A 53292-nucleotide genomic window follows, 5' to 3' on the forward strand; every position below is an offset into this window, starting at 1 on the left:
GACAAGGTGACGGTGGAGGTGCCTGCACCTGCCGCCGGCACCCTGACGGAAATCGTCGCCGCCGAGGGCGAAACGGTTGGCGTGAATGCCCTGCTGGCGCAGATTGGCGAAGGTGCGGCGAAACCAGCCGCCCCGGCAAAGACGGAAGACACCGGCACCAAGCAGTCCGGTTCGGGAGAAGCGAAGATGGTCGATGTGATGGTCCCCGCCCTTGGGGAAAGCGTCTCGGAAGCGACGGTTGCCACCTGGTTCAAGAAGCCGGGCGACGCAGTGGCGCAGGACGAGATGCTGTGCGAACTGGAAACCGACAAGGTATCGGTCGAGGTTCCGTCCCCCGCAGCGGGCATCCTTGGTGAGATCGTTGCCAAGGAAGGCGACACGGTTCCGGCAGGTGCGAAGCTTGCGGTGATCCAGGCTGGCGAAGGCGCAGTCGCTGCACCCGCGGCCCCGTCAGAGCCTGCTCCGGCACCGGCATCCTATGGCGCATCGGCCGGCGGCAAATCGGTCGAGGATGCACCTTCGGCCAAGAAGGCAATGGCCGAAGCCGGCTTGAACCGCGATCAGGTTCAGGGTTCGGGCCGCGATGGCCGTGTGATGAAGGAAGACGTGCTGAAGGCGATGAATGCGCCGAAGGCCGCGCCTGCCGCTGCCGCCGCGCCGCGTTCGCCGGTTCCGGCCGACGACGCCTCGCGTGAGGAGCGTGTTAAGATGACGCGCCTGCGTCAGACGATCGCGCGTCGTCTGAAGGAAGCGCAGAACACCGCCGCGATGCTGACCACCTATAACGAGGTGGACATGTCGGCGATCATGGCCTTGCGCAACGAGTACAAGGACCAGTTCGAAAAGAAGCACAAGGTGAAGCTGGGCTTCATGTCCTTCTTTGTGAAGGCCTGCTGCCACGCCCTGAAGGAAGTTCCGGACGTCAACGCCGAGATCGACGGCACCGACGTCATCTACAAGAACTACGTCCACATGGGCGTTGCCGTGGGCACGCCTTCGGGGCTGGTCGTTCCGGTCGTGCGTGATGCCGACCAGATGAGCTTTGCCGCGATCGAAAAGAAGATCGCCGAACTGGGCGCGCGTGGCCGTGACGGCAAGCTGTCGATGGCAGAAATGCAGGGCGGTTCGTTCACCATTTCCAACGGTGGTGTTTATGGCTCGCTCATGTCTTCGCCGATCCTGAACCCGCCGCAGTCGGGTATCCTGGGCATGCACAAGATCCAGGAACGCCCGATGGTCGTGAACGGCCAGATCGTCATCCGTCCGATGATGTATCTGGCGCTGTCATACGATCACCGCATCGTTGACGGCAAAGGCGCGGTGACCTTCCTTGTTCGCGTGAAAGAGGCGCTGGAAGATCCCCGCCGCCTGCTGATGGACCTGTAAGCAGAGTTCACGGTTGATCCTGAAAGGGCGCGCGATTCCCGCGCGCCCGTTGCGGGAAAGGCACCATCATGCAGCTGCTTCTTCAGATCGATACGCCGGATTATGACGGCTGGAAATCCGCTTGGGATTCTGGCGCGGAAGATCGCGCCAATTCCGGCCTGACGCAGCTGCAGCTTTGGCGTGCCGTGGATCACAGCGCTGCCGTGGCCTTGCTGGAAGTGCACAACAAGGCCCGCGCGGAAGAATGGCTGGCCAAGGAAACCGCCTTCGGCGGAGCAACGACCGCAACTTTCCTGAGGACCGCGTGATGGCCGAGATTGTCGCTCTTTGCCTTTCGGGCCTTCTTTACGTCGGCATCGTGCTGTTCACGTCTCGGCTTCAGGATCGCGACATGGGGCATGAATACAACCTCAGCCCTCGCGACGGGGAACCAGATTATGCGGCCGATACCGGCCGCATGCAGCGCGCGATGCGCAACCATCTTGATAATTTCGTCCTGTTTGCGGCGGCCGCCTTGGCCGTACATGTGACGGACAGCGACTTCTGGCTGACGGACCTTTGCGCGTGGATCTACCTTCTGGCGCGCATCCTTTATGTTCCGGCTTATTACAAAGGTTGGGCGCCGTGGCGCTCGATCATCTTCATGTGCGGCCTCGTGGCGACGATCGTCATGTTCCTGGCCGCCCTGTTCTGACATTCCTGAGGGAGAGACTTCATGGCAAGCTTTGATGTGATCGTGATCGGCGGCGGGCCGGGGGGCTATGTCTGCGCCATCCATTGCGCGCAGCTTGGCCTGAAGGTTGCCTGCGTCGAAGGCCGCGAAACGCTGGGCGGCACCTGCCTGAACGTGGGCTGCATTCCGTCCAAGGCGCTGCTGAATTCCACCCACCACCTGCACGAGGTTCACGAGAACTTCGAAAAGATGGGCCTGATGGGCGCCAACCCGACCGTCGACTGGTCGAAGATGCAGGCCTATAAGCAGGACGTGGTGGACGGAAACACCAAGGGCATCGAATTCCTGTTCAAGAAGAACAAGGTCACCTGGCTGAAGGGCTGGGGATCCATCCCCGAGGCGGGCAAGGTCAAGGTCGGCGACGAGGTGCACGAGGCGAAGAACATCGTCATCTCCACCGGTTCGGTTGCGGCAAGCCTGCCGGGCGTCGAGGTGGACGAGAAGGTGGTCGTCACCTCCACCGGCGCGCTGAGCCTGGACAAGATCCCGGACTCTCTGGTGGTGATCGGTGCCGGCGTCATCGGGCTGGAAATGGGCTCGGTTTACAAGCGTCTGGGCGCCAAGGTCACGGTAGTGGAGTTCCAGGACAAGATCCTGCCGGGCACCGATGGCGATACCGTCAAGGCGTTCCAGAAGATCCTGACCAAGCAGGGCTTCGAGTTCGTTCTGGGCGCTGCAGTGCAGGGCGTGGACGTGACGGATGGCAAGGCCACCGTTCGTTACAAGATGAACAAGGACGGCAAGGAGGCATCCATCGAAGCCGATGCCGTTCTGGTGTCCACCGGCCGCCAGCCCTTCACCGAAGGTCTGGGGCTGGAAGCGCTTGGCGTGGAAATGTTGCCGCGCGGTCAGATCAAGACGGACGATCACTTCCAGACCAGCGTCAAGGGCATCTATGCCATTGGCGACTGCATCCCCGGCGCGATGCTGGCCCACAAGGCCGAGGATGAAGGGATGGCAGTTGCCGAGATCCTTGCCGGCAAGCATGGCCATGTGAACTATGGCGTCATTCCGGGCGTGATCTATACCACGCCGGAAGTGGCCGCTGTCGGATATACCGAAGAAATGCTGAAGGAAGAGGGGCGCGCCTACAAGGTCGGCAAGTTCCCCTTCATGGGCAATGCTCGTGCAAAGGCCGTTTTCCAGGCAGACGGCTTCGTGAAGATCATCGTCGACAAGGAAACCGACCGCATTCTGGGTTGCCACATCATCGGCCCGGCAGCAGGCGACCTGATCCACGAGGTTTGCGTTGCGATGGAATTCGGTGCTTCGGCGCAGGATCTGGCGCTGACCTGCCATGCGCATCCCACCTTCTCGGAAGCTGTGCGCGAGGCTGCGCTGGCCTGCGGCGACGGTGCCATTCACGCCTGATTGCCGATAACTGCGGGCACCCCTAAGGTGCCCGCATGACCGCCACTGTCGAACTTCCCGTCTGGCTTCTTGTTCTTGTTCTGGCCTTCGCCATCGTGGCGGCGCTGGACAGGGTGCTGGTGCCATCTGCCCGCTGGTATCTGCGCCGGCGGATGGAACGGGTGGTCGCGCGTTTGAACCAGCGGCTTGACCGCCCGATCCAGCCCTTCAAGCTGATGCGCCGACAGGACATGATCCTGCGCTTGGCCCACGATCCGCAGGTCAGCTCCGCAGTCGCGCGGCATGCCCGCAGCACCGGATCGCGCGAGGATGTGGTGTTCGACCGGGCCCGCGCCTATGCGCGCGAGATCGTTCCCGCCTTTTCCGCCACCATCTACTTCGGTTTTGCCACACGCTTCGCCCGCCGGTTCAGCCGGTCGCTTTACGATGTTCGTATCGCCCCGTCTGCCGCCAAGGGGGAATTGATCGACCGCGATGCGACGGTGGTCTTCGTGATGAACCACCGCTCCAACATGGATTACGTGCTGGTGACGTGGCTGGTGGCGGAACGGTCCGCGCTTTCCTATGCCGTGGGGGAATGGGCCCGCATCTGGCCGCTTTCCTCGTTGATCCGCGCGATGGGGGCCTATTTCATACGTCGACGCTCGCGCAGCCCGCTGTATCGGCGGGTTCTGGCACGTTACGTCCAGATGTCGGCCGAGGCGGGGGTGACGCAGGCTTTCTTTCCCGAAGGAGGGCTCAGCCTGGACGGGCGGATCGGCAGCCCGAAGATCGGGCTTCTCAGCTATCTCATGGCGGCGGAAGGACGGGATCTGGTTTTCGTGCCGGTTGGCATCGCCTATGACCGCGTGCTGGAAGATCGTGTGCTGGTGGAGGCGGATGAGGCGGGCGTGCGCAGGTTCCGCGGCGGCCCGGTGCAAATCGTGGGCTTTGTGGTGCGGATGCTTTGGCGGCTGGTTCGGGGCCGTTTTGCCGGTTTTGGCGCGGCGGGCGTATCCTTCGGATCGCCCATATCGCTGAGAAGCTGGCGGGCGACGCACGGAAATGCACCGGATGCACTGGCCCGCCACCTGATGGCCGAGGTAGGGCGAACGGTGCCCCTTCTGCCCGTTCCACTGGTCGCTGCCGCCGTTTCGCGTGCGCCGACAAGCCGCCACGGGCTTGACGCAGCGGTGCGCGCGCTGGTGGCGCAGCTTGAACGGATGGGCGCAATTGCGCTGCTTCCCGAAGGGGGTATGGCGGCCGGTGCAGCACAAGGGCTGCGCACGCTTGAAAAACGCGGTATCCTTGTTGAAGAAGGCGGACGGCTTGTTCCTGCCCCGGGCAAGAGCGCACTGCTTGCCTTCTATGCAGCAGGCGTTTTGGAGCGGCTTGACCGCGATGCGGCGAGTGCGCCGGATGCGAAAAGGATACCGGATGAACGAACCGAAACTGGCGCATGACTGGATCCTGGATGTGCTTCAGGATCTGCAAAGCTATGCCATGCAGAACGGGTTGACGGTTCTGGCGGAACGGGTGGAAGCCCTGCTGCCCGTGGCCGAGGCCGAGATTGCCGCCCGTCCGCGCGGCGATGATCCGTCCGTGCATTGACTGGCGCAGGGCGCAAGGGGCGGTTATGGTCGCGCCATGACGCTTCCCGCCATCACATTTTCTGACGACCAGGCCGAGGCTTGGGACAGGCTGTCCGCCCAGTTGCAGGGCATGGGTGTCGATCTGGAGGATGGGCACCACCAGCCCGCCACCGAAGGCAAGTCTGCGGTTCTGGCGGTGATCGGCAAGGCAGGTTCGGGCAAGACGCTGCTTCTGGCGCAACTGACCAAGGCCATGCGAGAGGCGGGGGTGGACATCGTCTCGGGCGATTGGGAAGCCAAGAAGCGCAAGGAACGGCGGACGCTGGCGGTCCTTGCCCCCACGAACAAGGCGGCCTCGGTTCTGCGGATGCGCGGGGTTCCGGCAACCACGATCCACCGCATCCTTTACACGCCCGTTTACGATCCGCATTACGAAACGCTGGCCGAATGGCTGGCTGGTACCGGCAAGCGCCCGGTTGATGTGGAGGGGATGACCGAAGCGGCGCTGGACCGTGCGAAGGCATTCTATGACACGGTGCCCTCGATCCCCGGTGCGCTGGCTGCAGCCGGGTTGCGCGGATCGGACTTCATCCGCGGCTGGAAGCGGCGGGAAGAGCCGCTGGATGTCGGCTTTGTCGACGAATCCTCGATGCTGGATGAACGTCAGTTCGACGACCTGCGCGAAATCTTTCCCACGTTGGTGCTGTTTGGCGATCCGGCTCAGCTTGCGCCTGTTGGCCAGTCCGGCCAGATGGTGTTCGACCGGTTGGGAGAGCCGCGCAAGCTGATCCTGAACCGCATCCACCGGCAGGCCGAGGATAACCCCATCCTTGATCTGGCCCATGCGCTGGCCGATCCTGAAGTGGATTTCCACCAGTTCGAACGGATGGTGGAAGATGCGGCCCGCCGCGATGAACGCGTCGTCTGGGCCCAGCGGGTGGATTGCGACCTGATGGCCCGCTCTCCCGTGCTGGTCTGGCGGAATGCCACGCGCATCCGGTTGATACAGGCCTTCCGCAATGCCAACGGGGCACCCGAAGACGCGCTGCTGCCGGGGGAGCCGCTGATCTGCGACGGGATAGAGCTGCCGCTGAAACACCGCAAGAAGCGCATCGACCTTGAAGCGCGTGGCCTGATCAAGGGCGCGCAGGTGATCTATCTGGGGCCGGGCACCCGCGACGGTTTCGCGCGCCTGCATGTGGTGGGGGCGGAGGATCCGCAAATCTCTGCCGCGTCGATCATCAAGATCGAAAAGCCCGACGAGGAAGAACCCTTCATCCCTGCCGCCGCCCGGATGGGCGCAACCTTTCTGCATGGTGCTGCCGTCACGATCCACAAGGCGCAGGGCTCGCAATGGGAAAAGGTGCAGGTCTTCGCGCCCGATCTTTACGCTGCCGCGCAGGCAGGCAGGATGGAGGCGGGCGTGCCCTTGTGGAAGCGCCTGGCCTATGTTGCGATCACGCGGGCGGAACGACAACTTCTGTGGATCGTGCGCAACCGGCTGGCCCGCCCGCAGGACGTACTGGGCACCGATGATCTGCCGAAACCCGCCCCCCGTCTGAAGCTTCAACCCGAGGAATGATCCGATGATCTGCGTCTTTGTCCAGTTCCGCTGCGCCCCCGGCAAAACCTATGAGGTGGCCGATGCGATCTATGACCGCGAAGTGGTGTCGGAGCTTTATTCCACCTCGGGCGAATGGGACCTGATGGCGAAGGTTTATCTTCCCGAAGGTTCGGACGTGGGCCACTGGCTGTCGGAACGCCTGTTCGACATCCCGCATATCCAGCGCACGCTGACCACGATGACGTTCAAGGCGTTCTGAAGCCTAGAGCCAGCTTGCGCGATCGGTGCCGACGGCATTCGCGACCGAGGCGAAGCCGTCGCGCGCCAGCAGCGCGTCCAGCCCCCGCGCAACGTCCGGCGCGATCGAAATGCCTTCGAACACCATCGCGGTATAGATCTGCACGGCCGAGGCGCCGGCGCGGATCTTGGCATAGGCCTGTTCGGCCGTCCCGACGCCGCCCACGCCGATCAGCGGCAGTTGCCCCCCGGTCAGCTGTGACAGGCGGGCCAGAACGCGGGTGGACCGTTCGAACAGGGGCGCGCCGGAAAGGCCGCCGGCCTGATCCTTTTGCGGATCCGTCAGCCCTTCGCGCGATAGGGTGGTGTTCGTCGTGATGATGCCCGCGATGCCGGAAGCGGCCGCGACCTCGGCGATCTCGGACAGATCGTCGTCATTCAGGTCGGGCGCGATCTTCAGGAAAACGGGGATCGGGCGGGCAAGGGTGGATCGCACCTCCATCACGCCCCCAAGCAGCGCCGTCAGCGCCGCGCGGCCCTGCAGATCACGCAGCCGTTCGGTGTTGGGAGATGAGACGTTGACCGTCGCGAAATCCACGTGCGGGCCACAGCAGGCCAGAACAGCAGCGAAATCGGCGGCACGATCGGTGCTGTCCTTGTTCGCCCCAAGGTTGAGGCCAACGGGAACGCGGCTTTCGGGCCGCATCGCCAGCCGTGCAGAAATGGCGGCCGCACCGTCGTTGTTGAACCCGAACCGGTTGATGGCTGCCCGATCCGCCGTCAGCCGGAACAGGCGCGGCTTGGGGTTGCCGGGCTGGGGGCGGGGGGTTGCCGCGCCCACCTCCAGAAAACCGAAACCGGAGCGGACCAGCGGGGCGAGGGCGACCGCGTTCTTGTCATATCCGGCGGCAAGCCCGATCGGGTTGTCCAGCGGCATGCCTGCCAGCGTGGTTGCCAGGCGGGCGCCGGTGGCCGGGGCGCCATGCAGGGGCGCAAGCCCTGCGCGAAGGGCGTTCAGCGACCAGTGATGCGCCCGCTCGGGGTCCATGCGGTGGAGCAACGACAGGCCGAGGCGTTCCATGGTGCCGGTCAAACCACACCCTCCGGAAAGATATGGCCCGCCGCACCAAGGGGCAGGGACTTGTCCCAGACCACATCATCCAGCGTCAGCGGGCGGTAAAGATGCGGGAAAAGCTGGCCGCCGCGCGACGGTTCCCACCGCAGGGCGGGGCCAAGGGCAGCATCGTCCAGCGCAACCAGCACCAGATCACGTTCCCCCGCAAAATGCTTCGCGGCGGTTTCGGCAACCTGCGCCGGGGTGGAAATGTGAATGTATCCGTCTGCAAGATCGACCGGTGCGCCGTTCGTATGACCGGCGTTGCGGAATGCTTCCCATTCGGTGCGGCGGAAGATCTTGAAGATAAGCATGTCGTCTCTTGCGCCGATTTCGGCTGCCGGTCAATCCCGCTTTGACAGAGGGCGGGCGGCGCAGCACTCTGCCCGCGTTATGGAAACGGGAGTTCCTGATGCGGACCATGATGTTTGCCACCGCCGCCGTTCTTGCCCTAGGGGCCGGCGCGGCCCATGCCGATTTCACCTTGACCATCCTGCACACGAACGATGTGCATGACCGGTTCGAACCGACGACATCCTCCGGCGCGCCCTGCGCCGCGGAAAAGAACGCAGCGGGCGAATGTTTCGGCGGCGTTGCGCGCCTTGTCACTGCCGTCAGGGACGCGCGGGACGGGGCCGGGAACACGCTGCTGCTTGATGCAGGCGACTGGTTCCAGGGGACGCTGTTCTATACCCGCTACAAGCACGAGGCGGCGGCAGAGTTCATCAACCGGCTGGGCTATGACGCCATGGCCGTGGGCAACCATGAACTCGACGACGGCCCGAAGGAACTGGCCGCGCTTGCCGATGCGGTGGAAACGCCGTTGCTGGCCGCGAACATGGATGCCGAGAACGAGCCGCTGCTGAAGGGCAAGATCGCCCGTCACACCATCGTGGAAGTTGGCGGCCAGCGCGTCGGGATCATTGGCCTGACCCCGCAAACGAACCCCGAACTGACCAGCCCCGGCCCCAACCTGACCTTCGGCGCCCCCAGCCAAGCCGTTCAGGCCGAGGTGGATGCGCTTCAGGCCGAAAGGATCGACAAGATCATCCTGTTGTCCCATTCCGGCTATGTTCAGGATCAGCAGGTTGCGAAAAGCACCTCGGGCGTTGATGTGATCGTGGGCGGGCACAGCCACACCCTTCTGTCGAACACCGATCCCAAGGCCGAAGGTGCCTATCCCACGATGGTGAACGGTGTGCCGATCGTGACGGCGCAGGCCTATGGCAGGTATCTGGGCGAACTGACGGTGACCTTCGATGATGACGGGCGGGTCACTGCGGCCGAAGGGGCGCCGCTGCTGCTTGACGCCGCGGTGAAGGAGGATGCCGATACCGTTGCGCGGGTGGCCGAACTGGCCGAACCGCTGCAGGCCATCCGTGAAGAGGTGGTTGGCGAGGCGACCGGCCCGATCACGCAGGAAACCTGCCGGACGCAGGAATGCCCGATGGGCAACCTTGTTGCCGAAGCGCAACTGGCCCGCGTTGCCGATCAGGGCGTGCAGGTGGCGCTGGTCAATGGTGGCGGGCTGCGTGCCGGAATCGATGAAGGCCCCGTCACGATGGGAGAGGTTCTGACGGTTCTGCCCTTCCAGAACACCCTTTCCACGTTCCGCATCAACGGGCAGGCGCTTCAGGCGGCGCTGGAAAATGGCGTCAGCCAGATGGAAGAAGGCGCGGGCCGCTTCCCCCAGGTGGCCGGGATGACCTTCGTGGTTGATCCGGCAGCCCCCGCAGGCAGCCGGATTTCCGACGTGACGGTGCAGGGCGCACCGCTGGATCCGGAGGCCGAGTATCTGGCCGTATCGAACAACTATGTCCGCAATGGGGGGGACGGCTATTCAATGCTGGTAGACGCGCGGGACGCCTATGACTACGGCCCCGATCTGGCAGAGGTGGTGGCCGAATATCTTCAGGCCCACCAACCCTATCAGCCGCAGACCGATGGCCGCATCACGGTGAAGTAATCATTCTTGCTGAATGGCATGCGGCGTGGCGGGGCCGGCATCTTCTTCGGGCCCGCCGCTGTTCAGCGAAAAGCCGATGATGGCAAGAACAACAACTGCGGCGACCAGAACGGCAATGGCGATCGGCTTCGACATGGCAATCAACTCCTTCCAGAGGGTTGCGCGGCGCCGGAGAAGGTCATATAACAGCCTCCAGCGCGGGCATTGTGTAATGGTAAGACCTTAGCCTTCCAAGCTAAAGATGCGGGTTCGATTCCCGCTGCCCGCTCCAGATCCCACCATTTCGGCACGATCCAGACTGGCGTTATCGTCAGGGATTTTGAATGTCATCAGGTCATGACGTCCTCCTGTTGAAGACGACATGACCCGAAGCTGCGGGATTTCAATGCCCGTTCAGGAAGGCCGGTTGCGGCATGCCCAGAACGTGGTAACCGCCATCGACGCGCAGCACTTCACCCGACGTCATGCTGCCATAGTCGGAGGCGAGGTAGACGGCCGTGCCGCCGATGGTTTCCAGCGTCGCGTTGGCGCGCAGGGGCGCGTTTTGTTCGGTGTGACGGAACGTGGCGCGTGCCCCCGCGATGGCGGAGCCTGCCAGCGTTTTCATCGGCCCGGGCGAGATCGCGTTCACACGGATCTTCTGCGGGCCCAGATCGTTCGCCAGATACCGCACTGCCGATTCCAGCGCCGCTTTCGCCACGCCCATCACGTTGTAGTAGGGGGTGACGGCGTTCGAACCCTGATAGGTCAGCGTCAGGATCGTGCCGCCGTCGGGCATCAGCTCTGCCGCGCGCTTGGCCACGTCGATCAGGCTGTAGCAGGAGATGGTCAGCGAGTTGCGGAAATTCTCGCGCGAGGTGTTGATGAAGCGGCCCGCAAGTTCCGTCTTGTCGGAATAGGCAACGGCGTGGACGATGAAGTCGATCGTGCCCCATTCTTCTTTCAGCCTTGCGAAAGCTGCGTCCATGCTGGCATCGTTCGTCACATCCACGTCCAGCAGGATGGACGAACCGACCGACGCCGCGAGCGGCGTCAGCCGTTTGCCGAAGGCCTCACCCTGATAGGTGAAAGCCAGCTCGGCCCCTTCGGCCGCCATGGCCTTCGCGATTCCCCATGCGATGGAGCGGTCGTTCGCAACGCCCATGACGACACCGCGTTTCCCTGACAAAAGCTCGGCCATTGGCTTTCCTTAACGATATTTGCTCATCACGAGCGTGGCGTTGGTGCCGCCGAAGCCGAAGCTGTTGGACAGGACCGAATCGAGTGTGACGTTTTCACGCAGTGATGTCACGATCTCGCCTTCATGAAGTTCGGGGTCGGGCGTGGTGACATTGGCCGAAGCGGCAATGAAGTTGCCGTTCATCATCAGCAGCGAATAGATCGCTTCGTGTACGCCTGTCGCACCGAGCGAATGGCCCGTCAGCGATTTCGTCGATGCCACGGGCGGGGTGGATCCTTCGCCGAAGACACGGCGGATGGCCTTCATCTCGGTGATGTCACCCACGCCGGTGGAGGTGCCGTGGCTGTTGATATAGTCGATCTTGCGGCCTTCCGGCAGTGTTGCCACCGCAAGGCGCATGGACCGCTCGCCGCCTTCGCCCGAAGGTGCCACCATGTCATAACCGTCCGACGTCGCGCCATACCCCGTCACTTCGCCATAGATCTTGGCGCCGCGGGCAAGGGCATGCTCCAGCTCCTCCAGCACGACGACGCCGCCGCCGCCTGCGATCACGAAGCCGTCGCGCGTCGCGTCATACGGACGCGAGGCGCTTTCGGGCGTGTCGTTGTATTTCGACGACATCGCACCCATCGCGTCGAACAGGCAGGACAGGGTCCAGTCCAGTTCCTCGCCGCCGCCGGCGAAAACCACGTCCTGCTTGTTCAGCTGAATCTGTTCCACACCGTTGCCGATGCAATGCGCGCTGGTGGAGCAAGCCGAGGTGATGGAGTAGTTCACGCCTCGGATCTTGAACGGCGTGGCCAGCGTGGCCGAGTTGGTGGACGACATGCAGCGCGTCACCATGAACGGGCCCATCCGCTTGGGGCTGCCCTTCTGGATCACCGTCTGGTGGGCCGAGAAGAAGTTCGAGGTGGACGGCCCGCCCGAACCCATGACCAAGCCCGTGCGGTCGTTCGAAACCTCGTTCGGCTCCAGCCCCGAATCGGCGATCGCCTGTTCCATGGCGATGAAGTTATAGGCTGCGCCGGCACCCATGAAGCGCAGGTCGCGCTTGTCGATATGGTCTTCCAGCTTGATCTGCGGCATGCCGTGAACCTGGCTGCGGAAGCCGTGTTCGGCATATTCGGGTGAAAACACGATGCCCGAACGGCCCGCCCGCAACGAGGCTTCCACCTCGGCGGGGTTGTTGCCGATGGGCGATACGATGCCGATGCCGGTGATGACGACGCGACGCATGGCTTTTATTCCTTCCGGTTTCCGGTCAGCTCTCCGAGAGAGCGACCTTCATGTCCTTGACCTGATAGATGACTTCGCCATCCGCCTCGACGCGGCCATCGGCCACGCCCATTGTCAGGCGGCGCGTCTGTACGGCTTTGGTGAAGTCGACTTGATACCGCAGCATCTTGCGGTCGGGCCGCACCATGCCCGTCAGCTTCACCTCGCCCACGCCCAGCGCGTAACCGCGCCCCTTCCAGCCGCGCCAGCCAAGGTTGAAGCCGGTAAGCTGCCACAATCCGTCAAGACCAAGGCAGCCCGGCATGATCGGATTGCCCGGGAAATGGCAGCTGAAGAACCACAGGTCGGGATGGATATCGAATTCGGCCACGACATGGCCTTTGCCATGTGCGCCCCCGTCTTCGGAAATCTCCGTGATGCGGTCCATCATCAGCATCGGCGGTTCGGGAAGCTGGGCGTTGCCGGGACCAAACAGTTCCCCGCGCGCGCAGGCCAGAAGTGCTTCCTTGTCGAAACTCGTCGGATAATCCGCCATCAAGGCTCCCCATAGATATTCCGCCCCCCTTTATCACCGCCGCCGAACGGGTGGCAAGTGCGGGGGGATTCCGTTTGAATCCCTGCGGTCCGTCACGATATAGGAAGGCTGAAAGGTGACGCAACGATGACCCAGACGGCAATTGAACGCGGAACGGAATGGCTGGCAGGGGGCGGATTGCGCCCGACGCGCCAGCGTGTGGCGCTGGCGGCGCTTCTTGTGGGGGACGGGCAGGATCGACATGTCACTGCCGAAAGCCTGTTCGCCGCATGCTCGGCCACGGGTGAAAAGGTAAGCCTTGCCACGGTTTACAATACGCTTCGTGCCTTCTGCGATGCAGGCATCATGCAGGAAGTGGTGGTTGACGGGTCGAAAAGCTATTTCGACACGCGCATCGATGATCACCCGCATTTCTTCTGGGAAGACACGGCCGAGGTGACGGACGCCCCGGCGGAGCAGTTCCGCATCGCACAGCTTCCCAAGCTGCCCAAAGGGGCAAAGCTCAGCCGGGTCGACGTGGTCATCCGCCTGAAGCGGGCCTGACGGAACCGGCCTTCCTGCCGCGCGTTTCCAGTCTGTGCTTGCTGCGGAGGGCGACATGCGGATTCGGTTCGGCTTTGATATCGCGGTGGCTTGCGCCCAGCCGACGCATTTTCTGGCCTGCATGTCTGTCCGCCCCGAGCGGCACAAGGATCTGCATGGCGAGGAGATCGTGGAGGTTTCGGGCGGCATCCCCGTGACGCCCTTTCTTGATGCCTTCGGCAATCGGTGCCTTCGGTTCACCGCGCCTGCGGGTGAAACCCGCATCCGTGGCGAAGGGCTAATGCGGGATCACGGGTTTGCCGATCCGGTCCATGCCGATGCAGGCGAGGTGCCGATCGCCAATATCCCGTCAGGGCTTTTGCAGTTCCTGCTGCCCAGCCGATATTGCGAAAGTGACAGCCTTGCCGCTTTCGCATGGGAGAATTTCGGCCATCTTCCGCCCGGCTGGTCCCGGGTGCAGGCGATCTGCGATTACGTGCACCAGCGTGTCCGCTTCGACTACTACAGCGCCAGTGCCACCCGAACCGCGCAGGGCGCGCTGCATGAAGGGCAGGGCGTGTGCCGGGATTTTGCCCACTCCGCGATTGCGCTGTGCCGCGCATTGTCGATCCCTGCCCGCTATGTGAACGGGTATCTGGGCGATATCGGGGTGCCGGCGGGCGGGCCGATGGATTTTTCGGCCTGGTTCGAGGTGTGGCTGGACGGAAACTGGTATCCCTTCGATGCCCGCCACAACATCCCGCGCATCGGTCGGATCAACATCGCCGTCGGGCGTGATGCGGCGGATGTCGCCATGCTGCACAGCTTCGGCCCCCATGATCTGCGCACCTTCACCGTCATCTGCCACGAGGAGCCGGAGGACTAGCCCACCGGCGTCCAAAGTACCGCATCAATCCCGGGCGCACCCGTGGCCAGCATCACAAGGCGGTCGAATCCCATCGCGATGCCGCTGGCGGGTGGCATGTGGTGCAAGGCGGCAAGAAAATCCTCGTCCAGCGGATAACGCTCGCCATAGATGCGGGCCTTTTCGTCCATCTCGGCCAGAAAGCGGCGGCGCTGCTCTGCGGGGTCCGTCAATTCGCCAAATCCGTTCGCAAGTTCCACCCCGCAGGCATAAAGTTCGAACCGTTCGGCAACGCGGGGATCCTCGGCAGGGCGCGCCAGTGCCGCCTCGGCCACGGGATAGCGGTCAAGGATCGTGGGGCGGCCATGGCCCAGATGCGGCTCGATCTTTTCCGACAGGATGCGTGAGAAGATGTCGGACCACGTATCATCCGCGTCCACCCGCAATGGCGCCTGCGCGGCCAGGGCATCGCGATCAGTGCCTTCCGGGGTGACGGTGGCCAGAAGATCCACCCCCGCCCGCGCAAAGGCATCGGCCACGGACAACCGCTCCGGTTGCGCGAAGGGATCGCAGGCATGGTCCCGGAAGCGCAGCACCGTGCTTCCCGCCGCTTCGGCGGCCAGCCGCAGGAAGGCTGCGCAATCGTTCATCAGCACCGTGTAGTCCTGCCCCACGCGATACCATTCCAGCATGGTGAATTCCGGGCTGTGCAAGGCCCCCCGCTCGCGGTTGCGCCACACATGCGAGAAGGCGGCAATCCGCGTCTCTCCCGCCGCCAGCAGCTTCTTCATCGCAAACTCCGGCGAGGTGTGCAGATACATCGGCCGCGGCCGGCCGTCATTGCCGATGGCCTGCGTTCCAAAGGCATGCAGATGCGTCTCGTTTCCCGGGCTGGCCTGAAGCGCGGCAGGATCGACCTCGATGAAGCCCTCATCCTCCAGCCATGCACCCAGCGCACGCCGGATGCGGTTGCGCGCCAGAAGGGCGGGACGGCGGTCGGCATGGCGGCGGGCGTTCCACCAAGGGGTGTCGGTCATGGCTATGGGCTTCCGATTTGCGGCGATATGCGCTAGATCAGGCGGCAAATCCCGTCAAGCGGGCCGCATCACAAGGACATTTTCGTGAAAGTCATCGCATCCTCCCTTCGCAAGGGCAATGTCGTCGAGATGGAAGGCCGTCTCTATGTCGTTCTGAAGGCCGAAAACTTCCACCCCGGCAAGGGCACGCCCACGACCTCCGTCGACATGCGCCGCATCTCGGACGGGGTGAAGGTGGCTGAACGCTGGCGCACGACCGAGATGGTGGAAAAAGCCCTCGTGGACGAGCGGGAATACGATTTCCTTTACGAGGACGGCGAAGGCTTCCACTTCATGGAGCCGAACACCTATGAACAACTGGCCGTCTCGCAGGAGGTGGTCGGCGAGGACAAGGTGTTCCTGACCGAAGGCATCAAGGCCTACCTGCAGACGCATGATGGCGTGGCCATCGCCATCTCGCTGCCGCAGAAGGTCACGGTGGAGATTTCGGAAACCGAGCCTGTGGTGAAGGGGCAGACGGCTTCCTCGTCCTATAAGCCGGCGATGTGCACGAACGGCCTTCGCATCATGGTGCCGCCGCATATCGGTGCAGGAACCCGCGTCGTGATCAATACCGAAGACAAAACCTATGTGGAGCGTGCGAAGGACTGATCCTTCCCCTTTATCTCTTTTCTTGCACCCCCGTCCGGTCCGGTCGGGGGTGTTTTCATATCCGGCCTTCGATGCGTCCCTTACGCACGAACCTTGACTTGTTGAGAATCGTTCGCACATTTCATCCTGTCGAACTGACAGGAGAGACTGATGCGTTTGATGCTTGCCCTCGGGTTCTCGATGATGGCGGTCGCTGCGCAGGCGCAGGAATTCAAGGTCGCCACCACTTTCACCGTGATCGCCGACATGGCGCGCAACGTGGCGGGGGACGCGGCCGAAGTCGTCTCCATCACCCGGCCGGGCGCCGAGATCCACGGCTATGAGCCGACGCCGCGCGATATCGTGGCCGCGCAGGATGCCGATCTGATCCTGTGGAACGGGCTGAACCTTGAACGCTGGTTCGAACAGTTCCTGTCCAATCTGGGCAACGTGCCTTCGGTAACCGTCAGCCAGGGGGTGACGCCGGTTTCCATCACCGGCGGCGATTATGACGGGATGCCCAATCCCCATGCGTGGATGAGCTTGTCCAACGCGATGATCTATGTCGACAACATCCGCAATGCGTTTCAGGAGCACGATCCCGAACATGCCGAGGTGTATGAGGCGAATGCCGCTGCCTATAAGCAGCAATTGCAGGACGCCATCGGCCCGATCCGTGCGTCGCTTCAGGCGATTCCGGAAAACCGCCGCTGGCTGGTCACCTGCGAAGGGGCCTTTGGCTATCTTGCCCGCGATTACGGCCTGAACGAGCTTTACCTTTGGCCGATCAATTCCGAACAGACGGGCACGCCCCGCCAGATCCGGCAGGTGATCGACGCGGTGCGCGAACATCATGTGCCGGCGGTGTTCTGCGAAAGCACCGTCAGCCAGAACCCCGCCAAGGAGGTAGCGCGCAACACCGACGCCGAATATGCGGGGATGCTTTACGTGGACTCGCTGTCGGACGGCGATGGGCCGGTGCCGACATATCTGGACCTGCTGCGCGTCACCTCCGAAACCATTGCCAAGGGGCTGACCGCGGATGAGTGAGTTGGACGGCATCACCGCCGACGGCGTTACCGTAACCTATCGCAACGGGCACACGGCCCTGCACGATGCCAGCTTCGCCATCCCGCGTGGCACGGTCACGGCCCTAGTGGGGGTGAACGGGGCAGGCAAATCCACGCTGTTCAAGGCGATCATGGGCTTCGTGCCTGCCTCTGCCGGCAGCATCCGCCTTCTGGGCATGACGGTGCGCGAAGCGTTGAAGAAGAACATCGTCGCCTATGTTCCCCAGTCCGAGGAGGTGGATTGGGCGTTCCCCGTTCTGGTGCAGGATGTGGTGATGATGGGTCGCTATGGCCATATGGGCTTTCTACGTCGAGCCTCGGCTGCCGATCATGCGGCGGTGGACGCCGCGCTGGCCCGCGTGAACATGCAGGACTTCCGCCACCGCCAGATCGGAGAGCTTTCGGGCGGGCAGAAGAAGCGCGTCTTTCTGGCTCGCGCGCTGGCACAGGACGGGCAGGTGATCCTGCTGGATGAACCCTTCACCGGCGTCGACGTGAAGACCGAGGACCAGATCATCGTTCTTCTGCGCGAGTTGCGGAGCGAGGGACGGGTGATGCTGGTTTCCACCCACAACCTTGGTTCCGTGCCGGAGTTTTGCGACCGGGTGGTGCTGGTCAATCGCACGGTGCTTGCGCATGGGCCAACCGAAACGACGTTCACCCGCGAAAATCTGGAACAGGCTTTCGGCGGCGTGCTGCGTCACTTCACCCTGCAAGGCACCGCGCTGCACGATGATGACGACCCGCGGGAGCTGACCGTCATTTCCGATGATGAACGCCCCATCGTCCATTACGGCGACCGGATGCGGAAGGGCGGCGAATGAGCGTGCTGTGGGAGCCCTTCACCTATCAATACATGATGAACGCGATGTGGGTCTCGGCGCTGGTGGGGGCCGTCTGCGCATTCCTGTCGGCTTATCTGATGCTGAAGGGCTGGTCGCTGATCGGCGACGCGCTGAGCCATTCGGTCGTGCCGGGTGTGGCAGGGGCCTACATGCTGGGGCTGCCCTTCGCGCTGGGCGCGTTTCTTGCGGGCGGGCTGGCGGCGGGGGCGATGCTGTTCCTCTCGGACCGGTCCGGTCTGAAGGTGGATGTGATCATCGGCATCATCTTCACGGCCTTCTTCGGGCTGGGGCTGTTCATGATTTCCCTCAACCCCGTGGCGATAAGCGTCACGGCCATCACCATGGGAAACATCCTGCTGATCACGCCGGGGGACACGCTTCAGCTTGCCATCATCGGGGTCGTCTGTCTTGGCGTAATGGCGCTGAAGTGGAAGGACCTGATGGTAACCTTCTTTGATGAAAACCACGCCCGCTCCATCGGGCTGCGGCCCGAGCGGTTGAAGGCCATGTTCTTTGTGCTGCTGTCCGCAGCCATCGTGGCCGCGATGCAAACGGTGGGGGCGTTTCTGGTGATCGCGATGGTCGTGACGCCGGGGGCAACGGCCTATCTGCTGTGCGACCGTTTTCCGCGCCTGATCGTCACCTCCATCGCGATCGGCACGATGACCGGGTTCTTCGGGGCCTATATCAGCTATTTCCTTGATGGGGCGACCGGGGCCGTGATCGTGGTGCTGCAAACGCTGATCTTCCTTGTCGCCTTCCTGTTCGCGCCGCGCCACGGGATGCTGGCCGCATGGGCCCGTGGCCGGGAGGCGGCCGAATGAACGTCCTGACGCCGTTCCAGTTCGTCTTCATGCAGCACGCCTTCCTGATCTGCCTGATCGTGGCGGTGCCGGTGGCGCTGCTGTCCTGTTTCCTGGTTCTGAAGGGTTGGGCCCTGATGGGGGATGCGGTCAGCCATGCCGTGCTGCCCGGCATCGTCCTGTCATGGCTGGCCGGCATCCCGCTGGTGATCGGGGCGTTCGCGGCGGGCATGTTCACCGCCGTGGCCACCGGCTTTCTGGCCGAAAACAGCCGTGTGAAGCGCGACACGATCATGGGCACGGTTTATTCCGGCATGTTCGCGGTCGGGGTGATCCTTTACACGACCTTCCCGTCGGACCAGCACCTTGACCACATCCTTTACGGCAACATGCTGGGGGTCGATACCGGGGATCTGTGGTTGGCCGGTGCGATCAGCCTTGGCGTTACCGCGATCCTTCTACTGAAATGGCGCGACTTTCTGTTGCACGCCTTCGATCCGGCACAGGCGCAGGCCAGCGGGCTGCCGGTCCGCACGCTGCATTACGGCCTGCTGGCCATCCTGTCGCTGACCATCGTGGCCACGCTGTCATCGGTCGGGATGATCCTTGCAGTGGCCCTTCTGATCACGCCGGGTGCCACGGCGTTCCTGCTGGTGCGCAGCTTCGGGCGGATGATGGCAGTGGCCGTGGCGGTGTGCACCGGGTCAATGCTTGTGGGCACCTATGCCAGCTTCTGGATCGACAGCGCACCGGCCCCGACGATCGTGCTGATCCTGACCGGGGTGTTCGTGCTGGCCTTCATCCGGCGCATCCGGCAGACAAAGGCCGCCACGGCCTAACCTTCGTCGGTCGGCTCCTGCCCATAGAACATCGTGCCGATCTTGATCTTCTCGCGCCCGCGGCTGACGCGGAAATCGTTGGTGTCGCGCAGCGAGTAGATGCAGCCGCAATATTCCTGCATGTAGAACTCCTCGCGCTTGGAGATCTCGATCATGCGGGAAGCGCCGCCGCCCTTGCGCCAGTTGAAGTCCCAGTACTGCACGCCGTCATAAGGTGCCGCCGCACGGTGGCCGCAATCGTTGATCTGCGTCATGTTCTTCCAGCGCGAGATGCCAAGGCTGGAGGTGATGACCGGAAAACCGTTTTCGTGGGCGTAAAGGGCCGTCCGTTCGAACCGCATGTCGAAGCACATGGTGCAGCGGATGCCGCGCTCGGGCTCCCACTCCATCCCCTTCGCGCGGGAGAACCAGTTGTCGGCGTCGTAATCGGCGTCGATGAAGGGGATGTCGTGCTTTTCCGCAAAGCGGATGTTTTCGTCCTTCCGCAGAAGGTATTCCTTCTTCGGGTGGATGTTCGGGTTATAGAAGAAGATGGTGTAATCGATGCCGGAGGCGGTCATCGCTTCCATCACTTCGCCCGAACAGGGGGCGCAGCAGGAATGCAGAAGAACCTTCTTCTCGCCATCGGGCGGGGTCAGTTGCGGGCGTTCCACGGTCATGATGCCATCCTGTTCCGGTCGCACGATAACGAAAAGGCCCGCGACGGGCGCGGGCCATTTCGTGATGGTAGCGGAGGAGGGATTTGAACCCCCGACCTAAGGATTATGATTCCTCCGCTCTAACCAGCTGAGCTACTCCGCCATCGGGGCGGACAGGTATGCGACCTGCGCGGCGGCGTCAAGCATCTTTTTTCGATTATTGTGCCGCAGCCGTGCCCCGGACCCGGGATTCATCGGAAACGTTGCGGGCCCATTGGGCGATGCGTTGGTCAAGCTGGCCCTGCACCTTCGTCCGGGCCAGCCGCAGCGATTGCACCAGAAGCCGCGCCGTCAGGTTGCGCGGGCGCAGGTCCAGCGTCGCCACGACGCGCGACTGTTCGGGGGCCAGCGCCAGGAGGTCCAGCACGATGTCCACGTCCAGCGACGGGTCGGCCAGCGCCAGCCGGATCTGCCGCCCCGGATCCACCGACACCAGTGTCACCGTCATGTTGCGCATCGCCCCGCGCAGGCGGAACTGCGCGTTCCAAGTGGTGCCCGGCTGGATGGGGCCGGGGCTGCGGGTGGCGACAGTGTTGCGCTTGCGGATCGAACGTTCCCACGCCTCGAAGTCCGACATCCTGGCGAAAACGTATTCGGTGGGGGCGTTGATGTCGCCCGTGCTGGTGAACTTCATGTTTCTCCGTCCCGATGAACCCTCACGACTTTGGGATCAATCCAGATCATCCGCAAGCCAGCGCGTGATGACATGGTGCGCGATGGTGCCCTCGGGCGGCAACGAAACGTCTGGATGGCGGCCGATCATCGCCTCCATCACCTCCGCCTTGTCGGCCCAGCGGGCGGCCTCGATTTCGGCCGGATCGATGGTAATGTCGGTGCTGGTGGCCTGACCGACGCAGCCCAGCATCAAAGACGCGGGATAGGGCCAGGGCTGGCTGCACAGATAGCGGACATGGCCGACGCCGACTCCCGTTTCCTCCATCACCTCGCGGCGGACGGCAGCTTCCACCGTCTCGCCGGGCTCGACAAAGCCGGCAAGGCACGAATACAGCCCAGACCGCCATCCCGGAGACCGGCCAAGAAGCAGCCGGTCCCCGTCCAGCACCAGCATGATGACCACGGGATCGGTGCGGGGGAAATGCTGCGTCGCACAGGCGGGGCAGTTCCGTTGCCATCCTGCTTGAACCATGTCGGATGGGTGCCCGCACGAGGCGCAGAACCGATGGCTCCGGTTCCAGTGGACCAGGGCCTTGGCTGTGGCCGCGGCTTCTGCTTCGGGCACCGTCAGCTGTGCCATCACGTCGCGCAGGGCGGTGAAACCTGCATCTGCCGGCAGCTCGGGATGTGGTTGCAGCCCCGCAGCGAAGGGGGCTTCCAGCCCGGCTGTTCCCGCCTCGGGCGACCAGTCGGAAATGTCGCGGGCGTGAAGCGGTCCTTCCGCATCATATCCCAGAAACAGCGCCGGCCCTGCGTGGGCAAAGACGGGGCTTTGCGGCGGCAGCCACACCAGGCGTGACCCCTGAACCGGCACATTGCCGCGCCACAGGGCAAGAACCCGCGTGGCGGCTGGTGGATCGGCCCGCAGATGCGCGGCGCGGGCAAGGCCGGACGTTCCGAATGTGAGTGTCATGTTATCCTTTCGGAGCGAATGCGACCCATAAGGGGAAAGAGGTTTTTTTCGGGAATTTACTTTTCTTTTTCAAAGATAAACCGCAACACTCACTTCTATGTGACAATCGGATGGGTGGGATGAAGGCAGGGCCAGGCAGCAAGGAGCAGCAACAGGCAACGCGTGTCGTCAATGACGCGACGCTGGTCGACCTGCGTATCCTTGCAACCAGCGACATCCATGGCTGGCTGGAGGCATGGGATTATCACAGCGCGCGCCCGCTGCCCGCGGCCGGACTTGCGCGAACCGCCACCCTGATCGAAAAGGCGCGGGAAGGGGCAGAAAACTCGCTGTTGTTCGACAATGGCGACTTTCTGCAAGGCAGCCCTCTTGCGGAGTGGTCTGCGGGAAATCCGGAAGCACCGCACCCGATCATCGCCGCCATGAACCATCTGCATTATGATGCGGCCACGCTTGGAAACCACGAATTCAACTTCGGGCTTGAGATGCTGGAGGGGGCCGTGGCGCAGGCCGGCTTTCCCATCGTCTCGGCCAACATCTCCCGCCTGGGCGGCACGCCCCTTGTGCCGCGCACAACCGTGCTGCACCGGCAGGTAGCGGACAGGGCGGGGCGGGTGCATCCGCTGCGGGTGGGGGTGATCGGCTTCCTGCCCGTTCAGGTCATGATCTGGGATCATTCGCTTCTGACCGGACGAGTGGAGGTGGAAACACCACTGGCCGCCGCACGGCGTCACGTGGCGACCTTGCGGCAGCGATGCGATCTGTTGGTGGCGCTTTGTCACGGCGGCATCGGGTGCGCCTCGGCGGCCGAGGGGAGCGAGGATTTCGCGACCGCCATCGCGGGTGTTGCCGGCGTCGATGTGGTGATTGCGGGGCACAGCCACCTTGTTTTCCCCGATCATCGCTTCCGCGGGCTGGAAGGGGTGGATGCCGAGGGCGGCAGCCTGCAGGGCAAGCCCGCCGTCATGCCCGGTTCGCGCGGATCGCATCTGGGGCTGGTGGATCTGCAACTGGAGGTACGTGACTGGTCGGTCGCATCTTCGTCCAGCCGCCTTGTCGCGGCGGGGCCCGCGCCGCCCGCACCATCGCTGCGCCGCGTGATCGGCCCCGCGCATGATGCCGTCCGCCGGGAGATGGACCGCCCGCTGGGGCACAGCGACGTACCCCTGAACAGCTTCTTTGCCCTTGTCGCCCCCTCCCGCGCGACGGCGCTTGTGGCCGAGGCTTCGGCGCGCCATGTGCGAAACCTGTTGGGGGACGATCTGCCCGTTCTGGGAACGGGGCAACCCTTCAAGGTGGGCGGGCGCGGGGGCGCAGGCTATTTCACCGATGTTCCCGCAGGTCCTCTTTCGCTGCGTCATGCCAACGATCTGTACGTCTATCCCAATACGCTGGCCGTTCTGCGCCTGACCGGGCATGAGATCCGCCTGTGGCTGGAGCGTGCGGCCGGAGCCTTCCGCCTGATCCATCCCGGAAAGGCCGACCAGCCTTTGTTGGATCCCGATTTTCCCGCGTATAACTTCGATGTGGTACATGGGGTGGAGTTCAAAATTGACCTGTCCCGCCCGCCCATGTTTGATAACACTTCCGCGCAGGTTTCGGACGGGCGCATCACGCAGATCCTCTACAACGACGCACCGCTTGATCCGCAGGCGGAATTTCTGGTCGTAACAAGCGACTATCGCGCTGGCGGAGTGGGGGGCTACGCGCCCCGTCTGCCTTTCATGACCAGCAAGACCCTGTTGCGTGACGTGGTGGCGCAGCATCTGCGGGACATGCCGCCCACCCGCGCGGAAAAGCCGTTCTGGCGTTTCATGCCCATGGCGGGCACATCCGTCACGTTCCCCACCTCTCCGCGGGCCCTGTCGCATCTGGATGAGGTGCCGCATCTGTCGCTGACGCCGCTGGCTCACGATCGCGATGGTTTCCTGACAATGCGGCTCGACCTCTGACTTGCATGCGCCGAACGTCCGCTCTATATGCAGGGGCGAGAGGTTGGCGCGGGCAGGCGCCTCGCCAACCCGGTCAGGTCCGGAAGGAAGCAGCCGTAACGATTCCCGTCTGGGTCGCTGTCCAGCCTCTCACCTCCCCTTCCCGCACAGTCGGCTGCTGGCGCAGGATCCGCAGGCACGTGGTTTGCCAACGGGGTCAGTGCAGGTCGCTCAGCGCTTCCTTGCATGCTTCGGCGCAACGCGTGCAGGATTCGGCGCAGATGCGGCAATGGTTGTGCATCTGTGCGTGTTTGCCGCACTCTTCCGCGCAGGCCTCGCAGGCGGTGCCGCAAGCTTCGATCACGCTGCGGATGACCGCGATGTTCGTGCCGGTGCGCCGCGACGCGACGGATCCTGCCGCCGCACAGATATCGGCGCAATCAAGGTTGAGGCGGATGCACTGGCGAAGCTTTTCCACCATGTCCTCGGCCAGGCAGGCATCTGCACAGGCGGTGCAGGTTTGCGCACAGCTATAGCACTCCTCGATGCAGTGGAGGAGCTTGTCGGCGGTGCTGCCCTGAACATCGGGATGGGTCGAGATCATCTGGTGAACGTTCATGTCGGTCTCCATCAGGTCTGGCTTGCTTGAGTGATCCCAACAGATGTGGGCGGCCCGATGTTCCCGGACCGGCTTGCCTGAACTGCATTCGGCCTGTCCGGCGGGGTCGCGCGCATCGCCAAGGGTGGACGAAGTGCGCACCGATCCTTACGTTGGGGCGATCCTCAACCGGGACATCACGATGACTGACGCCTCCGGGGCCGCCTATCAGGTGCTGGCCCGCAAATACCGCCCTGAAACCTTCGCCGATCTGGTCGGGCAGGAGGCGATGGTTCGGACGCTGAAGAACGCTTTCGCCGCTGATCGCATCGCGCATGCCTTCATCATGACGGGGATTCGCGGCACCGGAAAAACAACGACGGCGCGGATCATCGCCAAGGGACTGAACTGCACCGGTCCGGACGGGCAGGGCGGTCCGACCACCGATCCCTGTGGCGTGTGCGAGGCGTGCCGCGCCATCACCGAAGGCCGCCATGTTGATGTCATGGAAATGGATGCCGCATCGCGCACCGGCGTGAACGACATCCGCGAGATCACGGAGTCGGTGCATTATCGGGCGGCCTCGGCACGCTACAAGATCTATATCATCGACGAGGTTCACATGCTGTCCACCAGCGCGTTCAACGCGCTGCTGAAGACGCTGGAGGAACCCCCCGCCCATGTGAAGTTCATCTTCGCGACGACGGAAATCCGCAAGGTTCCCGTCACCGTCCTGTCGCGCTGTCAGCGCTTCGATCTGAAACGGATCGAGCCGGAGGTGATGATCGGCCTTCTGCGCCGCATTGCCGACCGGGAGGGCGCGCAGATCGCCGATGACGCCCTTGCGCTGATCACGCGTGCGGCCGAAGGATCGGCGCGGGATGCGACAAGCCTGCTGGATCAGGCCATCAGCCACGGCGCGGGCGAAACCGGTGCCGACCAGGTTCGCGCCATGCTGGGGCTTGCCGATCGGGGGCGGGTGCTTGACCTGTTCGATCTGGTAATGAAGGGCGATGCCGCGGGCGCGCTTTCGGAACTGGCAGCGCAATATGCCGATGGGGCCGATCCGATGGCCGTGCTTCGTGATCTGGCCGAGATCACGCACTGGATTTCCGTCATCAAGATCACGCCTGAAGCGGCCGATGATCCGACGACTCCGCCGGATGAACGCACGCGCGGCCTGGAAATGGCCGGACAGCTTCCGATGCGCGTGCTGACCCGCGCGTGGCAGATGCTGCTGAAGGCGCTGGAGGAGGTTGCTGCCGCCCCCAATGCCATGATGGCCGCCGAAATGGCGATCATCCGCCTGACCCATGTGGCCGACCTGCCGGACCCCGAGGCGTTGATCCGCCGTATCCAGTCCCTGCCGCAGCCCGCCCATGCCGCGCCGGCGCCTGCCCCGCAGGGAAGTGGCGGCGGCACGCGGATGGCGCGGGCCGTGGGGGGCGGCACCGTTTCGCAGGCGCTGCCCGCCACGTTCGAAAGCGTGGTCGGCTTGATCCGCGAGAAGCGCGACATGAAGCTGCTGACCGAGGTGGAGCTGGGCCTTCGCCTTGTCAGCTATCAGCCCGGCCGGATCGAGTTCGAGCCCGGTCCCGCCGCCCCCCGCGATCTGGCCGCGCGCCTTGCGCAGCGGCTGCAGGTCTGGACGGGGCAGCGCTGGGGTGTATCTGTGGTCGGCTCGGGCGGGCAGCCCACGATCGCCGAACAGCAGGCCGCCGAAGAGGATGTGATGAAGGCGCAGGCGATGGCCTTGCCGATGGTGCAGGCGATCATGGCTGTCTTTCCCGGCGCGGAAATCGCCGAGATACGCGCCCCGCTGGCCGATGCCGCCGCCGAGGCACTGCCGGAAGTCGAAGATGAATGGGACCCTTTCGAGGAGGAATGAGATGTTTGGGTTGAACGGTCTGGGCGACATGTCCAAGATGATGAAGCAGGCGCAGGATCTTCAAACGAAGATGACCGAGCTGCAGGAAGAACTGGGGCGCACTATCGTCACGGGCGAAGCCGGCGCGGGTCTTGTGAAGGCGCGCTGCACGGCCAAGGGCGATCTGACGGGGCTGGATATTGACCCCTCGATCTTCGTGGCATCCGAAAAGGAAGTGGTGGAAGATCTGATCCTTGCCGCCATCAAGGACGCGCAGAAAAACGCGGCCGACCGGCATCAGGCTGAAATGTCGAAGATGACCGCGGATCTGGGCCTGCCTGCCGGCATGAAGCTGCCGTTCTGACATGGCGGAGGCGCCGGGCGACATCCAGACGCTGATCGACCTGATGGCCCGTCTTCCGGGTTTCGGGCCGCGATCGGCGCGTCGCGCGGTGCTGACGATGCTGAAGAAGCGGGGGCAGGTGATGGCCCCGCTTGCGCAGGTGATGGCGCAGGTTGCGCTGAACGCGCGCGATTGCGTGCGTTGCGGCAACATCGGCGAGGCGGACCTGTGCCCTATCTGCCGCGACGATCGCCGCGCGAATGGCGAACTTTGCGTGGTGGAGGATGTTGCCGATCTTTGGGCGATGGAGCGGGGGCGGGCCTTTCGCGGCCGCTATCATGTTCTGGGCGGCACCCTTTCGGCGCTTGATGCCGTGGGGCCGGACGAGTTGCGCATCCCCCTGCTGATCGACCGCGTGGCCGAGGAAGGGATCACGGAGGTGATCCTTGCCCTGAACGCCACCGTGGACGGCCAGACCACGGCCCATTACATCGCCGAAAGGCTGGAAGGGCGGGTACGCGTCACCTCTCTTGCCCAGGGTGTGCCGGTGGGCGGAGAGCTTGACTACCTTGACGACGGCACGATCGGCGCGGCGCTGCGGGCGCGCCGCAGTCTTTAGTCGAAAGCGTTCTGCATCACGAAGATCGCGCCGGCCACCAGCGCCCAGATCACGCCCCAGACGATCACCAGCGACAGCGCGCCCACCACCAGCCCGATGATGACCCAAAGGCCGTCACGTTCCAGCATGCCAAGCGAGATGATGGTCATGGCCAGCGCAGGCAGCATGTTGCCCAGCGGAATCGGCAGCGCAAGCACCAGCGCAAGAACAAGCAGCGCGGCGCCCAGAAAGCGCTGCGTGGTGGGCGTGATCATGAAGGGAAGGCGCGGCACCAGAAGTTTTTCGGCCCGCGAAAGGATTGGCGTCATCTTCCCGACCAGCGCGGCGAAGGCCGAACGCTCCATGGACCGGCTGGCGATGAAGGCCGGCAGCCAGGGCATCTTGCCCAGCATCAGCTGCGCGGCCAGAAAGATCAGCGGCAGGCCCAGAATGCCCGAAGTGCCGGGCGGTGTCGGCAGCACGTTGGGCAGCGCGAAGATCAGAAGCAGCGCCCCGAAGGCGCGCCCGGCCATCGCCTCGATCAGGTCGGCGATGGAAATGCGGGACCGGTCCGGATCTTGTGCGATCTCCTCCAGAACCTCGGAAAGGCGGTGACGCTTCGGTGTCTGGGTGATCATGGCTGGATCCTGGAGTCTCGCATCCGGTCAATGTGGGCGCGCGACCGGCAGGATGCAAGCCGCGAAAGGGTCAGGTCCAGTCGCGTGCGGCGGCCTTCAGATGGGAAAGAAACGTCTGCACCTTCAGCGTGCGGTGCAGGTCCACATGGGTGACCATCCAAAGCGGCGCATCCCATTCGGGACGCGGGGGCAGCACCTCCACCAGATCGTCGCGGCCAGCCGCCTGAAAGGATGAAACGAAGCCGATCCCTGCGCCGCTGGTCACTGCCGCTTCAAGCGCCCGGCTTTCCGATGCGCGGACCATGATCCGGTCGGCCGGCACCGCGCCAATCAACCAGCGGTGATAGGGTGCGCGGGAAATCGGGCCTTCGGCCGTGACGAAGCGGTGGGCGGCCATATCTTCCAGCCCGTTCGGCATCCCATAGCGCCGGACATAGCTTTTGGAGGCATAGAGCCCGCTGCTGATGCGTGACAGCGGCTGGGCCACGTTATCAGGCTCTTCCGGTGCGGCGCCCGCGCGGATGGCGACATGCGCCTCGCCATAATCCAGCCGGAACACGCGCATGTCCGACAGGAAGCGCACGATCAGGTTGGGGTGCTGTTCCTGAAAGTCGGCCAGCACCGGCATCAGCAGTTCAGCCACCCCGGTGATGGAGGTGACGACAAGTTCCCCCGCGACCTTTTCCCCCTGGCCACGGATTCGGCAGGCCAGCTGGCCGAACTGTTCCTCGGTTGTCTGGGCCACCGAAAACAGGTCGCGCCCCGCTTCCGTTGCGGTGTAACCGCGGGCATGGCGCTGGAACAGGCGGGTGCCGAGGCGCTTTTCCAGTGCGTCGATATGACGGATCACGGTGGCGTGGTGCACGCCAAGTGCCTCTGCCGCGCCGGATACGGTTCCAAGGCGGGCAACCTGAAAGGCGGTCCGGACCTCGTCCCAGTTGTCGAAACCCACGCGCATCCCCCTTCTGTGCAATGGCAAGCAGCATAGGCTTACATGGCGCAGATGCAACGCCGTGCTTGACTCGGCGCACCCGCCAAGGTAGATGCAGCGCGATTTTCCGGAGTTTTTGAAGGCTCCGGTCCCCCGCCGATCGGGGGATCGCCATCCGCCAGCGCGTTGCGCCCGTGGGTGCCGTTGGTGTTTGGAGCGTCCTCGACTATCTCGGGGGCAGGCAATTGGAAAGGGATGCCGATGTTCGAGAATCTGTCTGAACGGCTTGGCGGCGTCTTCGATCGTCTGACCCGTCAGGGCGCACTGACCGACGAGGATGTGTCCACCGCCCTGCGCGAAGTTCGCACGGCCCTGCTGGAAGCGGACGTGTCGCTGCCCGTGGCGCGCGAATTCGTCAAGCGGGTGCAGGCGAAGGCCGCGGGCCAGCATGTCACGAAATCGGTGACGCCGGGCCAGCAGGTCGTGAAGATCGTGCATGACGAACTGGTGGCCGTGCTGCAGGGCGAAGGCCCCGCCGACGCGCTGAAGATCGACAACCCGCCTGCCGCGATCGTGATGGTGGGTCTGCAGGGTTCGGGCAAGACGACGACGACGGCGAAGATCGCCAAGCGCCTGAAGGACCGGGACGGCAAGCGCATCCTGCTGGCCTCGCTGGACACGAACCGCCCCGCCGCGATGGAGCAGCTGGCGATTCTGGCCGGTCAGGTCGGGGTGGACAGCCTGCCGATCATCATGGGCCAGTCGGCGGTGGAAATCGCCAAGCGCGCCAAGACGCAGGCCACGATGGGCGGCTATGACGTCGTGATGCTGGATACCGCGGGCCGTCTGCACATCGACGAAGTGCTGATGTCCGAGGTTCAGGCCGTTCGCGATATCGCCCAGCCGCGTGAAACGCTGCTGGTGGTCGATGGCCTGACCGGTCAGGACGCGGTGAACGTGGCCACCCAGTTCGACGGGCAGGTCGGCATCTCGGGTGTTGTGCTGACGCGGATGGATGGTGACGGGCGCGGCGGTGCCGCACTGTCGATGCGCCACATCACCGGCAAGCCGATCCGCTTTGTCGGCTTGGGCGAGAAGATGGACGCGCTTGAGGCGTTCGAGCCCGAACGTGTTGCTGGCCGCATCCTTGGCATGGGCGACATCGTCGCACTGGTCGAAAAGGCGCGCGAGACGTTTGAGGCCGAGCAGGCCGAGCGGATGGCCAGGCGCTTCGCCAAGGGCCTGTTCAATATGAACGATCTGAAGGCGCAGCTGGACCAGATGCTGAAGATGGGCGGCATGCAGGGCGTCATGGGCATGCTTCCGGGCATGGGCAAGATGCAGAAGGCCGCGGCCGAAGCGGGCATGGACGACAAGATGCTGCGCCGCCAGATCGCGCTGATCAACTCCATGACCAAGAAGGAGCGGGCAAACCCCGACCTTCTGCAGGCCAGCCGCAAGAAGCGCATCGCTGCCGGTGCGGGGCTTGAGGTTTCGGAACTGAACAAGCTTCTGAAGCAGCACCGCCAGATGGCGGACATGATGAAGAAGATGGGCAAGGGCGGCGCGATGAAGCAGGCGCTGAAGGGCATGATGGGCGGCAAGACGCCCGATCTGGCCAACATGAACCCTGCCGAACTGGAAGCCGCAGCCAAGGCGATGAAGGGCGGCATGCCGGGGGGCATGGGCCTTCCGCGCGGGATGACGCTGCCGTCGGGCCTTTCGGGGATGATGCGCAAGAAATGATCGGTCTGTCCAACACTCCGGTTCTGGAAACGGAACGGCTGATCCTGCGCGCCCCGATCGCGACGGATTATCCCGTCTTCGCGGAATTCTATGCATCCGAACGGACGCAGCACATGGGCGGCCCGCTTGATGCAGCCAAGGCATGGCGGGCGTTCGGCCACATCATCGGCCACTGGGCGATGCGCGGCTTTGGCATGTTCACGATCACGGACCGCACCTCGGGCGCAGCGCTTGGCATGACCGGCGCGTGGTTTCCCCATGGCTGGCCCGAGCAGGAGGTCGGCTGGTCCCTGTGGTCGGCGGAGCATGAAGGCAAGGGCATCGCGGCCGAGGCGGCACGCGCGGCGCTGCAGTATGTCTGGACCGTTCTGCAATGGGACACGGCCGTCAGCTATGTTGATACGGCGAACACCAGTTCGGCGGCACTGGCCGCGCGTCTGGGGGCGGTGATCGATCCGCAGGCGGTGAAGCTGCCCGTTGATGTGCCGCTGGACGTCTGGCGCCACACGAAACCGGAGGGCCTTGCATGACCGACACCGCCGAACGCGCGCAGGTGCTGCTGAAAGAACATCGGGACGCTATCGACAGGCTGGATGCGATCCTTGTCTACACGCTGGCAGAACGGTTCAGCCAGACGCAGGCAGTGGGCAAGCTGAAGGCCGAATACGATCTGCCCCCCGCCGACGCTTCGAGGGAAGCGCGGCAGATCGAACGGCTGGAACGGTTGAGCCGCGAGGCAGACCTGGACCCCGAATTCGCCAAGAAATTCCTGAACTTCATCATCGCCGAAGTCATCAGGCATCACGAACAACACCAAAAATGACCGCATCGCGGTCTGCCATATTCAAGGAGTATCCCAAATGGCCATGAAAATCCGTCTCGCCCGTGGTGGTTCGAAAAAGCGTCCGCACTACGCCATCGTTGCGTCCGATTCGCGCATGCCGCGCGACGGCCGCTTCCTGGAGAAGCTGGGCACGTACAACCCGCTGCTGGCCAAGGACGACGAACGTCGCATTGTCATGAACGTGGAGCGTGTGCAGCACTGGCTGGCACAAGGCGCCCAGCCGACCGACCGCGTTGCACGCTTCCTGGAAGCTGCAGGCCTGAAAGCCAAGGCGGAGCGCAACAACCCCAAAGCTGCCGTTCCGGGCAAAAAGGCGTCCGAACTGGCCGCCAAGAAAGCCGCTCGTAACGCCGCTCCGGCTGACGCCGAGTAACCGATGGCGGGGGACGGTATCTGCGTGGGCGCAATCGCCGGATCTTTCGGCGTGCGCGGCGAGGTGCGGCTGAAAAGCTTCTGCGCCGAACCGGCGGCCATTGCCGATTACGGTCCCCTGACCGCCGAAGACGGCCGCAGTTTCAAGATCACGCTGACACGCCCCGTGGCGGGTGGTCTTGGGGCGCGGCTGTCAGGCATCTCGACCAAGGAAGAGGCGGACGCGCTGAAAGGCACGCGGCTTTATGCAAGCCGTGACCGTCTGCCCGCCCTTGGCGACGACGAATTCTATCACAGCGACCTGATCGGGCTGGAGGTGCGTGACACCGGCGGCCAGCTTCTGGGGCGCGTGTCGGCCGTCCACAACTATGGCGCCGATGATATCATCGAGGTGCAGACAAAGGGCGAAAGCCTGCTTCTGCCCTTTACCCGCGCCGTGGTTCCCACGGTCGATCTGGCGGCGGGCCGCATCGTGGCCGATCCGCCCGAGGTTTCCGAATGAAAGAACTTCACCCAGAACGTCGCAACTTCTATGGTCGTATCCACGGCAAGACGTTGCGCCAAAGCCAGAAAACCTATCTGTCCGAGGATCTGGACGTTCTGCGCCCGCGCGGCATCACGTGGGATGAAAACCCCGAACGCAAGCCGATCGACCCGGCGGCGCTTTTCGGTGGCAAGGATGTCTGGCTGGAGGTGGGCTTCGGCGGGGGGGAGCACATGGTGGCCATGGCCGCCCGCTACCGCGAGGTCGGCATCATCGGGTGCGAGCCGTTCGTGAACGGCGTGGCCATGCTGCTGGGCAAGATCCGCGAAGCCGAGGTGACGAATGTTGCCGTGCATCCGGGAGATGCGCGCGATCTTATGGACGTGCTGCCCGAGGCAAGCATTTCCAAGGCCTTCCTGAACTATCCCGATCCCTGGCCCAAGGCGCGGCACCACCGCCGCCGCTTTGTTACGCCCGACCATCTGGAACCGCTGTTCCGCGTGATGAAGCCGGGGGCGGAATTCCGCGTGGCATCGGATATTCCCGACTATATCCGCCAAACGCTGGAGGAGGGCCCGAAAGCCGGCTTCACGCTGGTGCATGAAGGGCCGGATGCGTGGGATGACTGGCATTCCACCCGCTATGAACAGAAGGCGCTGCGCGAAGGTCGCGCCCCCCATTACGTGACCTTCCGCCGATAAGCATGACATGCTAAGGGCGTTTCCAGCATGAAGGAGACGCCCATGTCCGGCCACGGCACGCCCAAACCCATGACCGCCCAACGCTCCGGCCCGCTTTCGGGTGTGGCCGAGGTGCCGGGGGACAAGTCGATCAGCCACCGTTCGCTGATCCTTGGCGCAATGGCCGTGGGTGAAACCAGGATTACCGGGCTTCTTGAAGGGCAGGACGTGCTGGACACGGCCGCCGCCATGCGCGCCTTCGGGGCCGAGGTGATCCAGCACGGGCAGGGCAGCTGGTCTGTTCACGGCGTGGGCGTTGGCGGCTTCCGCGAGCCGGAGCAGGTGATCGACTGCGGCAATTCGGGCACCGGCGTTCGGCTGATCATGGGGGCGATGGCAACATCCCCCATCACCGCCACCTTCACGGGCGATGCCTCGTTGCGCAAGCGGCCGATGGGGCGGGTGACGGACCCGCTGGCGCTGTTTGGCACGCAGGCCTTCGGCCGCAAGGGCGGGCGGCTTCCGATGACGCTGGTGGGGGCCGCCGATCCAGTTCCCGTGCGATACGAGGTTCCGATGCCCTCGGCGCAGGTGAAATCCGCGGTTCTGCTGGCTGGCCTGAATGCGCCGGGCGAAACTGTGGTGATCGAGCGGGAGGCGACGCGCGATCATTCCGAACGGATGCTGGCGGGCTTTGGTGCGCAGCTGCATGTGGAACGGACAGCTGCGGGCAATGTCATCACCCTGACAGGCCAGCCAGAGCTGCGCCCGCAGGTGGTGGCTGTTCCGCGCGATCCGTCTTCGGCGGCATTTCCGGTCTGCGCGGCGCTGATCGTGGAAGGGTCCGAAATTTTCGTGCCCGGTGTCAGCCAGAACCTGACGCGCAACGGCCTTTACCCCACGCTGGTCGAAATGGGCGCCGACATCGCCTTCGAGAACGAGCGGGAGGAAGGGGGCGAGCCCGTGGCCGACCTGCGTGTGAAATTCTCGTCCCTGAAGGGGATCGAGGTTCCGCCCGAACGTGCACCTTCGATGATCGATGAATATCCGGTGCTGTCGGTCGTTGCCGCCTTTGCCGAAGGCAAGACGGTGATGCGCGGTGTGAAGGAGCTGCGCGTGAAGGAATCCGACCGGATCGACGCGATGGCGCGGGGCCTTGAGGCTTGCGGCGTGCGCGTGGAGGAGGAAGAGGATACGCTGATCGTTCACGGCACCGGCGGCACGGTTCCCGGCGGGGCGACGGTGGCCGTTCATCTGGACCACCGCATCGCGATGAGCTTCCTGGTGCTGGGGTTGGCCGCGCAGAACCCGGTGACCGTGGATGACGGGGAGGCGGTTGCAACCTCGTTCCCCGTGTTCGGCGCGCTGATGACGGGGCTGGGTGCGGATATCCGCGCATGATCTTCACCGTTGCCATCGACGGGCCTGCCGCGGCGGGGAAAGGCACCATCTCACGGGCCGTGGCGCAGCAGTTCGGGCTCCGGCATCTGGATACGGGGCTGCTGTACCGCGCTGTCGGGGCAAGGGTGGCGAATGGCGATGATCCGGTGGCGGCCGCCGAAGGGCTGACGCCCGAGGATCTTGCGCGGGGCGATCTGCGCAGCCTTGCCGCAGGGGAAGCGGCAAGCCGCGTGGCGGTGATGCCCGACGTGCGCGCCGCGCTGGTGGACTTCCAGCGCCGCTTTGCGCGGGCCGAGGGGGGCGCGGTGCTGGACGGGCGCGACATCGGAACCGTCATCTGCCCCGAGGCGGAGGTGAAGTTGTTCGTGACTGCCAGCCCCGAGGTTCGGGCCCAACGCCGCTGGCTGGAAGTGGGGGGCGACAAGGACGAGGTGCTGGCGCAGGTGATCGAACGGGATCGCCGCGACGCCGAACGGGCCACGGCGCCCATGGTGGCCGCGCCGGATGCGCTCTTGCTTGACCCGACGGAAATGGGTATATCGACCGCAGTCGAGCCGGCCGCGAGAGCCATCCGCGAGGCGTTTGGACAGGGTCGGGCGTAAGCCTCGGCCCTTTCGTGTTTCCCGTGATCCGTTTCGAAAAGACCGGCGGAGCCAACCGCCAGGCCCGTATAGCTTTATAAAGGAAACCAAAACCGCATGTGCGCTAAAGCTACCATGGAAGAATTCGAAGCCCTTCTGAAAGAGAGCTTCGAGATCGACACCCCTGACGAGGGTTCGGTCGTCAAAGGCAAGGTCATCGCCATCGAGGCAGGCCAGGCCATCATCGACGTCGGCTACAAGATGGAAGGCCGCGTTGATCTGAAAGAATTCGCAAACCCCGGCGAGACCGCTGACATCAGCGTCGGCGACGAAGTCGAGGTTTATCTGGACCGCGTCGAGAACGCCCGTGGCGAGGCTGTCATCAGCCGTGAAAAAGCCCGCCGCGAAGAAGCGTGGGACCGTCTGGAAAAAGCCTATGCCTCCGAGGCCCGCGTCGAAGGCGCGATCTTCGGCCGCGTCAAGGGCGGCTTCACCGTGGATCTGGGCGGCGCTGTTGCGTTCCTGCCGGGTTCGCAGGTCGATGTGCGCCCCGTGCGCGATGCCGGCCCGCTGATGGGGCTGAAGCAGCCGTTCCAGATCCTGAAGATGGCCCGTCGCCGCGGCAACATCGTGGTTTCGCGTCGGGCGATCCTGGAAGAATCGCGTGCCGAACAGCGCGCCGAGGTCATCTCGAACCTGCACGAAGGCCAGACGGTCGACGGCGTGGTCAAGAACATCACCGAATACGGTGCGTTCGTTGATCTGGGCGGCGTTGACGGCCTGCTGCATGTTACCGACATGGCATGGCGCCGCGTCAACCACCCGTCCGAGATCCTGTCGATCGGCGAGACCGTGAAGGTCCAGGTCATCAAGATCAACAAGGACACCCACCGTATCAGCCTGGGCATGAAGCAGCTCCAGTCCGATCCGTGGGATTCGGTGGAACAGCAGTACCCGCTGGGTTCGGTCCACAAGGGCCGCGTCACGAACATCACCGATTACGGTGCATTCGTGGAGCTGGAAGCCGGCGTCGAGGGTCTGGTTCACGTCTCGGAAATGTCCTGGACGAAAAAGAACGTGCACCCCGGCAAGATCGTCTCGACCTCGCAGGAAGTCGACGTCATGGTTCTGGAGATCGACAGCGCCAAGCGTCGCGTCTCGCTGGGCCTGAAGCAGACGATGCGCAACCCGTGGGAAGTCTTCGCGGAAACGCACCCGGTCGGTTCGGGGATCGAAGGCGAAGTCAAGAACATCACGGAATTCGGTCTGTTCATCGGCCTCGACAACGACATCGACGGCATGGTCCACCTTTCGGACCTGTCCTGGGACCAGCGCGGCGAAGACGCGATCCAGAACTACCGCAAGGGCGACACGGTTCAGGCCGCCGTCACCGAAGTGGACGTCGAGAAGGAGCGCATCTCGCTCTCCATCAAGGCTCTGGGCGAAGACACGTTTTCGGACGCTGTTGACGGCGTGAAGCGCGGCTCGATCGTGACCTGCAACGTGACCGCCATCGAAGAAGGCGGGATCGAGGTCGAGTACAACGGCATGAAAGCCTTCATCCGCCGTTCGGATCTGGCCCGTGACCGTGCCGACCAGCGCCCCGAGCGTTTCCAGGTTGGCGACAAGGTCGATGCCCGCGTGACCAACGTGGACAGCAAGACCCGCCGTCTGGGCCTGTCGATCAAAGCGCGCGAGATCGCGGAAGAAAAAGAAGCTGTCGAACAGTACGGCTCCTCGGATTCCGGCGCTTCGCTGGGCGACATCCTGGGCGCTGCGCTGAAAGATCGCAGCTGATCCTTCGCACCGACATGGAAAGGCCCCGCATCTTGCGGGGTCTTTTTTCATTCCAGATTTGTTATCGGGCACAACCTGCCCTATAACCAGTAGGATAGATGGTCCATCATCGAAGGCGGGGGAACGATGATCCGATCGGAACTGATCCAGAAGATTGCGGAGGAGAACCCGCATCTGACGCAGCGGCACGTGGAACGCATCGTCCATACCGTCTTTGACGAGATCATCGAAGCCCTTTCGCGCGGCGACCGCGTGGAGCTGCGCGGCTTCGGCGCCTTCTCGGTCAAGGCGCGTGAGGCGCGGACGGGGCGTAATCCCCGTACCGGAGAGGCCGTGGCGGTGGAGGACAAATCCGTGCCCTTCTTCAAGACGGGCAAACTTCTTCGCGACAGGCTGAATGGACGGTAAAATGCTGCGCTGGATTCGAATTGTTGTGCTGGTCATCCTGGCGCTGATCCTTCTTGGGGTGGCCGTGGCCAACCGGGAACTGGTGACGATCAGCCTGCTGCCGGACAGCATCGCGTCCTTCTTCGGGTGGGACTGGTCGTTGCGCATGCCATTGTTCCTTGTGATCCTCCTGGCGGCCGCGCTTGGCCTGCTGATTGGCTTTGTGTGGGAATTCTTGCGTGAACGCCGGATCCGCACCGCCGCGATCGAAAGCCAGCGCGAAGCTTCGCGCCTGCGCGCCGAGGTTGCCAGCATGCGCAAGGACCAGCCGCGGGACGAAGTTCTCGCAATCCTTGACGGGAAAGCAAGCTGAGTGGCCGATATTCGCGTCAAGATCTGCGGTCTTCGGACGGAGGCCGACATGCAGGCCGTCGCCGCTTCGGGGGCCCATTACGCAGGTCTGGTGTTCTTTCCGAAGTCGCCGCGCCATCTGACACCTGCGCAGGCGCGGGTCGTGGCGCTTGCCGCGCCGCCCGGTCTTGCGAAGGTAGCCCTGGTGGTGGATGCGGATGATGCAACGCTTGATGCCATCGTGGAAACCGTTCCGCTGGACATGCTGCAACTGCATGGGCATGAAACGCCGGAACGGGTTGCGGGGATCCGTGATCGCTATGGCCTTCCGGTGATGAAGGCGATGGGCGTGGCTGACGAAGGTGATCTTGCCGGCCTGCTGGAGATGAGCCTTGTTGCCGACCAGCTTCTGATCGATGCCAAGCCGCCCAAGGATGCCGCGCTGCCAGGTGGCAATGGCCTTTCCTTCGACTGGCGGCTGGTGGGCCGCCGCCGCTGGCTGAAGCCCTGGATGCTTGCAGGTGGACTGACGCCGGAAAACGTGGCCGATGCGATCCGGCTGACGAATGTGCGGCAGGTCGATGTCTCCTCGGGCGTCGAAGCCTCGCGCGGGGTCAAGGATGCGGGCAAGATCGCGGCTTTCGTGCAGGCTGCAACAGGACCTGCCATTCCGCGCCTGCGTTGAACTGCGGATGGATCGGGTATAGACCTGATCCGTCAACAGGAGAGGCGCCATGGCCGAAGACGGTATCAACAGCTTCATGAACGGCCCTGATGAACAGGGGCGTTTCGGCATCTTCGGCGGGCGGTTCGTGTCCGAAACGCTGATGCCGCTGATCCTGGATCTTCAGGCGCGTTATGACCATGCCAAGACAGACCCAGATTTCTGGGCCGAGATGCATGATCTTTGGACGCATTACGTAGGCCGCCCGTCGCCGCTTTATCATGCCGAACGGCTGACCGCGCATCTGGGCGGCGCAAAGATCTATCTGAAGCGGGACGAGCTGAACCACACCGGCGCGCACAAGATCAACAACGTGCTGGGCCAGATCATCCTCGCTCGCCGCATGGGCAAGACGCGCATCATCGCCGAAACCGGGGCGGGTCAGCATGGCGTGGCCACGGCCACTGTCTGCGCCAAGTTCGGCCTGAAATGCGTCGTCTACATGGGCGCGCATGATGTGGAACGTCAGGCCCCGAACGTGTTCCGAATGCGCCTTCTGGGGGCCGAGGTCGTGCCCGTGACCAGCGGCCGCGGCACGCTGAAGGATGCCATGAACGATGCCCTGCGCGATTGGGTGACGAACGTGGCCGATACCTTCTATTGCATCGGCACGGTTGCGGGCCCGCACCCCTATCCGGCAATGGTGCGCGATTTCCAGTCGATCATCGGCAAGGAGGTTCGCACCCAACTGGCCGAGCAGGAGGGTGAGGGCCGTCTGCCGGACACGCTGGTGGCGGCGATCGGCGGCGGATCAAACGCGATGGGGCTGTTCCACCCCTTCCTTGACGACCCTTCGGTGAACATCATCGGCGTGGAAGCGGGCGGCAAGGGCGTGAACGAGCAAATGGAGCATTGCGCCAGCCTTTCGGGTGGCCGCCCCGGCGTGCTGCATGGCAACCGCACCTATCTGCTGCAGGACGAGGACGGGCAGATCCTTGAAGGGTTCTCCATCTCGGCCGGGCTGGATTATCCGGGGATCGGGCCGGAACATGCATGGCTGCACGACACGGGCCGCGCGCAATACGTCTCGATCACCGACGTGGAGGCGCTGGAGGCGTTCCAGCTTTGCTGCGCACTGGAAGGCATCATTCCGGCGCTGGAGCCGAGCCACGCGCTGGCCCATGTGATGAAGATCGCACCGACCCTGCCGCAGGACCACATCATCGTGATGAACATGTGCGGCCGTGGCGACAAGGACATCTTCACCGTGGCCAAGCATCTGGGCTTCGACATGAAGATCTGAGGCGTCAGCCTGCGTCGATGGCGTGGGCGCGCAAAATCTCCATCGGGACGATCTCCAGCGTGCGCTGATGGGTGGAGGCGAGGGACACTTGCGGTGCCGCGCCTTCCTGCCACGCCTGAAGAAAGCGGGTGGCGCAAAGGCACCATTTGTCCCCCGCCTTCAGGCCTGCGAACCCGTATTCAGGGCGCGGCGTCGTCAGGTCGTTTCCCAGATACTTCGACATCGCCAGAAACTCGTCCGTCATCACGGCGCAGACGGTGTGGCGGCCCATGTCGGCGGCGCTGGTATCGCAGCAGCCATTGCGGAAAAATCCTGTCAGCGGATCAAGCGAGCAGGGCTGAAGCTTCGTTCCAAGCACGTTCACGGACGGATCGGTCATTTGAAACGCTCCACCAGTTTCTGAAGGGGGTTGCGGGTGTCGGGGGCCGGCGCTGCGGCGGCCGGTTGCGGGGCAGGGCGGGCTGTGCCGGTGGAAGGGCGCGGCGGGGCAACCCGCTGGGCCACCGCATTCATGAAGCGCGGCCCGTCCCCGGCGGCCAGTGCGGGCGCCCCGTCGGCAATCCCGCGCATCATGTCATCCAGCCACTCCGCTTCGGCCTTGGCAAAATCCGACAGGACATAGCCTGCCACGCGGTCCTTGTGGCCCGGATGCCCGATGCCAAGCCGGACGCGATCATAAGCCTCGCCCACATGGGCATGGATCGACCGCAGGCCGTTATGGCCCGCATGGCCGCCCCCCGTCTTCAGGCGCAACTTGCCGGGCGCCAGATCCAGTTCATCATGAAAGACTGTCACATCGGCAGGCGTCAGCTTCCAGAAGCGCATCGCCTCGCCAACCGATTGGCCGGAATTGTTCATGAACGTTTCGGGCTTCAGAAGGGCAACCTTTTCAGCGCCGAAGCGCCCTTCGCTGACCTGCCCCTGAAAGCCCTTCCGCCACGGTGTGAAGCCGTGATCCTCGGCGATCCGGTCCATGGCCATGAAGCCGATATTGTGGCGGTTGCCCGCATATTTCGCGCCGGGATTGCCCAGACCGACCCAAAGTTTCATGCAGCCCTCCGTTTGGAAAAAGAATAACAGGCGCGGCGGCATGAAAAAAGGGCGCGGTTTCCCGCGCCCTTCATTCGGCCTGTGCCGGAAGCCCTCAGGCTTCTTCGGCTTCGTCTTCAGCTTCTTCGGCAACCAGCCCCGACGGCGCGGAGATGTTGGCGATCACGAAGTTGCGGTCGATGGTCGGTTTCACGCCATTCGGCAGAACGATGTCGTTGATGTGGATCACATCGCCGATCTGCTTGCCGGTCAGGTCCACGGTGATGTGGTCCGGGATGTCGGAAGCCGTCACCTCAAGCTCCACCTCGTTGCGCACGGCAACCAGGGTGCCGCCGCGCTTGATGCCCGGGGCCTTGTCCGCGTTGATGAAGTCAACGTGGATGAACAGGTTGATGCGGCTGTTGCGGTGCAGGCGCATGAAGTCGACATGGGTCGGCAGGTCCTTGACCACGTCGCGCTGAACGCTGCGGCAGATGACGCGCACGTCGTCCTGGCCTTCAACCTTCAGGTTGAACAGCGTGGACAGGAAGCGGCCCTGCTTCAGCAGCTTCAGAAGGTAGTTGTAGTTCATGTTGATGGCTTGCGGCTCTTTGCCGTCGCCATACACGATGCCGGGTACGTTGCCCTCACGACGAGCTTGACGAGCGGCCCCCTTGCCCGTCCCCGTCCGCACCGTGGCCTGAAGATCTGGGATCTCGTTTGCCATTGGTATTCTCCTAAAACAGATGATCGCCCCATCCTCCAAGGGTGCATGGGGTCGAAGCTTGGCGCTATAGTGCCAAATCGCCTTGAAGGGAAGGGTGAATCACACGCCTTCGGGCATCAGGAAGTGCCCCATCGCCTGTGCAAACAGGCGGCTGCGGTTGTCCTGCCACGCCTCCACATGCACGCTGGCATAGCGTCGGCCGAAGCGGACCACCCGGGCGCGGGCATAGGCATCGCGGGGCAATCCGGGGCGAAGATAGTCCACAGTCATGTTGATGGTGCGCGGAAGCGCGACGGAAGGTTCCCCCGCCTCCATCCTTGTCCATGTGGAGGACCAGGCAAGTTCGACCAGCGCCGCCGTTTCCAGAAAGGCCGCAGTCAGCCCGCCATGCAGTGCCGGCGGGGCGGGAACGCCGATCAGCATATCGCGAAAGGGCAGGATTGCCGTCAGTTCGTCCCCCCGCCGGTCAAAGCGCATGCCCAGAAACCCGACATAGGGCAGGCGCGCGACCAGTACGGCCAGCGCGGTGTCGCGGCGTTCCTTAACCTGCTGGACGGTTTCGATCATCTTGCCTCGCGGATGATGGTGAAGGTTCCGGTGGCGGTTGCGACGGGACGATCTGTATCCTCGTCATGGGTGACGGCGCGCACAAAGGCGACATGCTGGGTCACATGGTGGCAATCGGCCCGTGCGATCAGGCGCTGGCCCGGGGTGGCGCTGCGCATGTAATCGATGCGCAGGTCGATCGTTGCCGTCAGGCCATTGGCTTCGGGATGCGACATGACAGCCGCGCCGGATGCCGAATCCATCAGGACCGACACCGCGCCCCCTGCGATCACGCCGGTATCGGGATCGCCGATCAGCCGCGGATCATAGGGCAGTGCCAGCGTGGCCCATCCATCGCCGATCGCCTCGACGGTGATGCCAAGGGCGGCGCAGTGGGGAATGACGGCAACAAACCGGCGGGCGCGTTCAACGTGATCCATGGCGTGATCTTGCGTATTCCAGGCGGCTTGCGCAAGCCGGATTGCTCTGCCCATGCGCCGCGCTATCTCCACTGCGCAAGGAGGCCCGGATGACGGATGACATGCTCAGCTTCAAGGAGATGTGCGCCAAGTTCGCGGTAACGCCGCGAACCCTGCGCTATTACGAATATATCGAGTTGTTGCAGCCCCACAAGGAAGGCCGGACGCGGTTCTATGGCCCGGAGGAGGTGCAGCGGATGCAGGTCATCCTGCGCGGCAAGCGCTTCGGCTTTTCGCTGGAAGAAATCCGCCAGTGGCTCATCCTGTCGCAAACCGAAGGGAACGAAGCGCAACGGCGCGGCATCGTCGCCATCGCCGAACGCAAGCTGGACGAGTTGATCCGCCAGCGGGAGGCGCTGGAAAGCGCCATCGCCGATCTGCAGGAAATGCGTGACGCGGCTGCCGCCGGGCAGTTGAGCTAGCGCCGCGCAAGGCCCGTCAGAACAGGCGGACCCCATCGGGCACGTCCTTGTCAGGCTGCACCAGCACGACATCGCCCGCAGCGTCCGGCAGCCCCAGAACCAGAACCTCCGACATGACCGGACCGATCTGCCGCGGCGGAAAGTTCACGACCGCAAGAACCTGCCGGCCCACCAGCCCTTCAGGGGTGTAATGCGCCGTCAGTTGGGCCGAGGATCGCTTTTCTCCCAGCTCGGGTCCGAAGTCGACCCAAAGGCGGATGGCAGGCTTGCGCGCCTCGGGGAAGGGTTCCGCGCGAGTGATGCGCCCTGCGCGGATGTCCACCTTTGCGAAATCATCCCAGCTGATCATGCGCCCAGCTCCCGCCCGCGGGCGGCGGCGGCGGCCACGGTCCGGCGCATCAGGGGCGGCAGGCCGTTTTCCTTGTCCATCAGCACGGCCAGCCCGGCCGCCGTCAACCCGCCGGGAGAGGTCACGTTGGTGCGAAGCTGGGACGCAGTTTCGGGCGCACGATGTGCCAGTTCGCCGGCCCCGGTCACGGTGGCGCGGGCAAGGCGCATGGCCAGATCGGCGGGAAGGCCTTCGGCTTCGCCAGCGGCGGCCAAGGCTTCGATCAGGTGGAAGACATAGGCGGGGCCGCAACCGGATATCGCCGAAACGGCATCCATCTGGTCTTCACCCTCCAGCCGGACGGTTTCCCCCACCGCAGACAGCAGGGCTTCGGCCAGTTGCAGATCGCCCTCGGTTACCTGCGGGTTTGCGACAACCGCCGTGATGCCGCGGCCGACGGCCGAAGGCGTGTTCGGCATCGCCCGCACCACGGGCGTGCCGTGGCCCAGCATCGCTTCGTATTTCGCCAGCGTGAGCCCCGCGGCCACGGACAGGAACAGCGTCTTGCCGCCGCCCAGGGCTGCAAGACGGGGCAGCGCCTCATCCATCTTCTGCGGCTTCACGGCCAGAAGGGCGATGGCAGGGTGTGCAGGCAGATCCCCGTTGATGTTCACGCCGGTGCTTTTCAGCCAATTTGACGGGTTGGGCGTCAGCACGTGAACCGAGGAAGGCGGCAGCCCGCCATCCAGCCAGCCCGCCAGCATGGCCGAACCCATCTTTCCACAGCCAAGAAGCACCAGCCCGCGGCGGGCCACATCATCCAAGTTCATCGCATCCCCCTATTTGAATACAGCAGGTTAGGCGCGCCCGTACGCCTCTGCAATGGCGACCTGAAGCGCCTTCTGCGGCTCTGCATCCCCCCAGGCGACAAGCTGGAACGCCGGATAGAACCGTTCGGCCGCGGTGACGGCGCTGTGCATCAGGTGGGCGATCTGTTCCGGCCCGACGACCTGCCCCCCCGAAAGCGCAAGGCCATAGCGCCAGACCATCATCCGCTGTTCCGTCCAATAGGTGAAGGCGCCCGACCACACGCTGTCATTGACCCTGTTCAGCAGGTCGTAAAGCGCGGGCATACGGCCTGCGGGCGGTGCCATCTCGAACGAACAGATCAGCCGCAGCGTTTCATCCCGCGCCGACCATGCCAGCGTAAGCGAATAGATCCGCCACTGGCCGGTCACCGTCAGCACGATCCGGTCATCGGTCAGCCGGTCGAAGTCCCAGTCGTTGTCGGCTGCATAAACCTCGACCGCGTCGATGGGGTGCAGCTCGTTGTCCATGATGAAATTGTCGGACACGGACATGAATGCCCCCCTTCAGACCATAACGATACCTTGATGCGAATCATTCTAGGCCTGCCGGAGTCGCGTGTGAATCCGCATTCGACTGGATAACGCGAATCTCTTGGGGATAAGTGCGGTATAAGAGTCAATCCGATTCGTGATCGCCTGTGCGGGCTTTTCGCGCATCCAGTGCCGCTTGAAGCCGTTCGGCAAGATCAAGGATGGCGGGTGGAACGGGTTCGCGCGCCAAGGCGCCCACCAGGTCGGCTGCCAGCCGCTGAAGCTCGTCATCCAGATCGGTCGCTGGCATATCCTGCGCTTGCATCCTGTCCCCGCTTTCGCCGCTTGACGCCCCGTCCCGCAGCGGAACCAAAGCGCGCAGGTCACGTTTAACCTGCATCACACCGAAGCAGGGGCGTCATCACATGGATCAGCAAGCCGCAGGGAAAATCGTTCCCGATGTGCTGGAGCTGATTCCGGCGTTGCGCGCCTATGCCCGGTCCTTGTGCAAGAACGCCGCCGATGCCGACGACCTCGTGCAGGATACACTCGTAAAGGCCCTTGGCAACATCGACAAGTTCGAAGAGGGCAGCCGTTTGCGGGCGTGGCTTTTTACCATCATGCGCAACACCTTCTTCACCAGCGTGAAGGTGAAAACCCGCGAGGCCCCGGCGGGAGAGGATTGTGTCTCCTCCACCCCGACCAGCCCCGCCACGCAGGAATGGTATGTTCGCGGCAAGGAGTTGATGGCGGCAGTGGACCGGCTTCCTTCGCATTACCGCGAAATGCTGATCCTCGTCGTGATGCTGGGGGAAAGTTACGAAACTGCAGCAGAGATCTGCGACTGTGCCATCGGGACGGTGAAAAGCCGCGTCAATCGCGCCCGCCAGATGGTGATCGAGGACCTTGGTGTTGACGCATTGTGAAGAACTGTGTGCCATGATGGCCAAAGCTGCGACGGATGTTGTGCCTTGGCCAAGGCTGAAACGGGAGAAGCGACAATGACGACCCGCCTGACCGACCGCCCCGATACCCATCCCGAAGGGGAATGCCCCGAACGGATGAGCGTTGCCTATGTCTGCCTTGTCGCCGTTGTGGCTGTGCTGGCCGGCGTGGCGCTTGCCTGGATCGGCTGATACCTGAAGCTTGCAAATAACAAGGCGGGCCGCAGATGCGGCCCGCCTTGTTTCTGGCGCCTGTCTTCCGGCACCGGAAGAACGGGCGGCCGGGGCCGCCCGTTCCAGGGTTCATGGAAGCGAATACGCGATCACATAATCGCCCGGATCTGTTCCGATAGAGCCGTGGCCGCCTGCAACCATCACCACATATTGCCGTCCGTCCACCTCATAGGTCATCGGGGTCGACTGGCCGCCGGCGGGAAGGCGTGCCTTCCACAGTTCTTCGCCCGTGGTCAGATCATAGGCGCGCAGATAGTTATCGACAGCTGCGCCAAGGAATGCGACGCCGCCGCGCGTGATGATCGGGCCACCGATGCCCGGCACGCCCAGCTCGATCGGCAGGGGCAGGGGGGTCATGTCGCGGACGGTGCCGTTCTTGTGCTTCCATGCGATATTGCCGTTGGTCAGGTTCGCACCTGCAACGTAACCCCATGGTGGCGCCTGGCAGGGCACGCCAAGCGCACCAAGCAACGGGCCCATGACCACGCCATAAGGCGCACCTTCGTTGCGGTTCAGGCCCTGTTCGCTGGCCGTCGCGCCTTCTTCAGCCGGCGGGATCTCCGAACGCGGTACGAGGCGCGAGGTGAAGGCAAGATAGGTCGGCATGCCGAACATCACCTGACGTTCCGGATCCACCGCGATGGAGCCCCAGTTGAACACGCCGAAGTTGCCGGGATAGACGATGGTGCCTTCCAGCGACGGCGGCGTGTAGCGGCCTTCATAGTTCAGGCGGTTGAAGTCGATACGGCACATCAGCTGATCGAAGATCGACATGCCCCACATATCGGCCTCGCGCAGGGGCGGCGGCTCGAAGCTCAGCGCCGAGACGGGCTGGGTGGGTGCTGTGAAATCCTCGGGAATTGCGCCGCCGGGGGCAGGCACTTCCGTGACGGGAAGGATCGGTTCGCCCGATTCGCGGTTCAGCACATAGATGTCGCCCTGTTTCGTCGGCCCCACCAGCGCGGGAACCGTCTCGCCATCGATCGTCAGATCAACCAGAACCGGCTGCGCGGGTACGTCCATGTCCCACAGGTCGTGGTGGACCGTCTGGAACACCCATGCGCGTTCGCCGGTTTCCACATCCAGCGCCACGATGGAGGAAGAATGCTCCTCCACCGCTTCGGAGCGGCCCATGCCAAGCTGGTCCGGCACCTGGTTGCCCAGCGGAATATAAACCAGCCCGCGTTCTTCATCGACCGAGAAGACGGACCAGCTGTTGGGGCTGTTTGCGGTATAGGTTTCGCCGCCGGCGATATCGATGGGCGCGGTTTCCTCGGGGTTGCCGCTGTCCCAGTTCCACACCAGTTCGCCCGTCGCGATGTCGAAGGCACGGATCACCCCCGACTGCGAGTAGATCGAGAAGTTATCGTTCACCGCGCCGCCGATGATGATCAGCCCGTCCACGGCCACCGGCGGCGAGGTCGAATAGTAATAGCCCGCCGGGTTGTAGGGCATTCCCGCTTCCAGATGCAGCGTGCCGCCATCGGCGAAGCTTTCGCAAAGCTCGCCCGTTTCGGCGTTCAGCGCGATCAGGCGCGCATCGGCGGTGGGCATGTAAACGCGGGTCGGGCAGGCTTCCGGTGCAGCGGCTTGCGCAGGGGCAGGTGCCGGTGCGGGGGCCTGTTCCGTCGTCTCGCCTTCAGCCGGGGCAGTGCCATCCGCCGGCGCCGTAGTTTCCGCCGGGGCGGCCGCGGGCGTCGGCTCGGGCTGTTCGGGCATGTTTGCCATGTCCCAATACGTCACGCCGCGGCAGGTCTGGTGCTGGCGGTCCGGGTTCATGCCGGAATTCGCATCAAAGCGCCAGATTTCCTCGCCCGAGGCGGCATCAAGCGCGATCGCAAGGTTATGCGGCGTGCAGATGAAGAGACGGTCGCCGACCTTGAGGGGGGTTACCTGATAGGTCGTCTCGTTCACGTCGTCGGGGCGTTTCACGTCGCCGGTCTGATACCGCCAGACCTCTTCCAGGTCGCCGACATTCTCGGTGGTGATCGCCTCCAGAGGGGACCAGCGCTGGCCGTAATTGGTGCGGCCGTACTGGTGCCAGTCGCCATCCGGAATCTCGTTCCCGGTGGCGGGATCAGCCGCGATACGTTCCGTCGGGAGCGAGCCGGAGATGTCCGTGGGATCCTGGAACATCGAATAAACCGCAACCACGATGGCAACCAGCACTGCCAGCGCGATCGGCAGGCCGGGGGTGCGGTGGCGCCCCTCGGGCCGCTTCGTGATCGCATCAACCGAAACAAGGCGGTTGCGGACGAACGGCAGCCACAGCCAGAGGCCCATCAGCACGACCAGGCCGCCCCGCGGCATCAGTTGCCACCAGTCGAACCCGACTTCCCAGACCGACCATGCCAGCCATGCCAGGATGGTCACGGCGAATAGTGTCAGCGCCGCTGCGCGGCGACGGAAGACCAGCCAGGCGGTCACCAGCACCGCCAGGCCAAGGATGAGATAGGCGACGCTGCCGCCGACAAGTGCAAGCCAAGCCCCGAGGATTGTCAGGGCCAGGCCGATCACTCCGAAGAGTAGTCCCGTGAATGTTATCATCTGTGATCCCATGGCTTTTGTCGGGGCACATAATGCGGGATCCCGCTTTGCCCATCTTTTTCAGCACCGGGAGGGGGCGATGAAGGAACCCCCGCATCGAAGCGGGCGTTCGGAGCGGCTCAGATGAGCCTTGCCGGAAGCATCGCCTCCAGTTCGCTCATCCTCCGGCTGCAGGGTGCCGTCATCCAAGACCCGCTTCCTCCAGAACGATAAGAACGCACAATAAACATGCGCCCGCCTTGTAGAAGAATTCCGGCGTTTCTCTCCATGATACGATGAACCTTCACAACGGCGAGCGGCGAGGGAAGGAGTCGGGGCGTGCCCTGCAGATCTGGTGGGCACCGGCGCACGGACAAACCTGCGGGAAGCGGGCGATGACTTGCCTTCGTAGGCTGTTCGATGCATTTGCCCGCCATGGCACGTCGCAAAAGAACATCCCGCATCCCCGGCCCGAAGGTCTGGCTTTTCGCTATCGCTCTTGTCCTGGCCGGCTTTGTCTACGGCAGCGACGATCCGCAGAGGCGCCGGACCTTCTTCGACATGGCCGAACGCCTTCTGCAAGGCGACACCGTCCCGGCCGAAACCATGGCAGGCGGAGCCCGCATCATCGACGGCGATACGCTGGATTTGAACGGCAGCCGCATCCGGCTTTACGGCATCGATGCACCCGAAAGTGCGCAGACCTGCAGGCGCGGTGCGCGGGAATGGGCATGCGGCAAGGAAGCAACCGCTGCCTTGGCAAGGATGATCGGCAACCAGCAGCTAGAGTGCGAGAAGAGGGACACCGACCGCTATGGCCGCACCGTCGCAACCTGCGAGGCAGGCGGCACAAGCGTCAACACATGGATGGTCCGGAATGGCTGGGCCGTGGCCTACCGTCAATATGGCGGGGCCATCTATGGCGCGAACGAGGATGCGGCAAAGCGGGACAAGCTGGGGATCTGGTCGGGGACATTCCAGATGCCGTGGGATTGGCGGAAGGCCCATTAGGCACTATTGGCCGTGGGCGTTCAGGCGGCGCCTCGGGCGGATCATTCTTCACATCAGCAGGAAATGTGGCGGAGACGAAGTCCGACCTAAACTTGTCTCAAGCGAAGTCATTTGGCACTGATTTGTTGCTTATCGTATTGCGAATAAGTAAATAGTCCGGTCTGAACAACGCCGTCATGCTGCGACTGGCATCCGAAGTTGCCGGTCATCGACTGCGATGATTTTCAGGATGAATCGAATGAGGAAGACGTAAAGAGCCCTGAGATGGGCGAGGATCTTGCGGATGTTATGGCCGCAGGCGCAGAGGACGGCAAAGAGCGCATCGCCGGTCCTGCCCTTCAGGGGACATCTGGCCAAGCGCCCATCCGCTTTCATGTGCCCGATCTCCGGTTCGATGGCGCTTCGCCGTTTGAGGAGTTTCGCCAGTGCCGGGGTGATGCCCCGCCGTTGTCCGCTGATCAGGACGCGGGTCGTCTCGACGCCGTGGCCGCGATAGCCACGGTCCACGACGGCGAGGCTGGGCCTCGTGTCGGTCAGGATCTCGATCTGCTCCAGCGCCGGCGCCAGGGAGTGGCCGTCATAGGGGTTGCCCGGAAAGCTGCGGGCGCCGACGACGAAGCCACCTTCGAGGGTGGTGGCGAGGCTGACCTTGGTGCCGAACTCGTATCGCACCCGCGCCTTGCCCTTTGAGATGCAGTCGACCTCGGGCTCGTGCAGGGAATAGATCTTGTTGCGGCTCTTCGGCCCCTGTTCCAGAAGGGAGCCGACCCGCCAGAGGGCGTCCAGAACCCGTCCGCGCAGGGAACCTTGCGGGATCTCCTGCAGGTGCCGACGCAGGTCGCGGCGCACCCGGCCGACATAGCCCTTGAGCTGGCGCAGCGCCTTGCGCATGCGCTTGAACTGGCGGGCATGGGCGTAACGGCCGACCTGGATCGCGAGCCGCGGCGCCAAACGGGCATAGCTCTGGCGCAGATCGATCCCGGCCTTCTTCGCCAGGCCGACCAGAAGGGTGCGGGCGCGCTCATAGAGCCGGGCGTCCGTCGGATGGGCGATGTTCTTTTCCATGACTGTGGTATCGACCGCCACCTGCTTCAGGGCCTTGTCGGTGACCGCCCCCGAGGATCTCCCCGCCTCGATGGTCTTGGTCAGCAGCCACTCCACGCCTTCCTCACCGATCCGCTTGCGCCAGCGCACCAGCGACGATGGATCGATCGGCGGGCGGTGCTGAAAGAAGGTCTCGCCGGTGAAGTGCTGGTAATACGGGTTCTCGACCCACCGCGCGACCACCGCCTCGTCTGACAGATTGAACGCGTGCTGCAAATACATCAGCCCGGCGATCAGGCGCGGCGATGTCGCCGGACGCCCTGTCGCCGAGGGGAAGAACCCGGCCCATTCCCGCTCGAAGAACTCCCAGTCAATCAGGGCCTCGAGCTTCACCAGCTCATGGCGTGGATCGATCATGTCCACCAGCCTGGGACGCAGCAGGTCATCCTGTTCGGGGGCACGGGAACGGGGCTTCATCGGCGACCGGAAATTGCGGGGTTCTGGCCTGCAGAATACGAAACCTTGCGGAACAAGGCCAATAAAACCGCCCGTTCCTCTCACGAAATCAATGCGTTCCGAGTTGTTCAGACCGGACTAAATAAATGTAGGCAAAGAAGGCAACCTATATCAAGTAGCATCGTGCAATATCGTCGGTTGTGTGGGGCTGACTGTGGGGTTAAGGCAAGAGCAGGGACCCAGATCATGCTGACGAACATTCAGGCGAAGCGCCTCAAAGCCGGCGACAGCATGGTCGCGGTGGGCGGTGTGACGGGACTGTATCTGAGCCCGGGCAAGGAGGTTGGAACGGGCAAATTTCTCCTGCGGTTCAAGTCGCCGGTCTCGGGCAAGCGGCGCGACATGGGGCTCGGCACATTCCCTGAACTAGGGCTCGCGGATGCTCGCGGTTTGGCCGCAGAGGCGCGCGCACAGATCGCCAAGGGGCTTGACCCTATCGACGAGCGGCGTGCTGCCAAAGACGAACAGGTGCATCGGGTTCCAAATTTTGAAGAGGCCGCGCGGGCCGTCTTCGAAACGCTAGCGCCAGGTTACCGAAATGCCAAGCATCGCGACCAATGGATTTCGTCGCTGGAATTTTATGTCTTCCCGAAACTTGGCATGCGGCAGGTGGATGGCCTGTCGGTCGGGGATTTCGCGCAGGTTCTAAAGCCGATCTGGCTTGAGAAGGAAGAAACTGCGAGTCGGGTCAAGCAGCGCTGCGAGCGGGTCATGATGTGGTGCGTGGCGCACAGGCATTGCGACCACAACCCTCTCTCCGCGGTGCTGGCACTGTTGCCCAAGCAGAGAGGGACGGCAGATCGCGTTCAGCACCACCCGGCGGCGCCTTGGCGCGCCCTACCGGCCTTGGTGTCGAACCTGACGGCAGATGCACGGCTTTCGATAAGCAGTCAGGCGCTTCTGTTCCTGATCCTCACGGCCGCGCGCTCGGGCGAAGTGCGGGGCGCAACATGGGACGAAATCGACTTCAAGACTGCCACATGGACCGTCCCGGCCGAGCGCATGAAGGCCGGACGTCAGCATCGTGTGCCACTCTCGCGGCAGGCGGTCGAGCTTCTGTCTGCGTTGGCGAAGATTCGGCTTGGCGGCAAGTGGATTTTCACCGCGCGCGGGACGTCCCAGATGAGTGACATGACCCTCACCAAAGTTCTTCGCCTGCAACAGTTCCCAAGTGACGTGCCTGGGCGTCCTGCCACCGCACACGGTTTCGATCCACCTTCCGCGATTGGGCCTCTGAAAATAGCTATCCTCGTGACGTAGCGGAGCGCGCCCTAGCCCACACGATCGTCAATGCGACCGAAGCTGCCTACCATCGCACCGACCAGTTAGATCAGCGTCGTATCATGATGCAGGCTTGGGCAGACTTTGCGTTCGGGAGGTACAATTGATGGCGGGTGCCCCTGTTCAAAACCGAACCAGACCGTGTGAAAACTTGGCGGCGTCCGGTGGCATGCAGGGGTTCCGGATGGATCGGTGATTTTCCTTTCACGATCCATATTAAAGCTGGATCGTGGGCCTTAGGTGTTTGATCCCACGGTTTGATGGTGCGATCCTTTCTTTGGAATGGAAGGATGCTCTATGGGACAAATTCGTCACGGCAGCGCCACGACCACGCACGCTGTCCGAGCAGCAATACAGCGATCGCAAGCTTCGCTCGCGCAGCTGAGCAGAGAACTGGGGATCAATCCGAAGACAGTCGCTAAGTGGCGAAAGCGCCAGACGGTCGAGGATCTCAAAACCGGGCCAAAGGAGCCGCGTTCGACGATACTGACGGAGGCTGAGGAGGCAGCCATCATCGCTTTCCGGCGGCACACGCTGTTGCCGCTGGACGATTGCCTCTATGCCCTTCAGCCCTCCATCCCACACCTGACACGCTCGGCGCTGCATCGCTGTCTGCAGCGTCACGGCATATCTCGACTGCCTGACGTGGAGGGGGACAAGCCAAAGCGCCAGAAGTTCAAGCGCTACCCCATCGGCTTCTTTCACATCGACATTGCCGAAGTTCAGACCGCTGAAGGCAAGCTATTTCTGTTCGTCGGCATTGACCGCACAAGCAAGTTCGCCGTGACCCAGTTGGTCGAGAAGGCGGACAGGAAGACAGCATGGGAATTTCTGCAGCATATGCTCGAGGCCGTGCCCTATCAGGTTCACACCATTCTAACCGACAACGGCATTCAGTTCGCCGAGCAACCTCGGAACCGCAATACAATCTATTCCAGGCCCATGCGCTTCGACATGATCTGCGAGGCCAACGGGATCGAACACCGCCTCACAAAGCCAAACCATCCTTGGACGAATGGTCAGGTCGAGCGGATGAACCGCACGATCAAGGACGCGACCGTCAAACGCTTCCATTACGATGACCACGACCAGCTCCGCTCCCACCTCGCTGACTTCATGGCGGCCTACAACTTCGCGCGCAGGCTCAAGACCCTCGGCGGCCTCACGCCCTACGAATACATCTGCAAGATCTGGACATCTGAGCCAGACAGATTCATCCTAACAGGCCGCTGAAGAAGTCGATCCTTGGCCTTCTCCGAGGAACATGATTCACCGTCGGGGGACCAAGGCGGGGGTGATGATGCGCGGCACTGACGACACGAGCGGGTCGCTGTTCAGCTATGTTGATCTCGATGCGCGCATTCCGGCACGGCATCCGCTGCGCAAGATCAGGCAGGTGGTGAACGAGGCGCTGGCCAGCCTGGATGCCGAGTTCGCAGCGCTCTATACCGATTTCGGTCGCCCCTCGATCGCACCGGAGCGGCTGATCAGGGCCTGCCTGCTCCAGATCCTGTTCTCGGTCCGCTCTGAACGGCAGCTGATGGAGCAGATGCAGTATA

At 63.6% G+C, this 53292-nt stretch carries 64 protein-coding genes, 2 tRNA genes and 1 other RNA gene (1 of these 67 cut by a window edge); 42 read left to right on the forward strand and 25 right to left on the reverse strand.

The annotated features are described in order from the left end of the window. The 8 genes from odhB to JX25_RS01245 all read left to right on the forward strand — a co-directional run. Positions 1-1386, forward strand: a 1386-nt coding sequence (odhB, locus tag JX25_RS01215; RefSeq protein ID WP_206611504.1) for a 2-oxoglutarate dehydrogenase complex dihydrolipoyllysine-residue succinyltransferase, incomplete at its 5' end; no start/stop codon positions are given. Positions 1387-1454: 68 nt separating this feature from the next. Beyond that, the gene (locus JX25_RS01220) at positions 1455-1694 is read left to right on the forward strand and encodes a hypothetical protein (RefSeq protein ID WP_128253312.1); all 240 of its coding nucleotides are present in this window, start codon (positions 1455-1457) and stop codon (positions 1692-1694) included. After that, positions 1694-2080, forward strand: coding sequence for an MAPEG family protein (locus JX25_RS01225; RefSeq protein WP_164876028.1), 387 nt, complete (start codon positions 1694-1696; stop codon positions 2078-2080). The genes JX25_RS01220 and JX25_RS01225 overlap by 1 nt, the downstream gene beginning before the upstream one ends. A 21-nt stretch (positions 2081-2101) precedes the next feature. After that, positions 2102-3490 (forward strand): dihydrolipoyl dehydrogenase, encoded by a 1389-nt coding sequence (gene lpdA / locus JX25_RS01230; protein ID WP_128253314.1) that lies wholly within the window; start codon positions 2102-2104, stop codon positions 3488-3490. A gap of 35 nt (positions 3491-3525) precedes the next feature. Further along, the gene (locus tag JX25_RS01235; RefSeq protein ID WP_128253315.1) at positions 3526-4932 is read left to right on the forward strand and encodes a 1-acyl-sn-glycerol-3-phosphate acyltransferase; all 1407 of its coding nucleotides are present in this window, start codon (positions 3526-3528) and stop codon (positions 4930-4932) included. Beyond that, positions 4907-5080, forward strand: coding sequence for a hypothetical protein (locus JX25_RS14715; RefSeq protein ID WP_164876002.1), 174 nt, complete (start codon positions 4907-4909; stop codon positions 5078-5080). The genes JX25_RS01235 and JX25_RS14715 overlap by 26 nt, the downstream gene beginning before the upstream one ends. Before the next feature lie 36 nt (positions 5081-5116). Next, entirely contained in the window at positions 5117-6643 is a 1527-nt protein-coding gene (locus JX25_RS01240; protein WP_128253316.1) for an ATP-dependent DNA helicase, read from the forward strand. Positions 6644-6647: 4 nt separating this feature from the next. Next, positions 6648-6884 (forward strand): Lrp/AsnC family transcriptional regulator, encoded by a 237-nt coding sequence (locus JX25_RS01245; RefSeq protein WP_128253317.1) that lies wholly within the window; start codon positions 6648-6650, stop codon positions 6882-6884. A gap of 3 nt (positions 6885-6887) precedes the next feature. Here the strand turns inward: JX25_RS01245 and JX25_RS01250 are convergent, their stop codons facing one another. Both JX25_RS01250 and JX25_RS01255 read right to left on the reverse strand, forming a co-directional pair. Further along, positions 6888-7943, reverse strand: a complete 1056-nt coding sequence (locus JX25_RS01250; protein ID WP_128255137.1) for a quinone-dependent dihydroorotate dehydrogenase — start codon at positions 7941-7943, stop codon at positions 6888-6890. Positions 7944-7951: 8 nt separating this feature from the next. Next, a complete protein-coding gene (locus JX25_RS01255) occupies positions 7952-8290 on the reverse strand; it encodes a DUF952 domain-containing protein (RefSeq protein WP_128253318.1) in 339 nt (112 codons plus the stop codon). Positions 8291-8388: 98 nt separating this feature from the next. On the opposite strand from JX25_RS01255, the gene JX25_RS01260 reads away from it, so the two are divergent. Beyond that, the gene (locus JX25_RS01260; protein ID WP_128253319.1) at positions 8389-9942 is read left to right on the forward strand and encodes a bifunctional metallophosphatase/5'-nucleotidase; all 1554 of its coding nucleotides are present in this window, start codon (positions 8389-8391) and stop codon (positions 9940-9942) included. On the opposite strand, the gene JX25_RS15220 is transcribed toward JX25_RS01260, so the two are convergent. Beyond that, positions 9943-10077 carry a hypothetical protein gene (locus JX25_RS15220; protein WP_277750062.1) on the reverse strand — a complete coding sequence of 45 codons (135 nt, stop codon included), beginning with the start codon at positions 10075-10077 and terminating at the stop codon, positions 9943-9945. It lies immediately after the preceding gene. Positions 10078-10139: 62 nt separating this feature from the next. On the opposite strand from JX25_RS15220, the gene JX25_RS01265 reads away from it, so the two are divergent. Next, positions 10140-10213 (forward strand) — tRNA-Gly (locus JX25_RS01265). A 111-nt stretch (positions 10214-10324) separates the two neighbouring features. Here the strand turns inward: JX25_RS01265 and JX25_RS01270 are convergent. From JX25_RS01270 to fabA, 3 genes are read right to left on the reverse strand one after another with little or no spacing between them, the layout of a single operon-like run. Next, positions 10325-11122, reverse strand: coding sequence for an enoyl-ACP reductase FabI (locus tag JX25_RS01270; protein WP_128253320.1), 798 nt, complete (start codon positions 11120-11122; stop codon positions 10325-10327). Between the two features lie 9 nt (positions 11123-11131). Continuing rightward, positions 11132-12358, reverse strand: coding sequence for a beta-ketoacyl-ACP synthase I (fabB, locus tag JX25_RS01275; RefSeq protein ID WP_128253321.1), 1227 nt, complete (start codon positions 12356-12358; stop codon positions 11132-11134). A gap of 25 nt (positions 12359-12383) precedes the next feature. Beyond that, the gene (fabA, locus tag JX25_RS01280) at positions 12384-12893 is read right to left on the reverse strand and encodes a bifunctional 3-hydroxydecanoyl-ACP dehydratase/trans-2-decenoyl-ACP isomerase (protein WP_128253322.1); all 510 of its coding nucleotides are present in this window, start codon (positions 12891-12893) and stop codon (positions 12384-12386) included. A 126-nt stretch (positions 12894-13019) separates the two neighbouring features. On the opposite strand from fabA, the gene irrA reads away from it, so the two are divergent. Then, complete coding sequence (irrA, locus tag JX25_RS01285; RefSeq protein WP_128253323.1) at positions 13020-13436, forward strand: iron response transcriptional regulator IrrA; 417 nt, start codon at positions 13020-13022, stop codon at positions 13434-13436. A gap of 55 nt (positions 13437-13491) precedes the next feature. Then, positions 13492-14301, forward strand: a complete 810-nt coding sequence (locus tag JX25_RS01290) for a transglutaminase-like domain-containing protein (protein WP_128253324.1) — start codon at positions 13492-13494, stop codon at positions 14299-14301. On the opposite strand, the gene epmA is transcribed toward JX25_RS01290, so the two are convergent. Then, positions 14298-15317, reverse strand: a complete 1020-nt coding sequence (gene epmA / locus JX25_RS01295) for an EF-P lysine aminoacylase EpmA (protein ID WP_128253325.1) — start codon at positions 15315-15317, stop codon at positions 14298-14300. The genes JX25_RS01290 and epmA overlap by 4 nt on opposite strands. 84 nt (positions 15318-15401) lie before the next feature. Between epmA and efp the strand changes: the two genes are divergently transcribed. The 5 genes from efp to JX25_RS01320 all read left to right on the forward strand — a co-directional run bounded on the left by efp (position 15402) and on the right by JX25_RS01320 (position 19504). Continuing rightward, entirely contained in the window at positions 15402-15968 is a 567-nt protein-coding gene (efp, locus tag JX25_RS01300; protein WP_128253326.1) for an elongation factor P, read from the forward strand. A 150-nt stretch (positions 15969-16118) separates the two neighbouring features. Then, positions 16119-16997: a metal ABC transporter substrate-binding protein gene (locus JX25_RS01305; RefSeq protein WP_128253327.1), complete on the forward strand. Its 879-nt coding sequence runs from the start codon at positions 16119-16121 to the stop codon at positions 16995-16997. After that, a complete protein-coding gene (locus tag JX25_RS01310; protein WP_128253328.1) occupies positions 16990-17841 on the forward strand; it encodes a manganese/iron ABC transporter ATP-binding protein in 852 nt (283 codons plus the stop codon). The genes JX25_RS01305 and JX25_RS01310 overlap by 8 nt, the downstream gene beginning before the upstream one ends. Continuing rightward, positions 17838-18686, forward strand: coding sequence for a metal ABC transporter permease (locus JX25_RS01315; RefSeq protein ID WP_128253329.1), 849 nt, complete (start codon positions 17838-17840; stop codon positions 18684-18686). The genes JX25_RS01310 and JX25_RS01315 overlap by 4 nt, the downstream gene beginning before the upstream one ends. Then, positions 18683-19504 carry a metal ABC transporter permease gene (locus tag JX25_RS01320; protein ID WP_128253330.1) on the forward strand — a complete coding sequence of 274 codons (822 nt, stop codon included), beginning with the start codon at positions 18683-18685 and terminating at the stop codon, positions 19502-19504. The genes JX25_RS01315 and JX25_RS01320 overlap by 4 nt, the downstream gene beginning before the upstream one ends. On the opposite strand, the gene JX25_RS01325 is transcribed toward JX25_RS01320, so the two are convergent. From JX25_RS01325 to nudC, 4 genes are all read right to left on the reverse strand, one after another. Beyond that, on the reverse strand, positions 19501-20163 hold the full coding sequence (locus tag JX25_RS01325; protein WP_128253331.1) for an epoxyqueuosine reductase QueH: 663 nt from the start codon (positions 20161-20163) through the stop codon (positions 19501-19503). The genes JX25_RS01320 and JX25_RS01325 overlap by 4 nt on opposite strands. Positions 20164-20228: 65 nt before the next feature. Beyond that, positions 20229-20305: transfer RNA gene (locus JX25_RS01330), tRNA-Met, on the reverse strand. Between the two features lie 54 nt (positions 20306-20359). After that, complete coding sequence (locus JX25_RS01335; RefSeq protein WP_128253332.1) at positions 20360-20836, reverse strand: SRPBCC family protein; 477 nt, start codon at positions 20834-20836, stop codon at positions 20360-20362. Between the two features lie 36 nt (positions 20837-20872). Further along, positions 20873-21790, reverse strand: coding sequence for an NAD(+) diphosphatase (nudC, locus tag JX25_RS01340; RefSeq protein WP_128253333.1), 918 nt, complete (start codon positions 21788-21790; stop codon positions 20873-20875). A 119-nt stretch (positions 21791-21909) separates the two neighbouring features. On the opposite strand from nudC, the gene JX25_RS01345 reads away from it, so the two are divergent. Together JX25_RS01345 and ffs are read left to right on the forward strand one after the other, a co-directional pair. Next, positions 21910-23742 carry a bifunctional 2',3'-cyclic-nucleotide 2'-phosphodiesterase/3'-nucleotidase gene (locus JX25_RS01345; protein ID WP_128253334.1) on the forward strand — a complete coding sequence of 611 codons (1833 nt, stop codon included), beginning with the start codon at positions 21910-21912 and terminating at the stop codon, positions 23740-23742. 37 nt (positions 23743-23779) lie between these two features. Then, positions 23780-23876: signal recognition particle sRNA small type (gene ffs, locus JX25_RS01350), an RNA gene on the forward strand. 62 nt (positions 23877-23938) lie between these two features. On the opposite strand, the gene JX25_RS01355 is transcribed toward ffs, so the two are convergent. Further along, positions 23939-24340, reverse strand: a complete 402-nt coding sequence (locus JX25_RS01355) for a four-helix bundle copper-binding protein (protein WP_206611505.1) — start codon at positions 24338-24340, stop codon at positions 23939-23941. A 181-nt stretch (positions 24341-24521) separates the two neighbouring features. Here JX25_RS01355 and JX25_RS01360 point away from each other — a divergent pair, with 181 nt between their 5' ends. The 3 genes from JX25_RS01360 to recR are packed head-to-tail and all read left to right on the forward strand — an operon-like array spanning position 24522 to position 27148. Beyond that, positions 24522-26207, forward strand: coding sequence for a DNA polymerase III subunit gamma/tau (locus JX25_RS01360; RefSeq protein WP_128253336.1), 1686 nt, complete (start codon positions 24522-24524; stop codon positions 26205-26207). Position 26208: 1 nt separating this feature from the next. Then, positions 26209-26550, forward strand: coding sequence for a YbaB/EbfC family nucleoid-associated protein (locus tag JX25_RS01365; RefSeq protein ID WP_128253337.1), 342 nt, complete (start codon positions 26209-26211; stop codon positions 26548-26550). 1 nt (position 26551) lies between these two features. After that, entirely contained in the window at positions 26552-27148 is a 597-nt protein-coding gene (gene recR / locus JX25_RS01370) for a recombination mediator RecR (protein ID WP_128253338.1), read from the forward strand. Here the strand turns inward: recR and JX25_RS01375 are convergent. Both JX25_RS01375 and JX25_RS01380 read right to left on the reverse strand, forming a co-directional pair. After that, the gene (locus JX25_RS01375) at positions 27145-27765 is read right to left on the reverse strand and encodes an exopolysaccharide biosynthesis protein (protein ID WP_128253339.1); all 621 of its coding nucleotides are present in this window, start codon (positions 27763-27765) and stop codon (positions 27145-27147) included. The genes recR and JX25_RS01375 overlap by 4 nt on opposite strands. A 70-nt stretch (positions 27766-27835) precedes the next feature. Then, positions 27836-28717, reverse strand: a complete 882-nt coding sequence (locus JX25_RS01380; RefSeq protein WP_128253340.1) for a LysR family transcriptional regulator — start codon at positions 28715-28717, stop codon at positions 27836-27838. A 240-nt stretch (positions 28718-28957) separates the two neighbouring features. Here JX25_RS01380 and ffh point away from each other — a divergent pair, with 240 nt between their 5' ends. From ffh to trpB, 13 genes are all read left to right on the forward strand, one after another. Next, positions 28958-30442, forward strand: a complete 1485-nt coding sequence (gene ffh, locus JX25_RS01385; RefSeq protein ID WP_128253341.1) for a signal recognition particle protein — start codon at positions 28958-28960, stop codon at positions 30440-30442. Next, a complete protein-coding gene (locus JX25_RS01390; protein WP_128253342.1) occupies positions 30439-30972 on the forward strand; it encodes a GNAT family N-acetyltransferase in 534 nt (177 codons plus the stop codon). The genes ffh and JX25_RS01390 overlap by 4 nt, the downstream gene beginning before the upstream one ends. Beyond that, on the forward strand, positions 30969-31265 hold the full coding sequence (locus JX25_RS01395; protein ID WP_128253343.1) for a chorismate mutase: 297 nt from the start codon (positions 30969-30971) through the stop codon (positions 31263-31265). Before JX25_RS01390 ends, JX25_RS01395 begins: the two co-directional genes overlap by 4 nt. A 37-nt stretch (positions 31266-31302) precedes the next feature. Further along, on the forward strand, positions 31303-31659 hold the full coding sequence (gene rpsP, locus JX25_RS01400; protein WP_128253344.1) for a 30S ribosomal protein S16: 357 nt from the start codon (positions 31303-31305) through the stop codon (positions 31657-31659). A gap of 3 nt (positions 31660-31662) precedes the next feature. Beyond that, on the forward strand, positions 31663-32160 hold the full coding sequence (gene rimM / locus JX25_RS01405) for a ribosome maturation factor RimM (RefSeq protein WP_128253345.1): 498 nt from the start codon (positions 31663-31665) through the stop codon (positions 32158-32160). Continuing rightward, positions 32157-32843, forward strand: a complete 687-nt coding sequence (gene trmB / locus JX25_RS01410) for a tRNA (guanine(46)-N(7))-methyltransferase TrmB (RefSeq protein ID WP_128253346.1) — start codon at positions 32157-32159, stop codon at positions 32841-32843. The genes rimM and trmB overlap by 4 nt, the downstream gene beginning before the upstream one ends. A 42-nt stretch (positions 32844-32885) precedes the next feature. Then, positions 32886-34223 (forward strand): 3-phosphoshikimate 1-carboxyvinyltransferase, encoded by a 1338-nt coding sequence (gene aroA / locus JX25_RS01415; RefSeq protein ID WP_128253347.1) that lies wholly within the window; start codon positions 32886-32888, stop codon positions 34221-34223. Continuing rightward, positions 34220-34825: a (d)CMP kinase gene (locus JX25_RS01420; protein ID WP_128253348.1), complete on the forward strand. Its 606-nt coding sequence runs from the start codon at positions 34220-34222 to the stop codon at positions 34823-34825. The genes aroA and JX25_RS01420 overlap by 4 nt, the downstream gene beginning before the upstream one ends. A gap of 96 nt (positions 34826-34921) precedes the next feature. Further along, entirely contained in the window at positions 34922-36601 is a 1680-nt protein-coding gene (gene rpsA, locus JX25_RS01425; protein ID WP_128253349.1) for a 30S ribosomal protein S1, read from the forward strand. A gap of 126 nt (positions 36602-36727) precedes the next feature. Beyond that, a complete protein-coding gene (ihfB, locus tag JX25_RS01430; RefSeq protein WP_128253350.1) occupies positions 36728-37009 on the forward strand; it encodes an integration host factor subunit beta in 282 nt (93 codons plus the stop codon). Position 37010: 1 nt separating this feature from the next. Further along, positions 37011-37361, forward strand: coding sequence for a lipopolysaccharide assembly protein LapA domain-containing protein (locus tag JX25_RS01435; protein WP_164876029.1), 351 nt, complete (start codon positions 37011-37013; stop codon positions 37359-37361). Beyond that, positions 37362-38024, forward strand: coding sequence for a phosphoribosylanthranilate isomerase (locus tag JX25_RS01440; protein ID WP_128253352.1), 663 nt, complete (start codon positions 37362-37364; stop codon positions 38022-38024). It abuts the gene before it with no gap. A gap of 49 nt (positions 38025-38073) precedes the next feature. Beyond that, positions 38074-39306, forward strand: coding sequence for a tryptophan synthase subunit beta (gene trpB, locus JX25_RS01445; protein ID WP_128253353.1), 1233 nt, complete (start codon positions 38074-38076; stop codon positions 39304-39306). A 4-nt stretch (positions 39307-39310) separates the two neighbouring features. On the opposite strand, the gene JX25_RS01450 is transcribed toward trpB, so the two are convergent. The 5 genes from JX25_RS01450 to JX25_RS01470 form a co-directional block, all read right to left on the reverse strand. Then, entirely contained in the window at positions 39311-39685 is a 375-nt protein-coding gene (locus tag JX25_RS01450; RefSeq protein ID WP_128253354.1) for a DUF2237 family protein, read from the reverse strand. Then, on the reverse strand, positions 39682-40356 hold the full coding sequence (pth, locus tag JX25_RS01455) for an aminoacyl-tRNA hydrolase (protein WP_128253355.1): 675 nt from the start codon (positions 40354-40356) through the stop codon (positions 39682-39684). Before pth ends, JX25_RS01450 begins: the two co-directional genes overlap by 4 nt. 94 nt (positions 40357-40450) lie before the next feature. After that, positions 40451-41062, reverse strand: coding sequence for a 50S ribosomal protein L25/general stress protein Ctc (locus JX25_RS01460; protein ID WP_128253356.1), 612 nt, complete (start codon positions 41060-41062; stop codon positions 40451-40453). 99 nt (positions 41063-41161) lie between these two features. Further along, on the reverse strand, positions 41162-41629 hold the full coding sequence (locus JX25_RS01465; RefSeq protein ID WP_128253357.1) for a PaaI family thioesterase: 468 nt from the start codon (positions 41627-41629) through the stop codon (positions 41162-41164). Beyond that, the gene (locus JX25_RS01470; RefSeq protein ID WP_128253358.1) at positions 41626-42048 is read right to left on the reverse strand and encodes a PaaI family thioesterase; all 423 of its coding nucleotides are present in this window, start codon (positions 42046-42048) and stop codon (positions 41626-41628) included. Before JX25_RS01470 ends, JX25_RS01465 begins: the two co-directional genes overlap by 4 nt. An 89-nt stretch (positions 42049-42137) precedes the next feature. On the opposite strand from JX25_RS01470, the gene JX25_RS01475 reads away from it, so the two are divergent. Beyond that, complete coding sequence (locus tag JX25_RS01475) at positions 42138-42509, forward strand: MerR family DNA-binding protein (protein ID WP_128253359.1); 372 nt, start codon at positions 42138-42140, stop codon at positions 42507-42509. 16 nt (positions 42510-42525) lie between these two features. On the opposite strand, the gene JX25_RS01480 is transcribed toward JX25_RS01475, so the two are convergent. The 4 genes from JX25_RS01480 to JX25_RS01495 form a co-directional block, all read right to left on the reverse strand. Further along, the gene (locus JX25_RS01480) at positions 42526-42858 is read right to left on the reverse strand and encodes a tRNA-binding protein (RefSeq protein WP_128253360.1); all 333 of its coding nucleotides are present in this window, start codon (positions 42856-42858) and stop codon (positions 42526-42528) included. Continuing rightward, entirely contained in the window at positions 42855-43667 is an 813-nt protein-coding gene (proC, locus tag JX25_RS01485; protein WP_128253361.1) for a pyrroline-5-carboxylate reductase, read from the reverse strand. The genes JX25_RS01480 and proC overlap by 4 nt, the downstream gene beginning before the upstream one ends. Positions 43668-43694: 27 nt before the next feature. Continuing rightward, the gene (locus JX25_RS01490) at positions 43695-44198 is read right to left on the reverse strand and encodes a type III secretion system chaperone family protein (RefSeq protein ID WP_128253362.1); all 504 of its coding nucleotides are present in this window, start codon (positions 44196-44198) and stop codon (positions 43695-43697) included. A 124-nt stretch (positions 44199-44322) separates the two neighbouring features. Then, positions 44323-44502: a hypothetical protein gene (locus JX25_RS01495; RefSeq protein ID WP_128253363.1), complete on the reverse strand. Its 180-nt coding sequence runs from the start codon at positions 44500-44502 to the stop codon at positions 44323-44325. Positions 44503-44602: 100 nt separating this feature from the next. Here JX25_RS01495 and JX25_RS01500 point away from each other — a divergent pair, with 100 nt between their 5' ends. Together JX25_RS01500 and JX25_RS15225 are read left to right on the forward strand one after the other, a co-directional pair. Continuing rightward, positions 44603-45103, forward strand: coding sequence for a sigma-70 family RNA polymerase sigma factor (locus JX25_RS01500; RefSeq protein WP_128253364.1), 501 nt, complete (start codon positions 44603-44605; stop codon positions 45101-45103). Between the two features lie 75 nt (positions 45104-45178). Beyond that, positions 45179-45313: a hypothetical protein gene (locus JX25_RS15225; RefSeq protein WP_277750063.1), complete on the forward strand. Its 135-nt coding sequence runs from the start codon at positions 45179-45181 to the stop codon at positions 45311-45313. Between the two features lie 111 nt (positions 45314-45424). On the opposite strand, the gene JX25_RS01505 is transcribed toward JX25_RS15225, so the two are convergent. Further along, positions 45425-47902, reverse strand: coding sequence for a glucose/quinate/shikimate family membrane-bound PQQ-dependent dehydrogenase (locus JX25_RS01505; RefSeq protein ID WP_128253365.1), 2478 nt, complete (start codon positions 47900-47902; stop codon positions 45425-45427). Between the two features lie 414 nt (positions 47903-48316). On the opposite strand from JX25_RS01505, the gene JX25_RS01510 reads away from it, so the two are divergent. After that, positions 48317-48892: a thermonuclease family protein gene (locus tag JX25_RS01510; protein WP_164876030.1), complete on the forward strand. Its 576-nt coding sequence runs from the start codon at positions 48317-48319 to the stop codon at positions 48890-48892. Positions 48893-49066: 174 nt separating this feature from the next. On the opposite strand, the gene JX25_RS01515 is transcribed toward JX25_RS01510, so the two are convergent. Next, entirely contained in the window at positions 49067-50413 is a 1347-nt protein-coding gene (locus JX25_RS01515) for an IS5 family transposase (protein ID WP_128253367.1), read from the reverse strand. Positions 50414-50638: 225 nt separating this feature from the next. On the opposite strand from JX25_RS01515, the gene JX25_RS01520 reads away from it, so the two are divergent. The 3 genes from JX25_RS01520 to JX25_RS01535 all read left to right on the forward strand — a co-directional run. Beyond that, the gene (locus JX25_RS01520; protein WP_206611506.1) at positions 50639-51712 is read left to right on the forward strand and encodes a tyrosine-type recombinase/integrase; all 1074 of its coding nucleotides are present in this window, start codon (positions 50639-50641) and stop codon (positions 51710-51712) included. A gap of 318 nt (positions 51713-52030) precedes the next feature. After that, complete coding sequence (locus JX25_RS01530) at positions 52031-52966, forward strand: IS481 family transposase (RefSeq protein ID WP_128253368.1); 936 nt, start codon at positions 52031-52033, stop codon at positions 52964-52966. A 67-nt stretch (positions 52967-53033) separates the two neighbouring features. Continuing rightward, positions 53034-53292: the 5' portion of an IS5 family transposase gene (locus JX25_RS01535; protein WP_128255138.1), read on the forward strand. 914 nt of this gene lie beyond the right edge of the window; the window shows 259 of its 1173 coding nt (coding positions 1-259); the start codon lies at positions 53034-53036; the stop codon falls past the right edge of the window.

The organism is Falsirhodobacter deserti (genome assembly GCF_004015795.1).
GTDB lineage: Bacteria > Pseudomonadota > Alphaproteobacteria > Rhodobacterales > Rhodobacteraceae > Falsirhodobacter > Falsirhodobacter deserti.

Excerpts from the sequence above, each read along its gene's own strand:
- JX25_RS01360 (WP_128253336.1), top strand. The coding sequence starts at position 24,522 with ATGACTGACGCCTCCGGGGCCGCCTATCAGGTGCTGGCCCGCAAATAC.
- JX25_RS01255 (WP_128253318.1), bottom strand. The coding sequence starts at position 8,290 with ATGCTTATCTTCAAGATCTTCCGCCGCACCGAATGGGAAGCATTCCGC.
- JX25_RS01510 (WP_164876030.1), top strand. The coding sequence starts at position 48,317 with ATGGCACGTCGCAAAAGAACATCCCGCATCCCCGGCCCGAAGGTCTGG.
- trpB (WP_128253353.1), top strand. The coding sequence starts at position 38,074 with ATGGCCGAAGACGGTATCAACAGCTTCATGAACGGCCCTGATGAACAG.
- JX25_RS01465 (WP_128253357.1), bottom strand. The coding sequence starts at position 41,629 with ATGATCGAAACCGTCCAGCAGGTTAAGGAACGCCGCGACACCGCGCTG.
- recR (WP_128253338.1), top strand. The coding sequence starts at position 26,552 with ATGGCGGAGGCGCCGGGCGACATCCAGACGCTGATCGACCTGATGGCC.
- JX25_RS01435 (WP_164876029.1), top strand. The coding sequence starts at position 37,011 with ATGCTGCGCTGGATTCGAATTGTTGTGCTGGTCATCCTGGCGCTGATC.
- JX25_RS01460 (WP_128253356.1), bottom strand. The coding sequence starts at position 41,062 with ATGGCAAACGAGATCCCAGATCTTCAGGCCACGGTGCGGACGGGGACG.
- aroA (WP_128253347.1), top strand. The coding sequence starts at position 32,886 with ATGTCCGGCCACGGCACGCCCAAACCCATGACCGCCCAACGCTCCGGC.
- fabB (WP_128253321.1), bottom strand. The coding sequence starts at position 12,358 with ATGCGTCGCGTCGTCATCACCGGCATCGGCATCGTATCGCCCATCGGC.
- JX25_RS01450 (WP_128253354.1), bottom strand. The coding sequence starts at position 39,685 with ATGACCGATCCGTCCGTGAACGTGCTTGGAACGAAGCTTCAGCCCTGC.
- JX25_RS01310 (WP_128253328.1), top strand. The coding sequence starts at position 16,990 with ATGAGTGAGTTGGACGGCATCACCGCCGACGGCGTTACCGTAACCTAT.
- JX25_RS01520 (WP_206611506.1), top strand. The coding sequence starts at position 50,639 with ATGCTGACGAACATTCAGGCGAAGCGCCTCAAAGCCGGCGACAGCATG.
- JX25_RS01325 (WP_128253331.1), bottom strand. The coding sequence starts at position 20,163 with ATGACCGTGGAACGCCCGCAACTGACCCCGCCCGATGGCGAGAAGAAG.
- JX25_RS01220 (WP_128253312.1), top strand. The coding sequence starts at position 1,455 with ATGCAGCTGCTTCTTCAGATCGATACGCCGGATTATGACGGCTGGAAA.
- pth (WP_128253355.1), bottom strand. The coding sequence starts at position 40,356 with ATGAAACTTTGGGTCGGTCTGGGCAATCCCGGCGCGAAATATGCGGGC.
- JX25_RS01260 (WP_128253319.1), top strand. The coding sequence starts at position 8,389 with ATGCGGACCATGATGTTTGCCACCGCCGCCGTTCTTGCCCTAGGGGCC.
- JX25_RS15225 (WP_277750063.1), top strand. The coding sequence starts at position 45,179 with ATGACGACCCGCCTGACCGACCGCCCCGATACCCATCCCGAAGGGGAA.
- ihfB (WP_128253350.1), top strand. The coding sequence starts at position 36,728 with ATGATCCGATCGGAACTGATCCAGAAGATTGCGGAGGAGAACCCGCAT.
- JX25_RS01375 (WP_128253339.1), bottom strand. The coding sequence starts at position 27,765 with ATGATCACCCAGACACCGAAGCGTCACCGCCTTTCCGAGGTTCTGGAG.
- lpdA (WP_128253314.1), top strand. The coding sequence starts at position 2,102 with ATGGCAAGCTTTGATGTGATCGTGATCGGCGGCGGGCCGGGGGGCTAT.
- JX25_RS01320 (WP_128253330.1), top strand. The coding sequence starts at position 18,683 with ATGAACGTCCTGACGCCGTTCCAGTTCGTCTTCATGCAGCACGCCTTC.
- JX25_RS01420 (WP_128253348.1), top strand. The coding sequence starts at position 34,220 with ATGATCTTCACCGTTGCCATCGACGGGCCTGCCGCGGCGGGGAAAGGC.
- JX25_RS01490 (WP_128253362.1), bottom strand. The coding sequence starts at position 44,198 with ATGTCCGTGTCCGACAATTTCATCATGGACAACGAGCTGCACCCCATC.
- JX25_RS01335 (WP_128253332.1), bottom strand. The coding sequence starts at position 20,836 with ATGAAGTTCACCAGCACGGGCGACATCAACGCCCCCACCGAATACGTT.
- JX25_RS01240 (WP_128253316.1), top strand. The coding sequence starts at position 5,117 with ATGACGCTTCCCGCCATCACATTTTCTGACGACCAGGCCGAGGCTTGG.
- JX25_RS01495 (WP_128253363.1), bottom strand. The coding sequence starts at position 44,502 with ATGCAAGCGCAGGATATGCCAGCGACCGATCTGGATGACGAGCTTCAG.
- JX25_RS01530 (WP_128253368.1), top strand. The coding sequence starts at position 52,031 with ATGGGACAAATTCGTCACGGCAGCGCCACGACCACGCACGCTGTCCGA.
- JX25_RS01505 (WP_128253365.1), bottom strand. The coding sequence starts at position 47,902 with ATGATAACATTCACGGGACTACTCTTCGGAGTGATCGGCCTGGCCCTG.
- JX25_RS01470 (WP_128253358.1), bottom strand. The coding sequence starts at position 42,048 with ATGGATCACGTTGAACGCGCCCGCCGGTTTGTTGCCGTCATTCCCCAC.
- JX25_RS01235 (WP_128253315.1), top strand. The coding sequence starts at position 3,526 with ATGACCGCCACTGTCGAACTTCCCGTCTGGCTTCTTGTTCTTGTTCTG.
- fabA (WP_128253322.1), bottom strand. The coding sequence starts at position 12,893 with ATGGCGGATTATCCGACGAGTTTCGACAAGGAAGCACTTCTGGCCTGC.
- JX25_RS01355 (WP_206611505.1), bottom strand. The coding sequence starts at position 24,340 with ATGAACGTTCACCAGATGATCTCGACCCATCCCGATGTTCAGGGCAGC.
- JX25_RS01290 (WP_128253324.1), top strand. The coding sequence starts at position 13,492 with ATGCGGATTCGGTTCGGCTTTGATATCGCGGTGGCTTGCGCCCAGCCG.
- JX25_RS01250 (WP_128255137.1), bottom strand. The coding sequence starts at position 7,943 with ATGGAACGCCTCGGCCTGTCGTTGCTCCACCGCATGGACCCCGAGCGG.
- rpsA (WP_128253349.1), top strand. The coding sequence starts at position 34,922 with ATGTGCGCTAAAGCTACCATGGAAGAATTCGAAGCCCTTCTGAAAGAG.
- JX25_RS01480 (WP_128253360.1), bottom strand. The coding sequence starts at position 42,858 with ATGATCAGCTGGGATGATTTCGCAAAGGTGGACATCCGCGCAGGGCGC.
- irrA (WP_128253323.1), top strand. The coding sequence starts at position 13,020 with ATGACCCAGACGGCAATTGAACGCGGAACGGAATGGCTGGCAGGGGGC.
- JX25_RS01305 (WP_128253327.1), top strand. The coding sequence starts at position 16,119 with ATGCGTTTGATGCTTGCCCTCGGGTTCTCGATGATGGCGGTCGCTGCG.
- JX25_RS14715 (WP_164876002.1), top strand. The coding sequence starts at position 4,907 with ATGAACGAACCGAAACTGGCGCATGACTGGATCCTGGATGTGCTTCAG.
- JX25_RS01245 (WP_128253317.1), top strand. The coding sequence starts at position 6,648 with ATGATCTGCGTCTTTGTCCAGTTCCGCTGCGCCCCCGGCAAAACCTAT.
- JX25_RS01345 (WP_128253334.1), top strand. The coding sequence starts at position 21,910 with ATGAAGGCAGGGCCAGGCAGCAAGGAGCAGCAACAGGCAACGCGTGTC.
- nudC (WP_128253333.1), bottom strand. The coding sequence starts at position 21,790 with ATGACACTCACATTCGGAACGTCCGGCCTTGCCCGCGCCGCGCATCTG.
- JX25_RS15220 (WP_277750062.1), bottom strand. The coding sequence starts at position 10,077 with ATGTCGAAGCCGATCGCCATTGCCGTTCTGGTCGCCGCAGTTGTTGTT.
- JX25_RS01515 (WP_128253367.1), bottom strand. The coding sequence starts at position 50,413 with ATGAAGCCCCGTTCCCGTGCCCCCGAACAGGATGACCTGCTGCGTCCC.
- JX25_RS01475 (WP_128253359.1), top strand. The coding sequence starts at position 42,138 with ATGACGGATGACATGCTCAGCTTCAAGGAGATGTGCGCCAAGTTCGCG.
- rimM (WP_128253345.1), top strand. The coding sequence starts at position 31,663 with ATGGCGGGGGACGGTATCTGCGTGGGCGCAATCGCCGGATCTTTCGGC.
- JX25_RS01270 (WP_128253320.1), bottom strand. The coding sequence starts at position 11,122 with ATGGCCGAGCTTTTGTCAGGGAAACGCGGTGTCGTCATGGGCGTTGCG.
- ffh (WP_128253341.1), top strand. The coding sequence starts at position 28,958 with ATGTTCGAGAATCTGTCTGAACGGCTTGGCGGCGTCTTCGATCGTCTG.
- epmA (WP_128253325.1), bottom strand. The coding sequence starts at position 15,317 with ATGACCGACACCCCTTGGTGGAACGCCCGCCGCCATGCCGACCGCCGT.
- trmB (WP_128253346.1), top strand. The coding sequence starts at position 32,157 with ATGAAAGAACTTCACCCAGAACGTCGCAACTTCTATGGTCGTATCCAC.
- JX25_RS01390 (WP_128253342.1), top strand. The coding sequence starts at position 30,439 with ATGATCGGTCTGTCCAACACTCCGGTTCTGGAAACGGAACGGCTGATC.
- JX25_RS01225 (WP_164876028.1), top strand. The coding sequence starts at position 1,694 with ATGGCCGAGATTGTCGCTCTTTGCCTTTCGGGCCTTCTTTACGTCGGC.
- proC (WP_128253361.1), bottom strand. The coding sequence starts at position 43,667 with ATGAACTTGGATGATGTGGCCCGCCGCGGGCTGGTGCTTCTTGGCTGT.
- JX25_RS01365 (WP_128253337.1), top strand. The coding sequence starts at position 26,209 with ATGTTTGGGTTGAACGGTCTGGGCGACATGTCCAAGATGATGAAGCAG.
- JX25_RS01315 (WP_128253329.1), top strand. The coding sequence starts at position 17,838 with ATGAGCGTGCTGTGGGAGCCCTTCACCTATCAATACATGATGAACGCG.
- rpsP (WP_128253344.1), top strand. The coding sequence starts at position 31,303 with ATGGCCATGAAAATCCGTCTCGCCCGTGGTGGTTCGAAAAAGCGTCCG.
- JX25_RS01500 (WP_128253364.1), top strand. The coding sequence starts at position 44,603 with ATGGATCAGCAAGCCGCAGGGAAAATCGTTCCCGATGTGCTGGAGCTG.
- JX25_RS01395 (WP_128253343.1), top strand. The coding sequence starts at position 30,969 with ATGACCGACACCGCCGAACGCGCGCAGGTGCTGCTGAAAGAACATCGG.